Consider the following 56,840-nt stretch of genomic DNA (forward strand, 5'->3'; position numbering starts at 1 on the left):
CGTAACCCCGGTCGAAGTCGTGATGCACGGCGAAGGACCGGGCGAGGGCGTCCTGATCGATCCGTTGGTGTGCGGCGAGCACGGCGACGACGGAACACGCCATCTCGGTGTCGTCGGTCCACTGCCACGGGCCTGGAGGCAGCTCGCGGCGCTGGAGCAGGGGGTAGTTCGCCGGCACGAAGAACTGGGAGCCGAGCGCGTCACCCACGGACAGTCCGCGCAGGGCGGCCAGGGCGCGCTCCAGGCGCCCGGCGGAAGAGGAAGATGGAGAGGAATCAGCGGTCATCGCCCTGCCACTGTATCCGGTGACTTTCTGCCTATCCGGTGATCCCGTACGGCTCCGGCTCCCGCCAGCGTTCGAATGGCCGGTCGAGGGTGTACTTGCCGTTCTCCCCCAGAACGAGCATGCGCATCTCGGCGTTCCCGGGGTTGGACAGGGATTCGAACTCCGCCACGGTCCAGTGGAACCACCGCATGCAGAACAGCCGCATGGCCAGACCGTGGGTGACGATGAGGACGTTCGGCGGATGGTCGGGGGCCTCGAAGCTGCGGAACAGGCTCTCCAGGAAGCCGCCGACCCGGTCGTAGACGTCGGCACCGGACTCGCCCTGGGCGAAGCGGTAGAAGAAGTGGCCGTACGCGTCCCGGTAGGCCTTCTGCAGGCGCACATCCTCGCGGTCCTGCCAGTTCCCCCAGTCCTGCTCGCGCAGCCTGGGCTCCTCGCGCACGCGTATCCGCCCCGGATCGAGCTCGAAGGCGCTCAGCGTCTGGTGCGTCCGGCGGTACGGGGAGACATAGACGCTGACCCGCTCGTCGCCGAACAGCTTCCGCAGCCGTTCACCCGTCTCCGCGGCCTGCCGTCTGCCCCGCTCGGTCAGGGCCAGGGCGTGGTCGGGTTCGCGCTCATATACGGAGTCATCAACATTGCCCGTTGATTCGCCGTGCCGGACAAGGACGATGCGCCGTGGTCGTGCCATGCCAAGACCCTAGATCGGGTGAGCCCCGAACGGGCACTCGTGCCGTCCCCGTACGGCGTACATCACACAGCCGACATCGCGCACCACACAGTGTGCACGCTCAGGGCCGGCCGTCAGACCGTCCAGGCGGCTTCCATGTCGACGATGTCCCCCGCCAGGGCCGCGACGTCCGCCTCCGTCTGCGCCCGCAGGGCGAGCCGCTCCACCCGTTCGGTGCGGTACTTGCCGTGCTCGGCGGCCGAGCGCCACATGGACAGCACCAGGAACTCGTTGCCCGGCGCCTCGCCGAAGAGTCCCCGGACCATGCCGGGCGACCCGGCCATCGCCGGGTTCCAGACCTTCTCCTGCATCAGTACGAAATGCTCCGCCCGCTCCTCGTGGACCCGGCACAGGGCGACCCTGAGCAGGTCGGCGTCGGTGAAGCGCGGCTCGAATCCGGTCTTCACGTCGAAGCGGTGGTCGAAGAGTCTGACCTGGGCGTTCTTGAAGGTGCCCGACTGGGACGAGGCGAGCCGGTCGTGGGAGCGCGCCATGAAGGAGTCGTAGAAGGCGCGGCTCTCCCAGAAGGAGAAGATGTGCGCCACATCCGACCGCCCCCGGCTCCATCCCCCGCCCTGCCCGCGAAACCCCGGCTCCCCCAGAAGCCCCGCCCATTTCCGCTGCCCCCGCTCGAACCCGCGGCGGTCCACCACGGTGCAGCGAATCCACTTGACCAGCACCGCGCCATCGTAAGGCCCGCGAGCGTGGCCTCGGTCACGCTCGGAGGGACTGCTTACCGGTGTCCGCCACCCGGTCCGTGGCAGGATGGACAACCTGCTGGGAACGTCCGGCAGTTGGGGTGAGCGGGGCAGGACGGTCACGAGGAAGGGGAAGACTGGGTGAATGGCCTCAACAAGGGCTTCGGGAAGGTCGAGATCGCGCTGAGGTGGGATCCGAGTCCGTCGGGAGAGCCCTCGACCGACCTGGATCTGGTCGCCGCGCCCTACCCGGCGAGCGACCCGCACGGGGATCCCGCCTACGTGGTGCACTTCGACAGCCGCTCCCCCGACGGCACCATCACGCTGAACCGGGACAGCCAGGACGGCAAGGGCTTCGGCTACGACGAGGTCATGACGCTGGAGCTGGACCGGCTCGACGAGCGGTACGCGCGCGTGGTCGTTGGCGTGGTCATACAGCAGCACCAGGCACGGCGGACGTTCTCCGGGGTGGGGAACCCGGGTCTGCGCATCCGCGAGGGGTACACCGTCCTGGCCGAGGACGACTTCGGCGGTGTCCTGGGGGCCATGGCGGCGACGGTCGCGGAGTTCGTCCGGGACGGGTCGGGCCCCTGGGAGTTCCATCCCGGCGTCCAGGGCTTCGACGGCGACCCGGCGGACTTCTCCCGCATGATGGGAGCCTCACGCCGGACCTGACACCCCGCCCGGCCCGCACGGCGAAGGGGACCGGCCGGTGGCCGGCCCCCTTTTCTTTCACTGCTGGTCGGTTACGCGTGCGGGCTACCGACCGGTTGACGTCAGCTGCAGCCGCTGGTTGAGCCGCAGCCCTCGCAGATGTAGCAGGAGCCGGCCCGCTGCATCTTCGTGCCGCAGGAGAAGCACAGCGGGGCGTCGGCCTGGATGCCGAGCTGCATCTCGACCAGTTCCGCGCTGGTGTGCGCCTGCTTCGGGGCGGGCTTGGCCGCCTCGGCCTCGGTCTTCGGCGTGGCGACCGCCTTCAACTCCTGGGCGCGCGGCGCCGACTGTGCCAGGCCCTCGACGTCGAGCTCGTCGTCGGAAGGCTCGTACGACCCGGTCTCCAGGTGACGCTGGCGCTCCTCGGCGGAGTGGATGCCGAGCGCGGAGCGCGTCTCGAAGGGCAGGAAGTCCAGCGCCAGGCGGCGGAAGATGTAGTCGACGATCGACTGCGCCATCCGCACGTCCGGGTCGTCCGTCATACCGGCCGGCTCGAAGCGCATGTTGGTGAACTTCGAGACGTACGTCTCCAGCGGAACGCCGTACTGAAGGCCCACCGAGACGGCGATGGAGAAGGCGTCCATCATGCCCGCGAGGGTCGAGCCCTGCTTGGACATCTTCAGGAAGACTTCGCCGAGACCGTCGTCCGGGTAGGAGTTGGCGGTCATGTAGCCCTCGGCGCCGCCGACGGTGAAGGAGGTGGTGATACCGGGACGGCCCTTCGGGAGACGCTTGCGGACCGGGCGGTACTCGACCACCTTCTCGACCGCGGCGCGGATCGTCTCCTCGGCCTTCTCGGTGATCTCGGCCTTCTCCTCCTCCTTCTTCTTGGCGGAGAGCGGCTGGCCGACCTTGCAGTTGTCGCGGTAGATGGCGAGCGCCTTCACGCCCAGCTTCCAGGCCTCGAAGTAGATCTCCTCGACCTCCTCGACGGTCGCCGTCTCCGGCATGTTGACCGTCTTGGAGATGGCGCCGGAGATCCAGGGCTGGATCGCGGCCATCATGCGGACGTGGCCCATCGGGGAGATGGCGCGCTCGCCCATGGCGCAGTCGAACACCTCGTAGTGCTCCTGCTTGAGACCGGGGGCGTCGATCACATTGCCGTGGTCGGCGATGTGGGCGACGATCGCCTCGATCTGCTCCTCCTGGTAGCCCAGGCGGCGCAGGGCCTGCGGGACGGTGCCGTTGACGATCTGCATCGAGCCGCCGCCGACGAGCTTCTTGAACTTCACCAGCGCCAGGTCGGGCTCGACACCGGTGGTGTCGCAGGACATCGCCAGACCGATGGTGCCGGTCGGGGCGAGGACGGAGGCCTGGGAGTTGCGGAAGCCGTTCTTCTCGCCGAGGCGGACGACGTCCTGCCAGGCCTCGGTGGCGGCGGCCCACACCGGGGTGTCCAGGTCGTCCATGCGCACGGCGGTGGCGTTGGCGTCGGCGTGCTGCTGCATGACGCGCTTGTGGGCGTCGGCGTTGCGGGCGTAGCCCTCGTACGGGCCGACGATCGAGGCGAGTTCGGCGGAGCGGCGGTACGCGGTGCCCGTCATCAGGGAGGTGATCGCGCCGGCGAGGGCGCGGCCGCCGTCGGAGTCGTATGCGTGACCGGTCGCCATCAGCAGGGCGCCGAGGTTGGCGTAGCCGATGCCGAGCTGACGGAAGGCGCGGGTGTTCTCACCGATCTTCTGGGTCGGGAAGTCGGCGAAGCAGATCGAGATGTCCATCGCGGTGATGACCAGCTCGACGACCTTCTGGAAGCGCTCGGTCTCGAAGGACTGGTTGCCCTGGCCGTCGTCCTTGAGGAACTTCATCAGGTTGAGCGAGGCCAGGTTGCAGGACGTGTTGTCCAGGTGCATGTACTCGCTGCACGGGTTCGACGCGGTGATCCGGCCGGACTCGGGGCAGGTGTGCCAGTTGTTGATGACGCCGTCGTACTGGATGCCCGGGTCGGCGCAGGCCCAGGCGGCCTCGGCGATCTTGCGGAAGAGTGCCTTGGCGTCGACCTCCTCGATGACCTCGCCGGTCATCCGGGCGCGCAGGCCGAACTTGCCGCCCTTCTCGACCGCCTCCATGAACTCGTCGTTCACACGGACCGAGTTGTTGGCGTTCTGGTACTGGACGGAGGCGATGTCGTCGCCGCCCAGGTCCATGTCGAAGCCCGCGTCGCGCAGGACGCGGATCTTCTCCTCCTCCTTGACCTTGGTCTCGACGAAGTCCTCGATGTCCGGGTGGTCCACGTCCAGGACGACCATCTTGGCGGCGCGGCGGGTGGCGCCACCGGACTTGATCGTGCCGGCGGAGGCGTCGGCCCCGCGCATGAAGGAGACCGGGCCGGAGGCGTTGCCGCCGGAGGAGAGCAGCTCCTTGGAGGAGCGGATCCGGGAGAGGTTCAAGCCGGCCCCGGAGCCGCCCTTGAAGATCATGCCCTCTTCCTTGTACCAGTCGAGGATCGACTCCATGGAGTCGTCGACGGACAGGATGAAGCAGGCGGAGACCTGCTGCGGCTGCGGCGTGCCCACGTTGAACCACACGGGGCTGTTGAAGCTGAAGATCTGGTGCAGGAGGGCGTACGCCAACTCGTGCTCGAAGATCTCGGCGTCGGCGGGCGAGGCGAAGTACTTGTGGTCCTCTCCGGCCTTCCGGTACGTCTTCACGATGCGGTCGATGAGCTGCTTGAGGCTCACCTCGCGCTGCGGGGTGCCGACGGCGCCCCGGAAGTACTTGCTGGTGACGATGTTGACCGCGTTCACCGACCAGAAGTCCGGGAACTCGACGCCGCGCTGCTCGAAGTTGACCGAGCCGTCGCGCCAGTTGGTCATGACGACGTCACGGCGCTCCCAGGCCACCTCGTCGTACGGGTGGACCCCAGGGGTGGTGTGGATGCGCTCGACACGCAGTCCCTTGCCGGCCTTGTTGCTCTTGGCTCGGGAACTCCGTGCCGGACCGCTCGCCGTCTCTGTCATGCCGCCTCCCTGTAGGGCGAAAACGCCCAGAAGTGCCCCGATTGTTCCCCGTGGCACGGTGTTCTGTCTGATGCTGCGGGCACCCACTCATCTGCCCGCAACAGGTCTTCTCATCGCCGCCGCCCGGCCGGACCCCGTACCTGGTGTCCGGGGCCGGACCGCCGGTCAGCCGGCGGCGGGAGCGGGTTGTGGAACCTGTTCGGTCCCTGCGGACCCGCTGTCGTCTTCCTGGCTCCACGGGACGGCTCCGTCGCCGCCCCCGTCATCCCCGTCGCCGTCCCCGTCGTCGGCGGCGGGCCGCTCCGCCCGCCGGAGTTCAGCGATCGCGGCCTCGAAGTCCTCGAGCGAGTCGAACGCCCGGTAGACGGACGCGAATCGCAGGTAGGCGACGAGGTCGAGCTCCTGCAGCGGGCCGAGTATGGCCAGCCCCACGTCATGGGTGGTCAGCTCGGCGCTTCCGGTGGCCCGCACCGCCTCCTCGACCCGCTGGCCGAGCTGGGCGAGGGCGTCCTCGGTGACGGGCCGCCCCTGACAGGCCTTGCGCACACCATTGATGATCTTGGTGCGGCTGAAGGGTTCGGTGACTCCGGACCGCTTGACCACCATGAGCGAACACGTCTCCACGGTCGTGAAACGACGGGAGCAGTCCGGACACTGGCGGCGCCTGCGGATCGACGTGCCGTCGTCGGTCGTACGGCTGTCGACGACACGGCTGTCGGGGTGCCTGCAGAAGGGGCAGTGCATGAACTCCCAACCCTCCTCACAGCAGACTCAATGGCCCCGGTGACCTCAGGGGCCTCACGAAGCAGCACCAGCATAGGCGATCGTGGAGGGCGCTCGGACCCGGGGGACCACAACTTCTGGGCTGCAACTGCAATCCAACCACTAGATGTGGGGATTGGCTCATACATTCATGCCCTGCACGCGTGTCGCGCGTACACCGGGCGCACGCACAGGGCCGGGAGGCCGTGCGACGAGGAGATGTCGTGTCCGCGGGGAGGAGAGGACGTGCGGCTCCCGAAGAGAGCGGGCCCGCTCCCCGCGGCGGGAGGCTGCCGATGGCAGACTGGGGGCCGCCGCACCGGGGAGGCCGTCGCCTCGGCGGTGAGAGTACAACAAGCGGCCCGTTTGACCGGCAGGAAGCGTGGCGACCAATACACGCCGGTGGGAGATTGCGTAAGGCAATTCGCGATTTTTCACTCGAACGTGTGTTTGGCGCAACCTTTCGAAAGCATCTACCGTTGTGCTGCAGGGAGACCATCGAGAGGGGCCGACGTGACCACCACCGCAGACAGTGCCGCCATCACTGCCCAGGACCGCTCCCCGGGCCGGGTCGAGCCGGTGCATGCGATGAACGAAGCCACGAATCCCGAGGGGCCCAAGCGCTCCCTGCCGGGCCGACCTCCCGGCATCCGGGCGGACAGCTCCGGACTCACCGACCGCCAGCGCCGGGTGATCGAGGTCATCAGGGACTCCGTGCAGCGACGGGGTTACCCGCCGTCGATGCGCGAGATCGGCCAGGCGGTCGGCCTCTCCAGCACCTCCTCGGTGGCACACCAGCTCATGGCCCTCGAGCGCAAGGGCTTCCTGCGCCGGGACCCGCACCGCCCGCGGGCGTACGAGGTGCGCGGCTCCGATCAGGCCGCCGCGGTACAGCCCACGGACACCGCCGGGAAGCCGGCCGCGTCCTACGTGCCGCTGGTCGGCCGTATCGCCGCCGGTGGTCCGATCCTGGCCGAGGAGTCCGTCGAGGACGTCTTCCCCCTGCCCCGGCAGCTCGTCGGCGACGGTGAACTGTTCGTGCTCAAGGTCGTGGGTGACTCCATGATCGAGGCCGCGATCTGCGACGGCGACTGGGTCACGGTCCGCCGCCAGCCGGTCGCCGAGAACGGCGACATCGTGGCGGCGATGCTCGACGGGGAGGCGACCGTCAAGCGCTTCAAGCGGGAGGACGGCCATGTGTGGCTGCTCCCGCACAACGCGGCCTATGAGCCGATCCCCGGCGACGACGCGACGATTCTCGGCAAGGTGGTGGCCGTTCTGCGCCGCGTCTGAGCACGGACTGGGGCCGGCCCCGACCCGCCGCCCCGCCCCTGACCGGACCCCGGGACCCCTGCGCCGGTTCCGGGGTCCTGTGCTGTCCGGACCCCTGGGCCCACCTCTGCGCCGGGACCGTCGGTGACGGGGTTCCTATGAGCGGAACGCTGTGGGCGCCCGGCGCGGTTCCGCTGTGCCCACCCGTTCCGCCCGGCGGAACGACTGCCCACAGCGGCGGGGCGGGTGCCCACAGCGTCCACGGGCCCGTCTCAGTGGGCCTGTGCCTCGGCCCGGCGGGGTTCCGCTGTGCCCACCCGTTCCGCCCTGCGGAACGACTGCCCACAGCGGCGGGGGGCTGGCGCCCACAGCGTCCGCGGGAACGGTGACGGACGAGCGGAACGGTTAGTAGCCGCCGCACGCAGCGCGTCACCGTCTCACTGGGTCTGTGCCTCAGCCTCCGTGTGCTTCGCCGCCGCGTCGATTGCGGCCAGCGACTTCCGGACCTGGTTGCGGTCCGTCGTGTACCAGAAGTCGGGCAGCGAAGCCTTCAGATAGCTGCCGTAGCGCGCGGTGGCCAGTCGCTGGTCCAGTACGGCCACCACACCCCGGTCGCCGGAGGCGCGGACCAGACGTCCGGCGCCCTGCGCCATCAGCAGCGCGGCGTGGGTGGCGGCGACCGCCATGAAGCCGTTGCCGCCGGCCTCCTCCACGGCCTTCTGCCGCGCGCTCATCAGGGGGTCGTCCGGGCGCGGGAAGGGAATCTTGTCCATGACCACCAGCTGGCAGCTCGGACCCGGTACATCGACGCCCTGCCAGAGCGACAGCGTGCCGAAGAGGCAGGTCCTCGGGTCTGCTGCGAAGTTCTTGATCAGCTCGCCGAGGGTCTCCTCGCCCTGGAGAAGGATCGGGAACTCGGGAATGCGGGACCGCAGTTCCTCGGCGGCGAGCTGCGCGGCCCGCATCGAGGAGAACAGGCCCAGGGTGCGCCCACCGGCCGCCTGGATCAGCTCGGTGAGCTCATCCAGCATGTCCGCGCGCTCGCCGTCACGGGCGGGGCGCGCCAGATGCTTCGCCACGTAGAGGATGCCCTGCTTGGGGTAGTCGAACGGCGAGCCGACGTCCACGCCCTTCCACTGCGGGAGGTCGTCCCCCTCGGTCCCCTCGGCGCCGAGTCCCAGCGACGCGCCCACGCCGTTGAAGTCCCCGCCCAGCTTCAGCGTGGCGGACGTCAGCACGACGGAGCGGTCGGTGAAGAGCTTCTCGCGCAGCAGGCCGGAGACCGACATGGGAGCGACACGCAAGGAGGCGCCGAAGCGGTCGTGGCGCTCGTACCACACGACGTCCCATTCGGAGCCGTTCGTGATCCGCTCCGCCACGTCGTGGATGCTCTCCACGGAGGCCAGCGCCTGCTTGCGGACCGCGTCCTCGTCCTGGACGGACTTGTCGCGGGTGCCGCCGATCGCGGAGATGACGGTACGGCAGGCGTCGCGCAGCGCCATGAGGGCGTAGCCGAGGTCCTCGGGGATCTCCTCCAGCCGGCCCGGGAGGGCCAGCTCCATCAGCCGCTCAAAGCCTTCCGCGGCGGTCTGGAGCTGGTCCGCGGCCTTCTCGTTCACCAGCTTCGCGGCGCGTCGCACCGCGCGGTTGACCTGTCCTGGGGTGAGCTCCCCGGTGGCGACTCCGGTGACCCGGGAGACCAGCTCATGGGCCTCGTCGACGATCAGCACCTCGTGCTGCGGGAGCACCGGGGCACCCTCGATGGCATCGATCGCCAGCAGCGCGTGGTTGGTGACGACCACGTCGGCCAGCTTGGCGCGCTCACGGGCGTTCTCGGCGAAGCACTCCGCGCCGTAGGCGCACTTCGTGGCGCCCAGGCACTCCCTCGACGACACCGACACCTGGGACCAGGCCCGGTCGGACACACCCGGCGTCAGATCGTCCCGGTCACCGGTCTCCGTCTCGTCCGACCAGTCGCGCAGCCGCAGCAGGTCCTGGCCCAGCTTGCTGGTGGGTGCGGCCGCCTCGAACTGGTCGAAGAGGCCCTCCTCCTCGTCCTGCGGCATGCCCTCGTGGAGCCGGTGCAGGCACAGGTAGTTCGAGCGGCCCTTGAGCATCGCGAACTCCGGGCGGCGGCGCAGCAGCGGATGGAGCGACTCCACCGTGCGCGGCAGGTCCCGCTCGACGAGCTGGCGCTGCAGGGCCAGGGTCGCCGTCGCCACCACCACCCGCTCACCGTGCGCGAGCGCGGGCACCAGGTAGCCCAGGGACTTTCCGGTGCCGGTGCCGGCCTGGACCAGCAGATGGGAGCCGTCGTCGATCGCCTCCGCGACGGCTTCGGCCATGGTCACCTGGCCGGGGCGCTCCGTGCCGCCGACGGCAGCGACGGCAGCATGCAGGAGTTCGGGGAGTGAGGGCTTCGTCATAGCGCGACCACCCTACGACCCTGCACTGACATTCGTGCGATCACGGCGGGAGCCGGGGATGCGATCAAGACGGGTCTCCTGGGTCGAGGGCGAGGCGGGAACGCGGGTAAGACGGCGCCGGGCAGGTGAGAGGGCGCCGCGCAGGTGACACGGCGCCGCGCAGGTGAGAAGGCACCCGGCACTACAGCAGCCGGCGCAAGGAGCGGTCCCGGATCATCAGGGCGGCCCGCTTGGTGGGCAGATCCGCCTCGGCGAAGAAGCGGAAGCCCGCCTTCAGGAACGCGCTGACGGAGGCGGTGTTGCGCAGGTCGGGTTCCGCGACGACCCGTGAGGAGGCGGGCCGGTGGTCGAGGGCCAGGTCGGCGACCGTTCTCAGCAGGAGGCCCCCGAGACCCCGCCCCCGGTCGCCCGGGGCGCCGATGAGGACGTGCAGGCCGGTGTCGTACGGCCGGGCCGGGTAGTGGCGGGCCAGCGGATCCAGGTCCGCGCGGTAGATCTCCCAGTAGCTCATCGGCGTACCGTCCAGGACGCCGAGGCACGGCACGCTGCGGCCGTCGCCGGTGAGCTGGGCGCGCACATGGTCCGCCGTGCGGGCCGGGGGCCCCGAGAGCTCCCAGAAGGCGGCGACGGCAGGGTCGTTCATCCACCGTGCGAGCAGGGGCAGATCGCGTTCCACCTGGACGGGGACGAGCCGGAACAGGCCCGCGGGAGTGCCGGCCGGGCCCCAGCCGGCGATGTCGCCGGGGGTCATGAGTGCAGCGGGTTGGCGATGGTGACGTAGACGGACTGGGTGTCGACCGGGCCGGCGAGTTCGTCGAGGCCGTGCAGCCGGGTCAGCAGATTGGCCTTGCAGCACAGCACGGGCGAGTCGAGCAGGAGGGCGGGCAGTGTGCTGTGTGTCCGGGCGGGGCCGACGCAGACCTCGGTGAGGAAGCGGCGGAAGGCCGCGAGCAACAGCCGTTCGTCGGCGAGGCCCTGGGAGCCCAGGGCGCCAATGAGTCCTAGGACGTTGTTGATGCCCAGGTAGTAGGCGAAGCGTTCGTCGGTGACCTCGTCGGGGACGAAGGTGTCGCTGTGCTCGCCGATGCCGGGGAGCCGGGCATCGAGTTCCGCGCGGCGCGACGCCCGGAAGTAGTAGCCCTGGTTGTCCCGGTGGCGGGCGCCCGCCGGCCATCCGTCGGCGTCCATCAGGAGCAGGGTGTTCTGCTGGTGCGCCTCCAGTGCGATGCCGGCCGTTCCGTCCAGCCACAGCACGGGCCGCACCACGTGCTCGAGGTAGCGCAGGAACCACTCGGCGGCGACGGCACCCGGCGGCCGTCCCGTACGGGCGGCGAGGCGGGTCAGGATCTCGGCCAGCCGGGATCTCATGGCGCCGCCGCCCGGACGGGGCCGCGGCGAGACGAGTCCGGCGACGCAGACGACGTCGTCCTGCGGCCGGAACGGGTTGTGCCGGATCACGGCGTCGAGTCCGGGTACGGGGTCACCGTCCGGTGCGTTCACGGCGATCCACGCGGGGTCGCGGACGATGTCGAAGCCGGGGTGCGCGGCGCGCCACTGCTGGGACAGTCCAGTGCGCAGCAGACGGTGCACCTCCACGCCCCGGTGGAGTTCCTTGCGGAGGTTCTCCCGTCGGGAGTTGGTGATGCGCAGGGCCAGCGACAGCTTGAGCATGGCCGGTGCGCCGGTGCGGTGGACGGTGCGCACGGAGGAGGTGGGGTGCCAGGGCGCACCGTGGCTGCCGAGGTCGCGGAGGAGTCCGGCGTCCAGCAGGGCCGCGGTCGCCCGGCGGTGGCGGACGTGGCGCAGTTGCCAGGGGTGCACGGGGAGGGCCGCGTATCCGTCGGGCAGGAGCAGTCCGGGGCCGGCCAGCCGGGCGGTGAGGCAGGGCGCGGTGACGGGGCGTCCGCGTTCGGTCCAAGCGGAGTCGGCGGCGAGCAGGGAGGGGGCGACCGCGATCCAGTGCAGCGGGAAGGAGCCGCGCAGCTCGGGTGAGTAGTGCTCACCCTCGGCGTCGGTCAGGCCCTCGCGGCTCTTCGGGTCCGGGTGCAGCGGGTGCCCGAGGACGAGGGCCTGCTCCGCGGCGAGGAAGAGGTCCGGGTGGTCGGCCGGGTTCTTCCGCCGCTCGGCGACGAAGGCGGCGACCCGCCGGACGGAGTCGGCGACACGCGAGACGAGGTCGGTGCAGGCCCCGGCCGGCGGAGGCGCCGGGGCGAGGCGTACACCGTCTCCGTCCGGCGCGACCTCCGTACCTGTCGAAACCCCGGCGGTGTTCTCTCGCGCGAGAAGGGCGGCCAGCAGGACGGCGTCGACCGGTGGGGCGGCTTCCGGGGCCCCGGCCAGGCACGGGGGCCCGAATCGGTGCATGCCCGTCGGGGACCAGTAGCGGACGGGGACGAGCAGGACGGTGCCGCTGGCGGGCAGGGCGATGCGCAGGGTGCCGCCGTCCGGCGCGGGGAGGCGCGTTTCACGTACCCAGCAGCGCAGGAGATTGTCGACGGCCGCGGCCTGAGCCGTTGTGAGCGGATCGGGCTGGTCCGGGGCGGGGACGCCGGTGTCTGCGGGCCGCCCGGCGCCGGGCGGCTTCGTCTCCTGGTGCGGAACCGCTGGACTCGCGCGGTCGGCCGATGCGTCGTGTGCATGGCGGGTCCTCGTGGGCGGGTGCGGGGGTGGGCCGGAGCGGTCCGGGGCGGGGACGCCGGTGTCTGCGGGCCGCCCGGCGCCGGGCGGCTTCCTCTCCTGGTAGGGAACCGCGGAGCTCGCGCGGTCGGCCGGTGCGGGGGTCGTGTGCATGGCGGGTCCTCGTGGGGGGGGTGCGGGGTGGGCCGGAGCGGTCCGGGGGACATGGCTCGTGTCTCAGCCAGCCCGGAGGGGACCGCCGCGCACAGCGGGAGACTCCCGGTGAGCCGCCGCGTGGAGTGCGTCGGCGAGCCGGTCAAGTACGGCGGTGGCCTGTTCGTCCGTGATCGTCAGCGGGGGCAGCAGCCGTACGACGCGCGCGTGGGGACCGCCGAGGCCGACGATCAGACCGCGCCGCAGGCACTCGCGCCGGACTGCGGCCGGAAGCCCCGACACGGTCGGCCGGGGCCGGGAGGGCCGGGTGTCGTCCTCTGCAGGCGTCGGCTCCGGGCCGTCGTCGTACTCCCGCTCCGGGTCCGTCAGTTCGATCCCGATCAGCAGTCCCCGCCCCCGCACCTCCCGGACGCAGGTGAGCTCCTCGGCGAGCGTCCGGAGCCGGGACAGCATGCGGGTGCCCAGTGCGGCCGCGTGGTCGGCGAGGCGGTTCTCCCGCACGTGGGCGAGCGTCGCGGTGCCCGCCGCCAGGGCGAGTTGGTTGCCCGCGTGGGCGCGCGGGCCGTCGCGCACGTCGACGTCGTCCCGGTGGACCACGACGGCCAGCGGGAGACCGCCCCCGGCGGACGCGGACAGCACCATCGCGTCGGGTGTGATGCCGGAGTGCTCCGTGGCCCAGAAGGCGCCGGTGCGCCCGAGCCCCGTCAGGGTCTCGTCGGCGACCGTGGGACGCGGCGCGCGTGGCGAGCCGGAGTCGGGCTCCAAGGGCGGTCCGCCGACCACGCACTCCCCACCGCTCCAGAAGAGGGCGTCGGTGAGTTCCAGGACGTCGACGCGACCAGTCGCCGCTCGCACGGCGCACAGCGCGGTCGCCATGGGGTCGCCGGCGCCCGGTCCGCAGAAGCGCACCTGCGCACGGTCGGCCAGCCCGGGAGGCAGGGTCAGGAACAGTTCGGTGACGAAGGCGTCCCGCACCGGAGTCGCCGCGTCGGAGACATCGAGCGGTGCGCCCGAGTCGATGATCCGGCGCATCGCCTCGAGCACCACGGGGTGGTTGTGGCCCAGGGCGAGGGTGCCCGCGCCGGACAGGCAGTCGAGGTAACGGCGGCCGTCCGCGCCCTCGATGGTCATCCCCCGCGCTCTCACGGGGACGATCGGCAGGGTCACGGCCTCCGGCCCCTCATACGTCGGCTCCGCCACCGTTCTTGTTCCTCCACCGTGCTCGCGCCGCACCACGGGCAGGGGGAACCGCGCGCGGCCTGCGACCCCCCACCGCTACCAACCCCGGGCCGCCGACGGGGTTACGGGTGCTTCGGGACCGGCGGGCGCACGGCCGGCGGCTCACGCGCCGTCGGCGGCCTCAAATCGGCTGATCTCCGGACGATTGTCCTGGTCAGGTGGCTTGTAGCCGAACCGTTGCCGTTCCGTCGGACGTCCCCCACAGCGAGCGCATAGTGTGTGCGCCGTTCCCGAAGGCCGTCGGGGCTCCCGTGAACTCCCCATGTTTCCGGGTGTGATGACGGCCGCAGCGCCACGTTCGTTCATTTCAGGGGGAGTCAGATCATGCGATCCATACGGCCGTCGTCCACCACCCGTCGAGGGAGGAGGGGACGGCGCAGAACCTCCCCCGTTCTGGCCTCCGTCGCCCTCGCCTCCGCGCTCGCCCTCACCGCCACCGCCTGCGACTCGGGTGACACCAACGCGAGCGCCGACAGCTCCGCGACCGCCGCCGCCGACGACGGCAAGCTCAAGATCCCGGACGACATCAGGGACCGGCTCAAGGAGCACGGGATCGATATCGACAAGTGGAAGAACGGCGCCTGGAAGAACTGGGACAAGGACGACTGGCTGCGCGAGGCCCAGGACTACGTCAACCCGATCATCGAGGGCCTGTGGGACCCGGACCGCATGCGGGACGCCGAGGAACCGGACCAGGGCGTCGACGAGAGCGACATCTCCGGTGACCAGGGCGTGACCGACCCCACTCCGGAGCCGGTGCAGGCGCAGGCCGTCCCGCCGTCGTACCAGGCCAACGCTCCAGAGGCCGGCAAGGTCTTCTTCGACTCCCCCGAGGGGACGATGGTCTGCTCGGCGACCGTGGTGCAGGACCCGGCCAACCCGGGCAAGTCCAACCTGGTGTGGACGGCGGGCCACTGCGTGCACGCCGGCAAGAAGGGCGGCTGGTACCGCAACATCGCGTTCGTGCCGTCGTACAACGACTCGGGCAAGTCGGCGAAGGAGCTCGAGAGCGCCCCCAAGGAGGAGATCGCTCCGCACGGTGTCTGGTGGGGCGACTGGGTGCAGACCTCGGACCAGTGGATCGAGCAGGGCGGCGCCACGGGCGGTGACGGCGCCTCGTACGACTTCGCGGTCCTGCATGTGACGCCGGAGAAGGGCGGCGGCGGCAAGTCGCTGGAGGAGACCGTCGGTTCGGCACTTCCGGTGGACTTCGACGCCCCCGCCGTGCCGAAGATGCAGGAGATGACCGCGACCGGTTACCCGGCCGCTCCGCCGTACGACGGTCAGACGCTGTACCGCTGCGCGGACAAGCCCGGCCGGCTGTCGATCAGCGCCTCCGACCCGACGATGTACCGCATCGGCTGCAGCATGACGGCGGGTTCGTCCGGTGGCGGCTGGGTCGCGAAGGGTGCGGACGGCAAGCCCGCGCTGGTGTCGAACACCTCCATCGGCCCGGTGACGTCGGGCTGGCTGGCCGGCCCGCGGCTGGGTGACGAGGCCAAGGGCGTGTACGACGCGGTCAGCGATAAGTTCGCCGGGCGGTGACCGCTCGCCCGGTCCGGGGGCGCCGCGCACCCGGACCGGGCGCCCCGCCCGAGCGGGGCATGTGTGCGCGGCACGCCATTCATCCGTCACAACGGGGGTCATACCACCATGCGTTCCCTACGTACGTCCGCTCCCCGCGGCAGAGGCCGTCGTCGCACCGTCCTCGCCGCCACCGGGCTGGTCGCCGCCCTGGCGCTCACCGCCACCGCGTGCGGCGGTTCCGAGAAGGACAAGGCGAGCGACAAGCCCGACGCCACCACCTCGCAGGCGGCCGACAGCGACCGCGGCAGTGTGCGGATCCCGTCCGACATCGCGGACCGGCTCAAGGAGCACGGGATCGACGTCGACCAGTGGAAGAAGGGCGGCTGGGAGGACTGGGACAAGGACAAGTGGCTCAGTGAGGCCGAGGACTTCGTCAACCCGGTGATCGAGGGTTTGTGGAAGCCCGACCGGATGCGGTCCGCGAAGGAGGCCGACAAGCACGTCACCACCAAGGACGCCTCGGCGGCCCAGGGGCTCAGCGACCCGGAGCCCGCCCCGGTCCGGGCGGAGGCCGAGAAGACGCCGTACCACGAGAACGCGGCGCCGGTCGGGAAGGTGTTCTTCGACTCCCCCGAGGGCCCCGCCGTATGCTCCGGCACGGTCATCAAGGACGTGAACCACCCGGGCAAGTCCAATCTCGTCTGGACGGCCGGGCACTGTGTGCACGCCGGCGGCAACGGCGGCTGGTACCGGAACCTCGTCTTCGTCCCGGCCTACAACGACCTCGGCAAGTCCGAGGGGGACCTGGGCAACGCGAGCGCCTCCGAGATCGCCCCGTACGGCAACTGGTGGGCGGACTGGGCGTCGACCTCCAACGGCTGGATCCAGGGAGGTTCGGAGACCGGCGGTGACGGCGCGGCGTACGACTACGCCGTGCTGCACGTGAAGCCGGAGCAGGGGAGCAAGTCGCTGGAGGAGACGGTGGGCGCCGCGCTCGACGTGGACTTCTCCGCCCCGTCCGCGGCCGAGGCGGGCCGGATGGGCGCCTGGGGCTACCCGGCCGCGCCGCCCTACAACGGCCTGCAGATGTTCAAGTGCCTCGACGCGCCGGGCCGGTTCTCGCTCGCCTCCGACCTGCCGTCCATGTACCGCATCGGCTGCACGATGACCGGCGGTTCCTCCGGCGGCGGCTGGTTCCGGGTGCGCGACGGCAAGACGGTGCTGGTCTCCAACACCTCGATCGGCCCCACGGACAACACCTGGCTGGCGGGCCCGCAGCTGGGCGAGGACGCCGAGGCGCTGTACCAGAACATGAGCAAGACCTACGGCGGTCAGTGATCCGCACCTGCCGCACATGCGGAAGGCCCGCCTCCTGCCGTGAGCAGGGGGTGGGCCTTCGTCGTACTGCCGGAGTGATCAGCCGGCCGGGGTGGGAGCGTACGGCGTGAGTTCCGCCGCCAGCTCCTCGTGCACCCGGACCTTGAGCAGGGTGCCCTCCGTGGTGTGCTCCTCGGAGATCACCTCGCCCTCGTCATGGGCGCGGGCGACCAGCTTGCCGTGGGTGTACGGCACGAGTGCCTCGATCTCCACCGACGGGTGGGGCAGCTCGTTGTCGATGAGCGCGCGCAGCTCCTCGATGCCCCGGCCGGTGCGGGCCGAGACCGCGATGGAGCGCTTCTCCACCCGCAGCAGCCGCTGAAGGGTCAGCGGGTCGGCCGCGTCCGCCTTGTTGATCACGACGATCTCGGGTACGTCGGTGGCGCCGACGTCCCTGATCACCTCGCGCACGGCGGCGAGCTGCTCCTCGGGGACCGGGTGCGAACCATCCACCACGTGCAGGATCAGGTCGGCGTCGCCGACCTCCTCCATGGTGGAGCGGAACGCCTCGACCAGGTGGTGCGGCAGGTGCCGGACGAACCCGACGGTGTCGGCCAGTGTGTACAGCCGGCCGCTCGGGGTCTCGGACCGGCGCACGGTCGGGTCGAGGGTCGCGAACAGGGCGTTCTCGACCAGTACGCCCGCGCCCGTGAGCCGGTTGAGCAGCGAGGACTTGCCGGCGTTGGTGTAGCCCGCGATGGCCACGGACGGCACCTTGTGGCGCCTGCGCTCCTGGCGCTTGATCTCGCGGCCGGTCCTCATCTCCGCGATCTCCCGGCGCATCTTCGCCATCTTCTCGCGGATCCGTCGCCGGTCCGTCTCGATCTTGGTCTCACCGGGACCACGGGTGGCGAGGCCGCCGCCCTTGCCGCCGCCCATCTGCCGGGACAGCGACTGACCCCAGCCGCGCAGCCGCGGCAGCATGTACTGCATCTGCGCGAGCGCGACCTGCGCCTTGCCCTCTCGCGACTTGGCGTGCTGGGCGAAGATGTCCAGGATCAGGGCCGTACGGTCGATGACCTTGACCTTGACGACGTCCTCGAGGTGGATCAGCTGGCCGGGGCTGAGCTCACCGTCGCAGATGACGGTGTCCGCGCCCGTGTCGAGCACGATGTCGCGCAGCTCCTCGGCCTTGCCGGAGCCGATGTAGGTGGCGGCGTCCGGCTTGTCGCGGCGCTGGATCACACCGTCGAGGACGAGGGCGCCGGCCGTCTCCGCGAGGGCGGCGAGCTCGGCCAGGGAGTTCTCCGCGTCCTGCACGGTGCCCGAGGTCCACACTCCGACGAGCACGACGCGCTCCAGGCGGAGCTGCCGGTACTCGACCTCGGTGACGTCCTCGAGTTCGGTGGAGAGGCCGGCGACACGGCGCAGGGCCGCGCGCTCGGAGCGGTCGAACTGGTCGCCGTCCCGCTCTCCGTCGATCTCGAGGTTCCAGGCGACGTCCTCTTCCATCAGGGCATCGGCCCGAAGACCTTCGGGGTAGGTGTGCGCGAAGCGCTTGGTGTCCTGGGAAGGGGAAGAAAAGGTCATTGGGTCCTTACGTTGTCGGGACTTCTCTGGCGGCGGAGCCGGTCCGGGGACTGTCCGTCACACCATCCACAACGTCCTGGTGGCCCGGGAGATTCCCGTGTCCCCTGGGGTGCGGACCTGACGATGGTCGCACGGTACGGCCCGTCTCGTCACTGTGTTATTCCCGGCCTGCGTCCGGTCGATGCACGGGCCGGTGCGGGGACGGGACCGGGCGCCGGGCGGGCTTCGGGTCGCGGGCGGCGGCGGCCCTCCATTCCGGGTGGCCGGGCATCGGCGGGGTCGTGGTGCCGTGGAGCCAGGGGTGCAGGAAGCCCGTCAGGTCGCGTCCGGCGACGTCGGAGGCCAGTCGGACGAAGTCGGAGGTCGAGGCCGTGCCGTCGCGGTGGCGGGTGACCCATTCGCGTTCCAGGCGCTCGAACGCGGTGCGGCCGATCTCCTGGCGCAGGGCGTAGAGGACGAGCGCGCCGCCGGCGTAGACGTTCGGCCGGAAGGTACCGATCTTCCGGCCGGGCTCCGCGGGTCTGGGCGAGGCGGGCGGCCCTCCTGCCGCGCGCCAGCCGTCGGAGGCCTCGTAGGCGGCCCTCATCCGGGCCTCGAGGGATCTTCCGCCCTTCTCCTCGGCGTACAGCGCCTCGTACCAGGTGGCGTGCCCCTCGCTGAGCCACAGGTCCGACCAGGTGCGGGGTCCGACGCTGTTGCCGAACCACTGGTGGGCCAGCTCATGCACCATGATCGATTCGACGTACCAGTCCGGGAGGGCGGGGTCGGTGAACAGGTCACGCTCGAAGAGGGAGAGCGTCTGGGTCTCGAGGGCGAATCCGGTGGACGCGTCGGCCAGGAGCAGGCCGTAGGTCGCGAAGGGGTAGCGCCCGGCCCTCTCCTCCATCCAGGAGATCTGGGCGGGGGTCTTCGCCAGCCAGGGCTCAGCCTCCGCGCGGCGCCCGGCGGGGACGACGTCCCGCAGGGGCAGGCCGTGCGGGCCGCTGCGGTGCACGACCGTGGAGCGGCCGATGGAGACCTGGGCGAGTTCGGTCGCCATGGGGTGCAGTGTCCGGTACGTCCATGTGGTGGCCCCGCGCGTGCGGTCGGCGCCCGTCGGCAGACCGTTGGCGACGGCCGTGTGGCCGTCGGGAGCGGTGATGCGGAAGGTGAACATCGCCTTGTCGGAGGGGTGGTCGTTGCAGGGGAACACCAGGTGGGCGGCGTCGGCCTGGTTGGCCATGGCGAGGCCGTCCGCGGTGCGCACCCAGCCGCCCTCGCGGTCCCCGGGCACCGGGTCGCTGGCGTGCCGGACGGTGATCTGCGTCGACTCGCCCTCGTCGAGATCGTCCTCGGGGGTGATCACCAGGTCCTCGCCGGCGCCGGTGAAGGCTGCGGGGCGGCCGTCGACGTCGACCGAGCGGACCGTGCCGTGGGTGAAATCGAGGTTGATCCGGTCCAGGTCGGCGGTGAGGCGGGCGTCGATGGTGGTGACGGCCTCGAGCGGCCGGTCGTTGCTGCCGGGATAACTGAGGGAGAGGTCGTACGACAGCACGTCGTAGCCGGGGTTGCCCAGGTGGGGGAAGAGACGGTCGCCGATGCCGAGCGGCTCGGCGGGCGCGCTCGCGGCGACCAGGCAGACGCAGACGGCGGAGGCGAGCAGCGCCGTGGCCGTTCTGCGGCGGCGGGCGGCGAGGGGGTGCGGGGTGGGCGGCATGTCCCACGGCTATCAGCGCGCGCGTGCACTGCGGCGACGACGCGCTTTCGGCCCACCCGATCGGGTAATCACACCGCCGCTCGGCCCCTCCGCGCGTGGCTCAGGCGCCCCGGTCGTGCCGCTGGGCCCGGCTCACGTCGTACACACCGGCCACGTCGCGCATCGCGCGCATGAGGGCGGGCAACTGGGCGGCGTCCGGCAACTGCACGGTGTAGGTGTGGCGCACCTGCTGGCGGTCGGGCGGTTCCACGGTCGCGGAGACGATCTCGGCGCCTTCGAGCGCCATCGCCTCGGTGAGGTCCGCGAGCAGATGCGGACGGACGAACGATTCCGCGACCAGCGTGACCCGGCACTCCGCGCCCTCCCCCCAGCGCACGCCGACCTCCGCGCGTCCCGCGCTCTTCATCCGCGCCACCGCGGCGCACCCGGTGCGGTGCACGGTGACCGCTCCCCCGCGCACGGCGAAACCCGTCACCTCGTCGGGCGGTACGGGCGTACAGCAGCCGGCGAGCCGTACGGTCGCGCCGGCCTGGTCGGTCAGGACCTCGGCGGCGGCGGGACGGCCGGGGGCCGTCTCCGGGGCGTCCGCCGTCTGCGCGGGGACGGAGTCGTCGGCGGGCGGCCGGGAGGAGGCGGCAGCCTCGGTCCCCGCCGCGGCGTCCTGGGCGGGGTGGGCGGTCAGCCACCGCTGGATGGCGATCCGCGCCGCCGGGGTGTGGGCGTGGTCCAGCCACTCCCGGGACGGCGCGGAGCCCGCGTCCTGGCCCATGAGCAGCTGGACGGTGTCGCCGTCCTTCAGCACCGTGCTCAGCGTCGCCAGCCGGCCGTTGACCCTGGCCCCGATGCACGCGTGGGCGTCCTCCCCGTACTGGGCGTACGCGGCGTCCACGCAGGTGGCGCCCTCGGGCAGACCCAGCGTGCCCCCGTCGGGCCGGAAGACGGTGATCTCGCGGTCCTGGGCGAGGTCCTCGCGCAGGGTGGACCAGAAGGTGTCGGGGTCGGGCGCGGCGCGCTGCCAGTCGAGCAGCCGGGAGAGCCAACCGGGCCGGGTGGGGTCGGCGCGTTCGCCGTCGCTGGTGGTCTGCTCCTCCGGCGCGGCGTAGGGGTTGCCGAGGGCGACGACTCCGGCCTCGGCGACCTTGTGCATCTGGTGGGTGCGGATGAGGACTTCGACGACCTGGCCGTCCGCACCCGCCACCGCCGTGTGCAGCGACTGGTACAGGTTGAACTTCGGTACGGCGATGAAGTCCTTGAACTCCGAGACCACGGGCGTCATACAGGTGTGCAGTTCGCCCAGTACCCCGTAGCAGTCGGCGTCCTCGTTCACCAGCACCAGCAGACGGCCGAAGTCGGCGCCCCGCATCGGACCCCGTTTGCGCGACACCCGGTGCACGGAGACGAAGTGGCGTGGCCGGATGAGGACTTCGGCGGTGATGTCCGCCTCGCGCAGCACTCTGCGCACGTCATCGGCGACGTCGGCGAGGGGGTCGTCGGCGCGGGCGGCGTTGCGGACGATCAACTCCCGTGTGTGTGCGTACTCCTCGGGGTGCAGGATCGCGAAGACCAGGTCTTCCAGTTCCGTCTTGAGTGCCTGGACACCGAGGCGTTCGGCGAGCGGGATCAGCACGTCCCGGGTCACCTTGGCGATGCGCTCCTGTTTCTCGGGACGCATCACGCCGAGGGTGCGCATGTTGTGCAGCCGGTCGGCGAGTTTGATCGACATCACGCGGACGTCGTTGCCGGTGGCGACGAGCATCTTGCGGAAGGTCTCGGGTTCGGCGGCGGCGCCGTAGTCGACCTTCTCCAGCTTGGTGACGCCGTCGACGAGATAGCGCACCTCCTCCCCGAACTGCTCCCCGACCTGATCGAGCGTCACATCGGTGTCCTCAACGGTGTCGTGGAGCAGCGAGGCGGTCAACGTGGTCGTCTCGGCGCCGAGTTCGGCGAGGATGAGGGTCACGGCCAGCGGGTGGGTGATGTACGGCTCCCCGCTCTTGCGCATCTGGCCGCGATGGGAGGACTCGGCCAACACATAGGCGCGGCGCAGGGGTTCGAGGTCGGCGTCGGGGTGATGGGCGCGATGGGCGTCGACGACGTGGCCGATGGCGTCGGGGAGCCGGTCGCGGGCGGTGGTGCCGAGCAGTGCGGCCCGGCCCAGCCGGCGCAGGTCTAGACGGGGGCGCGCCTTCCTGCGGGACCCTGTGGGTGTGGTGCGACCAGCTGTCACAGAGCCTGGGCTCGCAGGATTGACGGCCTCCGCGTTCATGGGCACCTCCGGCTGCGTGGACCGGCGGACGGCGTGCCCCAGGGCGGACTCGGGCTCGGGGAACGGTGTTCGTTTCCCCGTCCGGGCCGGTGCTTGATGCTACCGAGGCGGACCGCATCGGGCTGGCCGCCTCCGGCCGATCGTGAAACGGATCACCCCATCGAGCGAAGGTCGGTCAGAGGGTGCTTTCACGCCATCAGGTAGGCGCTCACCTTGATGTCGAAGCCGGAGATCCGCTCCGTCCTGCGGATGCGATCACAGGGCGGGCCGGAGGCTGGGATGGCGAGCCGGCACTCGGCTCAGCGAAGTGCGTTCTCCAGCCACTCGCCGTCGATCACGCCCTCGGCGACGATCACCGCCGGCCCCGTCATCTCGATCTCGCCGTCGGGCCGTTCGGTGATCACCAGCGTGCCGCCGGGCACGTCGACCGTGTACGTCGCCGGGGTGCCGGTCACGGCCGGGTCGGCGCCGTCCCTGCGGGCGGTGGCGACGGCGACCGCGCATGCGCCCGTACCGCAGGACCGGGTCTCGCCCGCCCCGCGCTCGTGCACCCTTAGCGCCACGTGCCGCGGACCGCGGTCGACGACGAACTCCACGTTCACACCGTCCGGGTAGGCGGAGGCCGGGCTGAACGGGGGCGGGGTGAGGAGGTCGCCCGCGTGGGCGAGGTCCGCCACGAAGGCCACGGCGTGCGGGTTGCCCATGTTCACGTTCCGCGCGGGCCAGCTGCGCTCGCCGACGCTCACGGTGACCTCGCCCTCGGGGAACAGCGCCCGGCCCATGCCGACGGTGATGTCGCCCTCCTTGGCGATGTGCGCGGTCTTCACTCCCCCGCGCGTGGCGACCGCGATGTCCCCCTCGGACACATGGCCGGCGCGCTGGAGGTAGCGCGCGAACACACGCACTCCGTTGCCGCACATTTCCGCGATCGAGCCGTCGCCGTTGCGGTAGTCCATGAACCACTCCGCCTCGGCCGCCATCTCCCGGGCCTCCGGGTGGGCCGCGGACCGCACGACGTGCAGCAGGCCGTCGCCGCCGATGCCCGCGCGGCGGTCGCACAGGGCGGCGACGACGTACGGGGGCAGGTCGATGACGTTCTCGGGGTCCGGGACGATGACGAAGTCGTTCTCCGTGCCGTGCCCCTTGAGGAAGGCGATCCGCGTGCTCATTCCTCGATCGTACGAGAACACACCGCCGGGGGGTCGCCGGGCGCCGCCCCCGCCGGTGCCGTCAGCGGAGTCTGGCGACGCGCCACACCGCCAGGGCCACCACGGCGGCGACCATCACGGCGTAGGCGGCCACGACCCGCCAGTCGGCTCTGCGTCCGGAGCCCCGGGCCGGGAGGCCGGGCCAGGTGTAGCCCACCCTGCGGGCGGCCATCATGCCCCAGCCCGCCGAGCAGGAGCAGATCAGCAGCCCGAGCATGGCGATCACGGCGCCGCTGTCGCCGAAGTCGAAGGCGAGCGGGAAGGCGAACATCAGGGAGCCGACCGCGGCCAGCCCGACGATGGGCGCGAGCTGCCAGATGCGCAGCCGGCGCTGCGGGCGCAGCTCCACCTCGACCTCGTCGCCGCCCGCGAACATCTCGTCGGGCTCGGGGCCGTCGTCGGTCACCCCGACCGGCGTCTCCTCCGGCCCGTCGGGGCTGAGACGGTCGGTTTCCTGCTCCGGTGCACCCCGCTCGGTGGTGAGGTGTTCGGTGCCGTGTGCGGTGTCGCGAGGGCCGGCCTCCATCGCCACGCGCCCTCCCAACTAGGACTCCACTTGGTCGATCGAAGCTCGATGATGGCACGGTGTCACAGGCCCGGATGACGGCCTGGGCGTCCCGATGCCATGACGTGATCAGGCTGTAACCGGTCGTTCGACCAACGACATCGCGAGCTGCGGAAGTTCCGCGAGGTCCGCCGCGGCCCCACTCAACCAGTGCACCCGGGGATCGCGCCTGAACCATGAATCCTGACGGCGCGCGAAGCGCTTGGTGGCGCGCACGGTCTCGGCCCGGGCCTCCTCGAGGGTGCACTCCCCGGCAAGCGCCGCGAGCACTTGCTGGTAGCCGAGGGCGCGCGACGCCGTACGCCCCTCGCGCAACCCCTGCGCCTCGAGTGCGCGTACTTCGTCGACGAGGCCGGCCTCCCACATCCGGTCGACCCGGCGGGCGATGCGCTCGTCCAGCTCGGGGCGGGCCACATCGACACCGATCTGGAGCGTGTCGTACACCGCGTCGGGGCCCGGGAGGTTGGCGGTGAAGGGCCTTCCGGTGATCTCGATCACTTCGAGCGCGCGGACGATGCGACGGCCGTTGCTCGGCAGGATCACCCGTGCCGCCTCGGGGTCCGCCGCGGCGAGGCGCGCGTACAGCGCCCCCGGGCCGCGCAGGGTGAGCTCCTCCTCGAGCCGGGCCCGGACCTCTGGGTCGGTGCCGGGGAACTCCAGGTTGTCGACGGCCCCGCGGACGTAGAGGCCGGACCCGCCCACCAGGATGGGCCAGCGTCCGTCGGCGAGCAGCGCCTCGATCCGCTCGCGGGCCAGCCGCTGGTACTCGGCGACCGAGGCGGTGACGGTGACGTCCCAGATGTCCAGCAGGTGGTGCGGGACACCAGCGCGCTCCTCGGGCGTCAGCTTGGCGGTCCCGATGTCCATCCCCCGGTAGAGCTGCATGGAGTCGGCGTTGACGACGTCACCGCCGAGCCGGCGGGCCAGGAAAACACCCAGATCGGACTTTCCGGCCGCGGTGGGACCGACGACGGCGATGACGCGGGGGGCGGGGGATGCGCTGCTCACCGACCCAGTCTCCCAAACCTCGCGGCACGCTCTCGAACGGATTACGTGACGTGATCTCCGCCGGGTCGTTGCCCGTTGCGAGGTTCCTGCCGCCGGATCGCGGTGGCGACGGCCCGGGTCACACGAACGGACACACCGGGCAACGCGGAATTTCGCCCGCACGAGTAACGTATGGAGTGGATATGGGCGTTTTTGCACGACTTTTTCGGAGGTCGAAGACCACGGAGGAGACGCGGGCCGCCGGGGCTCAGGACGACCGGACGACGACCGGTCCGGTAACCGACGACGCGGCCTCAGCCGCCGAGCCGAAGGAGTCCGCCGAGGTGCGGGACACCGCCGAGCCGACGGTGAAGGAGGCCGGCGAGGTCACCGGCACCGAGTCCGTCGACATCCCGAAGCAGCAGTCCTCCGAGGCCGCCGGCAGCGAAGCCGGTGAGGGCGCCCGCACATAGATTGCCGCGAGGGAAGGTACATCATGGGTCTGCTGGACAATCTGAAGGCCAAACTCGGCCCGGCCAAGGACAAGGTCTCCGGGCTCACGCAGCAGCACGAAGACAGGATCCAGCACGGTCTGGACAAGGCCGCGCAGACCGTCGACAAGCGGACCAAGGGCAAGTACAGCGACCGGATCCAGTCGGGCACCGGCAAGGCCAAGGGCGCCGTGGACCGCTTCGCGCACAAGAACGAGCCCGGTTCGGACACGGAGGGCGGCAGCACGCCGCCGGCCGGGCCGCCGCCCGCCTCCTGAGCCGAGCGGCACACCGACGGACGGCCGCGGAGCATACCGAGCGCTCCCGGCCGTCCGTCGGTGTGCCGTCCGGTCACGGCCGCCGGCCGGCCGCCCGGGTCCAGGTCGCCACGATGTACCCCACTCCGTACGGGGCGTCCTCGTAGAGCAGCGTGCCCTCCAGCTCCCCCTCACCCGGCGCCGCCCCGGCGAGCACCTGCCAGGGTGCCCGGCCGGACACCTTCAGCTCACGCGCCAGTCCGCCGTCCAGCGCACGCAGCGCCGCGGTGTCGGCGGCACCCAGGGCGCGGGCGAGCTCCGCGTCGAAGGAGGCCGCCCGCTCGTCGAAGTAGCCCGGCGCCTTGAGCGTGCGGCAGGCACTGGCGTCGCCCATCACCAGAAACGCCACCCGCTCCGCCCGGCCGGCCATCTCCTCTCCCTCCGCGACGCACCGATCGGCGGTGAGGCCCTCCCCGACGCCCCGCCCCTCGACGGGGGCGTCCGCCCATCCGGTCCGGCCCAGCAGCCACGCGCCCACGGCGAGCCCGTACGGAAGTCGGCCCCCCGGTGTGCCCTCGCCCCGCCCGAGCCGTACGTCGAGGTCGACGCCGAAGCCCCGGAAGGATCCCAGGGTGCCCCCGGGGTAGCTCTCGGACCCGGCGCCGTCCGCCGGACCGACCACGACGAGCAGTTCGGGCCGGGCGGCGGCGAGCACGCCCAGCGCGTCCGTGCAGGCGGCACGCGCGGTGTCCAGCTCGGTGGCGGCGCCCGCGGCTACCTCGGGCACGAGCAGCGGCGGGCAGGGGCAGACGGCGGCGGCGACAAGCATGATCAGCAGCCTACTGCGGCGGTTCGGAGCCGCCGTCGCGCAGCAGTGCGCACCTCGGGCGGCGGGCCGCCCGGCCCTGTCCGGTCCGGTCAGTCGACGGCGCAGCCCCCGGTCACCGCCGGCAGCGGCTCGGGCACGCCGACCTTGGGCAGGCCCAGCATCACGCCCGCGGGCTGCGCCGCCTTCTCGGTGTTGCGCTTCTCCCAGGCGTCTCCCGCGCGGGTGCGGCGCACATCCAGCACGGCGCCCTCCGCGAGGAGGTGGTGCGGAGCGGCGTAGGTGATCTCGACGGTCACCACGTCGCCGGGACGCACTTCCTGCTCCGGCTTGGTGAAGTGCACCAGGCGGTTGTCGGGGGCGCGGCCGGAGAGACGGTGGGTGGTGTCGTCCTTGCGGCCCTCGCCCTCCGCGACCATCAGCTCCAGGGTGCGGCCGACCTGCTTCTTGTTCTCCTCCCAGGAGATCTCCTCCTGGAGGGCGACGAGCCGCTCGTAGCGCTCCTGGACGACGTTCTTGGGGATCTGGCCGTCCATCTCGGCAGCCGGGGTGCCGGGACGCTTGGAGTACTGGAAGGTGAACGCCTGGGCGAAGCGGGCCTCGCGGACGACGTGCAGGGTCTGCTGGAAGTCCTCCTCGGTCTCGCCGGGGAAGCCCACGATGATGTCGGTGCTGATCGCCGCGTGCGGGATCGCGGCACGGACCTTCTCGATGATCCCCAGGAAGCGCTCCTGCCGGTAGGAGCGGCGCATCGCCTTCAGGACCGGGTCCGAGCCGGACTGCAGCGGCATGTGCAGCTGGGGCATCACGTTCGGCGTCTCGGCCATGGCGGCGATGACGTCGTCGGTGAAGTCGCGCGGGTGCGGCGAGGTGAAGCGGACGCGCTCCAGGCCGTCGATCTTCCCGCAGGCCCGCAGCAGCTTGCTGAACGCCTCGCGGTCGCCGATGTCGGAGCCGTAGGCGTTGACGTTCTGACCGAGCAGGGTGATCTCGGAGACGCCCTCGCCGACCAGGGCCTCGATCTCGGCGAGGATGTCGCCGGGCCGACGGTCCTTCTCTTTGCCGCGCAGCGCCGGGACGATGCAGAAGGTGCAGGTGTTGTTGCAGCCGACGGAGATCGACACCCATGCCGCGTAGGCGCTCTCGCGCCGGGTGGGCAGCGTGGAGGGGAACGCCTCCAGCGACTCGGCGATCTCCACCTGCGCCTCCTCCTGGACGCGGGCGCGCTCCAGCAGCACGGGCAGCTTTCCGATGTTGTGCGTGCCGAAGACGACGTCCACCCAGGGGGCGCGCTTCACGATGGTGTCGCGGTCCTTCTGCGCCAGGCAGCCGCCGACCGCGATCTGCATCCCGGGCCGGCTCGCCTTCTTCGGGGCGAGGTGGCCGAGGTTGCCGTACAGCTTGTTGTCGGCGTTCTCGCGGACGGCGCAGGTGTTGAAGACGACGACGTCGGCGTCGCCGTCGGAGCCCTCGGGGGCGCGGACGTAGCCCGCGTCCTCCAGCAGCCCGGACAATCGCTCGGAGTCGTGGACGTTCATCTGGCACCCGTAGGTGCGTACTTCGTAGGTGCGCGTGCCGCCCACTGACTGGCTCCGGTCGATGCTGCTCATGTCCCTAAGGGTAGGCCGTACCGGTGACAGCCGGGCGCCGCGGCGGCCGGTCGGCCCGTCAGGGCCAGGTGGTACCCGGTGGCCCGGAGCACCGGCGCGCATCCCGGACCCACCACGATCCGCAGGATCTCCCCCGGCACACCGGCCACGGTCAGCACGAACCCGGCGGCCGCAACCACCGACAGCAGGGCGCCCGCCCACCAGTACCGCCGCGGTCGTACAGACGGGCGAGCGGGAAGAAGTGGCGTTTCACGACGAGCGCGGCGGCGGCCCGGAGCTGCTGTGTCGGCGTCATGGGCGGACAGTAGAGGGATCACCGAGCCGCCGACCCGGACATACGTCGTAAGACGGAAGGTGCCCGTTTCCGGCGGGGCCGGCCCGTTCAGGCCTCCCCGCGCGGCGCCCACCCCCGCCGGCGCAGCACCGCCGACACGTCCGGCGCCTCGTAGTGGTCGCCCTTGAGGACCTTGCCGTCCGCGCGTCGGCTGACCTGGCCGTCAGGACCGAGCTTCGTCATGTTGGAACGGTGGATCTCGGCGATCACCGCGTCGAGGTCGATGCCGTGGACCAGCGCCGTGCCGTACGCGACGTAAACAACGTCGGCCAGTTCGTGCGCGAGCCGGTCGAGCGGACCCGTCACCGACACCTCGGCGACCTCCTTGGCCTCCTCGGCGAGCAGCTCCCCGCGGTGGGCGGCGAGCTCCGGCGAGACCTCGGACGGTATGTCGCGGGCGTCCAGCCCGAAGGCACGGTGGAAGTCACGGACCAGATCGGCGGGGGAAGCACTCATGCCCGCGACTGTAGCGGCCGGCCGCGGCACCCCTGCTGTGAGCTCCGCCCTGGTCAGCGGGCACCCGGGCTGGCAGGATCACGCGCATGTCCAACGCGCTGTCCCGGATCGGCAGGCGCCGGGCCCTGCGGGGCACGGCCGCCGCCTTCGTGGCGCTCGGACTGCTGCTGTGGTGGCTGGCGCCCTTCAGCGAGCAGCCGCCGGGCGGGACGATCACGCTGAGCACCGGCACCCGCGCGGGTGTCTACCAGGAGTACGGCGAGCGGCTGCGCACCTCGCTCGCCCGGCGCATGCCCGACCTCGAGGTCCGGCTGGAGACGAGCGACGGCTCCCAGGAGAACGTACGGCGTGTGGCGACCGGACAGGCCGACTTCGCGATCGCCGCGGCCGACGCGGTGGAGACGTACAAACTGGACCACCGGCCGGGCGCCGAGGGCCTGCGCGGGGTGGCGCGGCTGTACGACGACTATGTGCAGCTCGCTGTCGCCGCCGACTCGGGGATCCGCTCCGTCGGGGACCTGCGGGGCAAGCGGGTCGCCATAGGGCCGCCGAAGTCGGGGGTCCGGCTCATCGCCAACCGGGTACTCAAGGCGGCCGGCATCGATCCGGAGACGGACATCGAGCCCTCCCCGGACGGCATCGACACCGGACCGGGGCGGCTGGGGCACGGCCTGGACGCGTTCTTCTGGTCGGGCGGGCTGCCCACGGACGGCCTGAGGAAGGTCACCGAGAAAGGCGCGCTGCGGTTCGTGCCGATCGACGCCGCCCTGGTGTCGAAGCTGCACGAGCAGGGCGACGCCACGCGCTACTACCGCGCCACCAACATGCCGGAGTCGGCATACCCGGGCAGTCAGCTCGGCTCGGCCGTCCCGACGATGGCGGTGTCCAACCTGCTCATCACCCGGACGGACATGGACCCCCGGCTCACCGAGTGGCTGACCCGCATCGTGCTCGCGAGCAGGGACAACATCGGGAGGCACGTCCACTCCGCCCAGCTGGTCGATGTGCGCACCGCGATCTACACCGATCCACTCCGGCTGCACGACGGCGCCCGCCGCTACTACCGGTCCGTCAAGCCCTGAGCCGCCGGCTCCCCCGCGGGCGCGTTCCTCGGCACCGTCACGGTCACCCGCAGCCCGTGCGGCTCGTGACGCTCGTACACGATCGAGCCGCCCCCCGCCGCGAGCAGCGCCCGTGAGATGGACAGGCCGAGTCCCGAGCCCTTGATGTTCTGGTGCCGGCCGCTGCGCCAGAAGCGGTCGCCGACGCGGGTCAGCTCCTCGTCGGTGAGTCCCGGTCCGTTGTCGGTGACGACGACGGTCGATACGTCGCCGTTGGAGGCGACGGCCACCTCGACGGCCTCACCCTCGGGCGTGAACTTCACCGCGTTGTCGATGACCGCGTCCAGCGCGCTGGACAGCGCCACGGGATCGGCCCAGGCGGTGGTCGGCGGGCAGGTGCCGGTCAGGCTGACGCCCTTGGCCTCGGCGGTGGGCGCCCAGGCCGCGACGCGCTCGGCGGCCAGGGCGCCGATGTCGGAGACCTGGAGGTCGGCCTCGCTGTGCTCGGCGAGCGCCAGGCCGAGCAGGTCGTCCAGGACCTGGGCCAGGCGCTTGCCCTCGGCTTGGACGGAGGCGATCTCCTCGTTGCCCTCGGGCAGCTCCAGAGCGAGCAGCTCGATCCGCAGCAGCAGCGCCGAGAGGGGGTTGCGCAGCTGGTGGGAGGCATCGGCGACGAAGGCACGTTGCTGTTCCAGCACGCTCTCGACGTTGTCCGCCATCTCGTTGAACGACCGGGCGAGCCGTCGCAGCTCCGGCGGCCCGCCCGCCGCCGCGACCCGGGACTTCAGCCGCCCGGTGGCGATGTCGTGGGTGGTGGCGTCCAGGATCCGTACGGGGCGGAGCACCCAGCCGGTGAGCCGCAGTGCCGCGCCGACGGCCAGCAGCATCGCGGCCGCCTCGCCCGCGGCGATGACCAGCCAGCCGTGGAGGATCCGGGAGCGCATCTGCCCGGTCGGCGAGTCGGTGACCACCACCGCGACGACGTCGCCGTCCCGGATGACCGGCGAGGCCACCACCAGGCTGCGCCGCTGCCAGGGCCACACCTGCTCGGGGTCGTGGCTGCGGCGGCTGAGCAGCGCCTCTTTGAAGGCGTCGCGCACCTCGCCCGTGCGGGGCAGGAACCAGTCTTCCGGCGCGTGCGCCATGGGTGAGTCGTTGCGGTAGAAGACACCCGCGCGGATGCCGTAGACCTCGTGGTAGCTGCGGAGCTCCCTGCTGAGGGTCTCGCGGCGCTCGTTGACGTCGCCGCCGGCCGGGTCGGCGGGCTCGGTGACGAACTGCGCGAGGGCCGCGAAGCGCGCCGTGTCGTCGATCCGGTCGACGACGACCTTCTGCTGCTGCGCGCCGGCCAGGCTGACGGCCAGCGGGACTCCGAGCGCGAGCAGGACGGCCGCCATCAGGACGATGAGCAGCGGAAGAAGCCGTGTGCGCACCCGGCCCCGCTAGGCGGCGGGCGCGACGAGCCGGTAGCCGACGCCGCGCACGGTTTCGATGAGGGCGGGCATGCGCAGCTTCGCGCGCAAGGAGGCGACGTGCACCTCCAGGGTGCGCCCGGTCCCCTCCCAGCTGGTGCGCCAGACCTCGCTGATGATCTGTTCCCGGCGGAAGACGACGCCCGGCCGCTGGGCGAGCAGGGCGAGCAGATCGAACTCCTTGCGGGTCAGTTGGACGGCCGCGCCGTTCACGCTGACCTGGCGGGTCGGCAGCTCGATGCGGACGGGGCCGAGGCGCAGCTCGGTCTCCGTGCTGCCGGTGGTCTCCTCGTGGACGCTGCGCCGGCTGACGGCGTGGATCCGCGCGAGCAGCTCCCCCGTGTCGTAGGGCTTGACCACGTAGTCGTCGGCGCCGAGGTTGAGGCCGTGGATGCGGGAGCGGACGTCGGACCGCGCGGTGACCATGATCACCGGGGTGCCGGTGCGCTTGCGGATCTTGCCGCAGACCTCGTAGCCATCCTGGTCGGGCAGCCCCAGGTCGAGCAGGACCACACCGAAGCCCTCGCCCTCGGGGACGAGCGCCTGGAGGGCCTCCTCGCCGCTGCGCGCGTGGGTGACGTCGAACCCGTGCCGCGCCAGCACCGCCGACAGTGCGGCGGCGACGTGGTTGTCGTCCTCCACGAGAAGCAGTCTCACCGGGGCCTCCTTCCGTTCATCGGCCGTACGATCTCCTTGTACGAAAATTACGAAAATGGTGTGCACGCGCGCGTGCACCTTGCAGTGACGCCGATGGATGAGGTCGACGTCAAGAGGGTTCCGGTTGCGCTTTCATACCGTTATCCGGCCGGTATGAGCCCTGCTCACAACTGCTACGACAGGTGTCCGATTGCTATCGGATCGTGATGCTCAGATTCCCCTCAGATGTAATGACGCATGTCTAAAGGATTACTACTGTCCTCCGAAACCGAGGAGGACGGAGCCTGAGAGCGATGACCGAAGTATCGGTGGCCAAGGAAGATGTGGCCGCGACCGGCGATCTGGTCGTCCTGAAGAGCGTCAACAAGCACTTCGGCGCGTTGCACGTACTCCAGGACATCGACCTCACGATCGCCCGCGGCGAAGTCGTCGTGGTCATCGGACCCTCCGGGTCCGGCAAGTCCACCCTGTGCCGCACCATCAACCGTCTGGAGACGATCGACTCCGGCTCGATCACCATCGACGGCAAGCCCCTGCCTCACGAGGGCAAGGAGCTCGCCCGGCTGCGGGCCGACGTGGGCATGGTCTTCCAGTCCTTCAACCTGTTCGCGCACAAGACCGTGCTCGAGAACGTCACGCTGGGCCAGGTCAAGGTCCGCAAGAAGGACAAGAAGGCCGCCGAGGAGCGCGCCCGGGCCCTGCTCGACCGGGTCGGCGTGGCTGCGCAGGCCGAGAAGTACCCCGCACAGCTCTCCGGTGGCCAGCAGCAGCGTGTCGCCATCGCGCGGGCCCTGGCGATGGAACCCAAGGTCATGCTGTTCGACGAGCCGACGTCGGCTCTCGACCCCGAGATGATCAACGAGGTGCTGGAGGTCATGCAGCAGCTCGCCCGCGACGGAATGACCATGATCGTCGTTACCCACGAGATGGGTTTCGCCCGTTCGGCGGCGAACCGCGTGGTGTTCATGGCCGACGGCCGCATCGTCGAACAGGCTTCGCCGGACCAGTTCTTCAGCAACCCGCGCAGCGACCGTGCCAAGGACTTCCTGTCGAAGATCCTTCACCACTGACGGCGCACCTCGCGCCCTGACGACCTGCGTCACCGGACATGGACCGGGCCGCATCACTTCACCACTTAAAGGATGTGCACCATGAAGCTCCGCAAGGTCACCGCCGCCTCGGCCGCCGTGTTCGCCCTTGCCCTGACCGCCACCGCCTGCGGAGGCGACGACAGCGGCGACAGCGGTTCGTCCTCCGCGGGCGGCGGCGACAAGATCAAGATCGGCATCAAGTACGACCAGCCCGGTCTGGGCCTGAAGGAGCCCGACGGTTCCTTCTCCGGCTTCGACGTGGACGTGGCGACCTACGTCGCCAAGGAGCTCGGCTACGAGCCGAACCAGATCGAGTGGGTCGAGACCAAGAGCGCCGACCGTGAGAACGCTCTGTCGCGCGGGGACGTGAAGCTCATCGCCGCCACGTACTCGATCACGGACGAGCGCAAGCAGAAGGTCGACTTCGCCGGCCCGTACCTGCTGGCCCACCAGGACCTGCTGGTGACGAAGGACGCGGACATCACCAAGGCCACGGACCTCAACGACAAGAAGCTGTGCTCGGTGGCCGGCTCCACCTCGGCGCAGAACGTCAAGGAGGACTTCGCACCGGACGCTCAGCTCAGTCAGCGCGGTGGCTACTCCGAGTGCCTGTCCGCTCTGCAGAGCGGCCAGGTGGACGCGCTGACCACCGACGACTCGATCCTCGCCGGCTACGCCGCGCAGGAGCAGTACAAGGGCAAGTTCAAGCTTGCCGGTCTGAAGCTGAGCAACGAGAACTACGGCGTCGGTGTGAAGAAGGGCGACACCGAGACCGTGAACAAGGTCAACGACGCGCTGGAGAAGATGGTCAGCGACGGTTCGTGGCAGAAGGCCGTCGAGGAGAACTTCGGCCCGGCGAACTACAAGAACGAGCCCGCCCCGAAGATCGGCCAGATCGTCCAGTAACGCGGGACTCCGCCGACGCAGGGTCCCCGCGTCCCACGCGGGGACCCGCGAACGCGCCGCCGCCCACCACCCGTCCGGCGGCGGCGTGTCACGTCCGCCACGTACGTCACACACCCGGAAGCGCGGGAGATCGTGTTCGACTTTCTTTCAAACTATGACGACCCGTCCCTGCTGGGTGCCTTCTGGGTCACGGTGCAGCTCACCGTCTTCTCGGCCGTCGGATCCCTGATCCTGGGCACCCTGCTGGCTGCCATGCGGGTCAGCCCGGTGCCGCTGATGCGTGGTTTCGGCACCGCTTATGTCAACATCGTCCGGAACATCCCCCTGACCGTGATCATCGTCTTCACGTCGCTCGGCCTCGCCGACATCTTCGGCGTGACCATGGGCGCGCCGGACGACTTCGAGACCAAATACTTCCGGCTGGCCGTGCTCGGCCTCGTCGCCTACACCGCCGCCTTCGTGTGCGAGGCGATCCGCTCCGGCATCAACACGGTGCCCGTCGGACAGGCGGAGGCGGCACGGGCCCTCGGCCTGAGCTTCGGTCAGGTGCTCCGGCTCGTGGTGCTGCCGCAGGCCTTCCGCTCGGTGATCGGCCCCCTGGCCAACGTGCTGATCGCGCTCACCAAGAACACGACCGTGGCGGCGACCATCGGCGTGGCCGAGGCCGCGCTCCTGATGAAGGAAATGATCGAGAACGAGGCACAGACGCTGCTCATCGGCGCGATCTTCGCCTTCGGGTTCGTGGTCCTGACCCTGCCCACCGGCCTGTTCCTCAACTGGCTGAGCAAGCGCCTGGCGGTGAAGCGATGACTTCTGTTCTCTACGACGCACCCGGCCCGAAGGCCAAGCGGCGCAACCTGCTCTTCTCGGTCGTCTTCTTCGTCCTGCTCGCCCTGCTGCTGTGGTGGGTCTGGATGGTGCTGGACGACAAGGGCCAGCTCGAGTGGACCCTGTGGAAGCCCTTCACCACGTCGGACGCCTGGACGACGTACCTGTTGCCGGGCCTGGCCAACACGCTGAAGGCCGCGGGCCTCGCCATGGTCATCGCTCTCCCGCTGGGCGCGGTCCTCGGCATCGCACGCCTGTCGGACCACCGCTGGGTGCGTGTCCCGGCCGGCGCCGTGGTCGAGTTCTTCCGTGCCATCCCGGTGCTGCTGCTCATGCTGTTCGCCAACGAGTTCTTCGCTCGTTCCACGGACGTCAGCAGCGCCGACCGGCCGCTGTACGCGGTCGTCACCGGCCTGGTGCTCTACAACGCCTCGGTCCTCGCCGAGGTGGTCCGGGCCGGAATCCTGGCCCTGCCCAAGGGACAGAGCGAGGCGGCCCAGGCGATCGGTCTACGCAAGAGCCAGACGATGAGCAGCATCCTGCTGCCGCAGGCGGTCACGGTGATGCTGCCTGCGATCGTCAGCCAGCTCGTCGTGATCGTGAAGGACACCGCGCTGGGCGGCGTGATGCTCGGCTTCACCGAGCTGCTCAACTCGCGCGGCACGCTGGCGGCCAACTACGCCAACGTCATCCCGAGCTTCATCGTGGTGGCGGTCATCTTCATCATCCTCAACTTCATCCTCACCTCGTTCGCCTCCTGGCTCGAGGGGCGGCTGCGGCGCAGCAAGCGGAGCACCGGAGCGGTGCTCGGCGCGGACGACGTCGACGACATCAACGCGGGCGAGGTCGGGGGTACGCACGGGGCCAGTGCGGAGAAGTAGCACCCGCCTCACGTACGACATGGTGGTGGCCCGTCGGGACCCGGCGGGCCACAGCCGTGTCGAGTGACCGGCCGACCCGGTTGGTACCGCAGAGCGGAACTCCCCGGGCTCGTGTGATGAGCAGTCAAGTGCTGTGACGCGCCCGTCCCTCACATCATGATCGCCACCGGCGTTCGGTCACTTGACGCAAGCACCGGCAATAGGTTGCATACGTTCTGTGATCGTGCACCCTGCTCCATCTTCCTGTTCCTCCCCGTCCCTTCGGACGTCGCTTCGGGCAGGGGGCGCCGCGCCGTGGACCCGGTGATCATCGTCGGAGCCGGGCCCGTGGGGCTCACGCTCGCACTGTCGCTGGCACGCCAGGAGGTGCCATGCGTGCTCCTCGACGAAGGGCCGGGCAAGGACGAACCCCGTCCGGCGCGCACCGTCGTCCTGCGCGAGGACACCGCCGCGCTCCTGGAGCGACTGACCGGTGTGCCGCTCGCGCACGCCGGTGCGCAGTGGGCCGGATGGCGGTCGATGCGGCGCAAGCAGGTGACGTACGAGGTGGTCTTCGGCGAGGCCGATCCCGCTCCCCTGCACATCGCCCAGCACATCGTCACGGATGCCCTGCGTACCGCCCTCGCCGGCGAACGGCTCGTCAAGATCGCCACGAACAGCCGGCTGGACACCATAGAGCAGGAACCGTCCGGCGTCACCGCCCGCACCCGGGGCTCGAAGGGCACCTGGTGGCGCGGCAGTTATCTGGTCGGCTGCGACGGTCCGCGCTCGACCGTGCGCAAGCTCCAGGACATCCGCTTCCCGGGCCGCACCGCGGTGGAACGTCACGCCGTGGCCGCGCTGCGCACCGAGCTTCCCTGGCACGACGAGGCGCTGCTGCACCGGCTGCCGCCCTGGCGAACGTCCGGTCCCTCGGCCGGGGAGATCACCGCGCGGCCGCTGCCGGACGGGGTGTGGCGCCTGGACTGGCTGCTGCCGCCCGGCAAGGACCTGGTCACACCCGAACTGCTGCTGACCCGGGTGCGGGAGACGCTGGCCGGATGGACCGACGGTTCCACCCCGCCGTACGAGTTGCTGGACACCGGTGTGCACACCGTGCACCACCGGCTGGCCCGGCGCTGGCGGGCCGACCGGGTGTTCCTCGCCGGGGACGCGGCCCATCTGCTCGGCACACTGGGCACGCACGGGCTGGACGAAGGGCTCCGCGATGCCGACAACCTGGCCTGGAAGCTGGCGCTGGCCTGGCACCACGGTCCGCACGAGGCGCTGCTGGACAGCTATCAGACAGAGCGCCGGGCGATCGTCGCCTCCCGGCTGCGCGCCGCCGACCAGGCGCTGCCGCTGGTGCGCGGCGGCGGAGGGCTGCGTTCCTACGTCCCCGGCTCCGCGCGGGGGCACGGCGCACTGCTGATGGACGGTCACCTGGGACGGGGCCCCCTGGGAGCGCCGGGGACCTACGCCGACTCGCCGCTCGCGCCCGGCAGGCTCGAGGGCGAAGCGCCGGTCGGGACGGCTCTCGGGACGACGGTGAGGGATGTGCGGGTCACCGCGGAGGACGGCACGTTCGTCCGGCTGCGGGACCGGCTCGGCCGCGGTGCGCTCCTGGTGGTGCTGATCGCTCCGGGCACGGGTGTGTGGGAGCGCCGGCACTGGATGTCCGCCGGGATCATGCCCCGGCTGGCGGCCGCCGTCTCGGCACTGCCGCACCGGGCGGAACTGCTGGTCGCGGAGAGCTACCCCGGGGCGGCGGCCCACACCGTGCTGCTGGTACGCCCCGACGGCCACCTGGTCACCGCGCTGAGCGGGGTCCGCCCGGCGGATCTGTACACGGCGGCGGAGGCGGTGCTCGGCGGGCCCGTCGGGGCGGAGGCGGGGGGCGACGCGGGGGCGAAGGCCGACGCGGGGGCGGGGTCGCGCTGAGGCGGGCCGTCGTCACTGTTCCTGGTCCGCATCGTGACGTCGAGTTGAACCCATGAACCGCCTCGTGGTGTACTCCGCCTCGTGACCGACACCTGCGTGCACCTGTGGCGGCGGGTCCACATGGACCTCGTCCGCTATGCGGGCTGCGTGTGTCGTCCGTCCTGTTGATTCGCCCCTTTCCCCTCCCGGCGCGCAGCCGCGCGCGCCTGTCGCGAACTCTCCTTCAGGACGGTGCACGTGTCTGTCTCCTCCCCTCTCTCCTCCGCTGTCCCAGCCCCCGTCTCCGCACCCACTCAGGCGGACCTCCTCGACTTCGTACGGCGTATCGCCGCCGACGCGGAACTGATCGCCTCGCTTCCACTCGACCCCGAGGGGCGCACCTGGGTGCGGCTCGACGGGCCGGGCGGCAGTGAGGCCTGGCTGATCGGCTGGCCGCCGGGCACCGGTACCGGCTGGCACGACCACGCCGACTCCGTCGGTGCCTTCGTCACCGCGTCGGGCGAGCTGAGGGAGAACTCGCTCGCCGCGCGGCTGCCCACCGACGGCTGGAAGACTCTGGAACTGACGGACGGGGTGGACCGGGAACGCCGGCTGACGGCCGGGCAGGGACGGGCCTTCGGGCGGCACCATCTGCACGAGGTGCTCAACGAGTCCCCGGACCGGCACGCGGTGTCCGTGCACGCCTACTACCCACCGTTGCCGCAGATCCGCCGCTACAGCCGCAGCGGCCGGTTCCTGCGACTGGAGCAGGTCGAACGGCCGGAGGACTGGCAGTGAACGAGACGCCGGTGAACAAGACGGCAGTGAACAAGACGAACGCGCTGTCCGGCGGTCCCGTCGGGATCGACGAACTGCTGGAGCGGGTGCGCGAAGGCTACGAACGGGTCGAAGCGCGGCGCGCCCATGAAGCGGCCCTCACCGGCGAGGCGCTGCTGGTGGACATCCGCTACGCCGCCCTGCGGGAGCGGGACGGGCTCGTCCCCGGCGCTCTCGTCGTCGAGCGCAACGAACTGGAGTGGCGCCTGGATCCACGGGGCAGCCACCGCCTTCCCGAGGCGACGAGCCACGAGCTGCGCGTGATCGTGATGTGCAACGAGGGCTACGCGTCCAGCCTGGCCGCGGAGTCCCTGCAACGGCTGGGACTGCACCGGGCCACCGATCTGGTGGGCGGTTTCCAGGCCTGGCGGGCGGCGGGACTGCCCGTGGTGCCCGCGTAGCGCCGGGCGTCGCGCCCGTCGCGGGCTCCGGGGCGGCGGATGCGCCGGGGAAGGCCGGCCGGCGGCACCGGCCGGGCCTCGCGCGCGGGGCCGGTGGCTGCCGGAGTGCCGCCCCGTCCCGCGTCGCCGACGCCGGGGCGGGACGCCTCGGCGGAGCGCCGACGGGCGGGCAGCGGCGGTCCGGGTGACCATGCCCGTGCTGGTGCGGCCCCCGCCCGCTCAGAACTCCTCGTCGCCGAGGAACTCCGTGTCCTCGCCCTCCTCCTCCAGCGCCTGCCGGACGACGCGCAGGGCGAGGCCCTCGCGGTAGCCCTTGCGTGCGAGCATGCCCGCGAGGCGGCGGATGCGCTTGTCACGGTCGAGCCCGCGGGTGGCGCGCAGCTTGCGGGCGACCAGTTCACGCGCGGTCTCCTCCTCCTGCTCGGAGTCCAGCCGGGAGACGGCCGCGTCGACCAGCGCCGGGTCGACGCCCTTGGTGCGGAGCTCACGCGCGAGTGCCCGCCGGGCCAGCCCCCGGCCGTGGTGCCGCGACTCCACCCAGGCGTCCGCGAAGGCACTGTCGTTGATCAGTCCGACCTCCTCGAACCGGGACAGCACCTCCTCGGCGGCATCGTCCGGGATCTCCCGCTTGCGCAGGGCGTCGGCCAGTTGTCTGCGGGTGCGCGGGGTCCCGGTGAGCAGGCGCAGACAGATGGCCCGCGCCCGCTCGACCGGGTCCCCCGGAGGTTCCTCCCACTCTGCCCTCGACGAGAAAGAGGCGCCCCCGTCCGCCGCGGCCGCGTCGCCGAAGGACCGGCGCCCGCGCCCACGTCCACCGCGCGGCCCGCCGTCACGCGAGCCGCCCGCCCGTGCACCGCCGCCACGCCGCCTGCCGTCGCCGGAGGCCGCTTCCCGAAGGCCGCCGCCCGCGCCGGCGCTGTCGTCGTACGCCGCATCACCGCCCGCGGCTGAGCCCCGGCCGCCCGCGGTACCCCTCCCCCGTGGGGCGCCGGAAGCGTCGAACTCGTACTCGACCCAGTCGGTTCGTCGGGTCACGGGTCAGCTCTTGGCAGCCGCGGCCTTGGACTTGGAGCCCTTGGCCGCCGGGGCCGGTACCGCGGCCGGCTCGGCCGGGCTCACGGCGTCCGCGCCCTGCTCGGCGGCGGGGTCCTCCGGCCGCACACCAACGCCCAGCTTCTCCTTGATCTTCTTCTCGATCTCGTTGGCGAGGTCGGGGTTGTCCTTCAGGAAGTTACGGGCGTTCTCCTTGCCCTGGCCGAGCTGGTCGCCCTCGTACGTGTACCAGGCGCCGGCCTTGCGGACGAAGCCGTGCTCCACGCCCATGTCGATCAGGCCGCCCTCGCGGCTGATGCCCTGGCCGTAGAGGATGTCGAACTCGGCCTGCTTGAAGGGCGGCGCGACCTTGTTCTTGACGACCTTGCAGCGGGTGCGGTTGCCGACCGCCTCGGTGCCGTCCTTGAGGGTCTCGATGCGGCGGATGTCGATACGCACCGAGGCGTAGAACTTCAGCGCGCGGCCACCGGTCGTGGTCTCCGGGGAGCCGAACATCACGCCGATCTTCTCACGGAGCTGGTTGATGAAGATCGCGGTGGTCTTGGACTGGTTGAGCGCGCTGGTGATCTTCCGCAGGGCCTGGCTCATCAGGCGGGCCTGCAGACCCACGTGACTGTCACCCATCTCGCCCTCGATCTCCGCGCGCGGGACGAGCGCGGCGACGGAGTCGATGACGATGAGGTCGAGGGCGCCGGAGCGGACCAGCATGTCCACGATCTCCAGTGCCTGCTCGCCGTTGTCCGGCTGGGACAGGATCAGGTTGTCGATGTCGACGCCGAGCTTCTTTGCGTACTCGGGGTCGAGGGCATGCTCGGCGTCCACGAAGGCGACCTGGCCGCCGGCCTTCTGTGCGTTGGCCACCGCGTGCAGGGTCAGGGTCGTCTTACCGGAGGATTCCGGTCCATAGATCTCCACCACACGGCCGCGCGGCAGACCGCCGACGCCGAGGGCCACGTCGAGCGCGGTCGACCCGGTCGGGATGACCTCGATGGGCTCCTTCGACCGCTCGCCCATGCGCATGACCGCGCCTTTGCCGAATTGCCGTTCAATCTGTGCGAGCGCGGCGTCGAGCGCCTTCTCGCGGTCGGTTCCTGCCATGGGTTCCACCCGGTTTGCTTGAGTCGATCGCTTCACGTCAAAGACGCTAACGCCTGCCACTGACAACGCGCCCCGACGCACGTCCGGCCTGTGGACAACATGGGCGCCTTTCCGCCCCAACCAGGACAGAAAGCCCTTCGTTGAGCCTCACCGGCGCTCCCATAAGAATGGATGTTCGATTTTAGTGTCAAGCCGCGCCCCGCGGCACCCGCGGCGGGCGGCCGGAGTGTTCAGGAAGCCTCGGTGTCCGCGTCACCGGCGCGCGCCGCGCCCGGCCTGCCGATCCACAGCCGACGGGCGCGCAGGAGCATGCGCGGCCCGTCGCCGGGGCTGCGGTGACCGTGCACACGGGGGTCGTCCGTGACGTCGTACCGCTTCACATACGCACCCAGGAACGCCTGGAGGGTGGCGACGGCGGGAATGGCGATCAGCGCCCCCACCGCGCCCAGCAGAGCGGTGCCCGCGACGACCGAGCCGAAGGCGACCGCCGGGTGGATGTCCACGGTCCTGGCGGTCAGCTTGGGCTGGAGCACGTAGTTCTCGAACTGCTGGTAGATCACCACGAAGATCAGCACCCACAGCGCGTACCAGGGGTCGACCGTGAAGGCGATGAGCATGGGCAGCGCGCCCGCGAGATACGTGCCGATGGTGGGGATGAACTGCGACACCAGGCCCACCCACACGGCCAGCACGAGCGCGTAGGGCACCTCCAGGAACTCGAGCAGGACGAAGTGCGCCAGACCGGAGGCGAGTGCCATCAGTCCGCGCGAGTACAGATAACCGCCGGTTTTGTTCACCGCGATCTCCCACGCGCGCAGCACCTCGGCCTGCCGCGCGGGCGGCAGCAGGGAGCAGACGGTACGCCGCAGCCGCGGGCCGTCGGCGGCGAAGTAGAACGAGAACAGGCCGACGGTCAGCAGCTGGAAGAGACCGCCGAGCACCTGCGCGGACACGTCCAGCACCCCGGTGGCGCTGTTCTGGACGTAGGTGCGCAGCCAGTCGGAGCGCAGCAGGCCCTCCTGGATGTCCACCCGGCGCAGTTCGGTGTCGAAGTGGGTGTTGATCCAGTTGATCACGGAGTCGAGATAGTTGGGGAAGTCTTCGACGATCTTGACGATCTGTCCCGCGAGCAGGGACCCGAGCAGCGTGACGAAGCCCGCCCCCGCGATCAGGATCCCCAGGAAGACGAGGAAGGTGCCCAGGCCCCGGCGCACCCCGCGCGCGGCCATCCAGCTCACCGCGGGCTCGACGGCGAGCGCCAGGAAGAACGCGATCAGGACGTTGATCAGCAGACCGGTGAGCTGGTGGAAGGCCCAGCTGCCCAGCTGGAACACGGCGAACAGCGCGAGCGCGAGCACCATGGCGCGCGGCAGCCAGCGCGGCATACGGGCGCCCGGCGCGGCCGTGGGGCCCACCGGAGGCTCTGCGGGCGGCGGCGCGCCGGGCGGGGTGGGATGCCGGTCCGCCGGCCCGGTCTCGTCAGTGGGTGCCACGGCTCAAGTCTCACCCACATGGTGGCGGCCGTGCGCATCCGGGTGGTCTCTGTGACGATCAGCGCATTTCCCGGGGAACGTCCATCACCGTGCAGACCACCTGCCAGACGTCCTTGGCGTCCCAGCCGGCCGCCAGCGCCTCGTACACGGTGCGCTCGCCGAGCTCGGACATGACATGGTCACGCGCGAAGGTGTCGGCGTAGCCCGCGCCGAAGTACTCCGCCATCCGCTCCCAGAAAACCGTCAACCGCATGCCCCCAGTATCCCGCCTGTGGGGGTGGCCCCGGTCCACCGAGCCTGCCGGCGCCGCTTTGCGCCTACGGTCGGTCCCATGGCCGACACCGGAGCTGCCCCACCGCCCCCGACGTCCCCGCCGCACGGCGCGCTCGCGCGGGCGGAGCGGTTCGTCTGGCTCACCGCGCGGGTGCTCGAGCAGCATCTCTTCGCCCACCACTTCCGCGGCGGCGGTGCCGCTCCGGTGGAGCGGGCGCTGGACGCCTATCGCAACGACGACGGCGGATACGGCCATGCGCTGGAGCCCGATCTGCGCGGCCCGGTCAGCCAGCCGCTGCACACCGCCCGCGCGCTGCGCGTGCTGGACGCCGTGGGGGGCTGCGGTGGCCGGCGCGCGGAGGACGTGTGCCGCTATTTGACGTCCGTGTCCACGGCGGACGGCGCGCTTCCGGGGATCCACCCGAGTCAGCGCGGCTACCCGGCGGCGCCCTTCGTCCCGGTGGTGGACGACCCGCCCGGCGAGCTGCTGGCCACCGGGCCGGTGGTGGGGCTGCTGCACCGCAATGAGGTGTGGCACCCCTGGCTGTTCCGCGCCACGGACTTCTGCTGGCAGGCCGCGGAGTCGCTGGAGAGGTCGCACCCCTACGAGATCGAGGCAGCCGTGGCCTTCCTGGACCACGCGCCGGACCGCGCCCGCGCGGAGGCCGCCGCCGAGCGGCTGGGCCGTCTGGTGCGCGAGCAGCGGCTCGCGGCGCTCGACCCGGACGACCTCGACGCGTACCCGGTCGCCGCCGGCTACGCCCCCGGCGAGCACCACTTCCCGCACGACTACGCGCGGACGCCCGGTTCCCTGGCGCGCCCGTGGTTCACCGACGAGGAGATGGCACGCTCCCTGGACTTCCTCTCGGCCGAGCAGCGGGAGGACGGCGGCTGGCCCGTCCGCTGGCGCCAGTGGGCCGCGGGCCCGTCCCTGGAGGCCCGCTCGCTGGTGACGATCGAGGCCCTGCGCACCCTGGTGGCGTACGGCCGCGCCGTCGACTGAGCGGACACCATGGCTGCCGGGGCCGGGTTCCACCTACCGGCGCTCGCCGGGGTGCCTTCCCGACTCCCGGCTTCGCTCGAGCGGTGGGACCCCCATCGCCCTGGGGGCACGTCCCAGGCCCTCAAGGCACTGAGGGAGGCACGACTGCCCGCAGCTACCGGGCCGTCTCACCCGCCCAGTGCCCGCACCCCCGCCGTCACCACGACCGCCGCCCCGACGACGAGCAGGAACGGGGCGCGCAGGATCAGGGCGACCGCGGCCGCCGCCAGTCCGGCCGCGCGGGCGTCCAGCACCAGGGCCTGGCCGTCGGAGAAGGTCTGCTGGGCCGTGAGGGCGGCGAGCAGGGCCACCGGCAGCAGCGCGGCGAGACGCCTGACCAGGGGCCGTTCCAGGACCCCGGCGGGCACCAGGAGCCCCGCGAGTTTCACGGCGTAGCAGCCGAGGACGGTTACGCCGATCGCGATCCAGATGTTCAACGCTTCTTCTCCCTCATGTCACCGCGCGGCACGCTTCTGCGGCCCTCGGCCCACAGGACGGCCGGTGCCGCGAGCGCGGCCACCAGGACCGGCACCCCGGCCGGCAGGACGGGCAGCAGACCGAGCCCCAGCAGGACGGCGAGCCCGGCGACGGTCCGTTCGGTACCGGACCGCAGCATCGGGGCGAGCAGCGCCAGGAAGACCGCCGGGCCGGCCGCGTCCAGCCCCCAGGCGTTGGTGTCCCCGATCGCCTCCGCGCCCAGCGCGCCCAGCAGCGTCGTGAGGTTCCACAGGACGTACAGGGTGAGGCCGGTCACCAGGAAGCCGATGCGTGCGCTGCGCCGGGTGGGCTGGGCGAGCGACACGGCGGCCGTCTCGTCGATGACCCACTGCGCGGCGAACGGCCGCACCGCGCGGGGAAGCGCCAGCAGCTGCGACAGCCGCAGCCCGTAGAAGGCGTTGCGCACGCCCAGGAAGAAGGCCCCCGCGGCGGCGGTGAAGGGCCCGCCTCCGGCGGCCAGCGCTCCCACCAGCGCGAACTGGGAGGCGCCGGTGAACACCAGCAGGCTGAGCGCGCAGGTCTGGAGCAGGCTGAGCCCACTGCCCGCCGAGGTCACTCCGAAGGCGAACCCGGAGAGTCCGACGGCGATTCCGACGCCGAGCGCGTCCCGTACGACGGCGCCGTCCGGCTTTCCTCCGCTGTCGTCCCGTACATCTGCGTCGTCCCGTATGTCTGCGAGTGCTGTTGTAGTCCGTTCCACTGCCACGTCCTGGACGGTACGAGAAGGCGGTCCCGCGCGTCTTGTACGTTCTTGCGCTCACGCTGGTAGGCGCCCGGCGGCACGCCGACGATCCGGCTGAAGTGCCGGTTGAGATGGGGCTGGTCGGTGAATCCCACCGCGAGGGCGGCCTCCGACGGCGTCGTCCCCGCGTCCAGCAGCCGCCGTGCCCGCCGTACCCGCGCGTCGGTGAGCCAGGTATGCGGGGGCATCCCGTAGGTGTCCCGGAACGCGCGCAGCAGCGCGAACGGGCTGGTGCCGAGTTCCGCGGCCAGCCGCTCCAGGGTCGGTGGCGCGGCCATCCGCTCCTCCAGCACGGCACGCGCGCGTGCCGCCATCCGGGCGCCGGCCGTGCGCACCTCGCGTCGCGGCAGCGTCCCGCCGTTCAGCCGCAGCAGCCGGGTCACCGCCACGCGGAGCAGCGTGTCGGCAGCCAGTGCGTTGCCCTCGTCGGTGGCCCGCAGCACCCGGTGCACCAGCCGCACGGTGTACGGATCGTCGAGCACCGGCGTCACGAATCCCGGCGTCCCGCGCAGCGTGGTGGTCTCGGCGGCGATCGCGGCCACCACCTCCGGCGACGGATACACCGCACCGTACTGCCACCCCTCGGGGACACCCGCCCTGCCGGTGTGCGGGGTGTCCGGGTTGACCAGGGCGAGCGCTCCGGCGCCCGCGTACACGTCGCCGGAGCCGTGGTGGAAGACCTCGACCCCGTCGGCGATCGCGGCGATCACGAAGTGCTCATGGGTGTGCCGGACGAACGTCTTGTGTATGTACCGCGCACGCAGCAGATCGACACCGGGCAGTTCGTCGTACTGCCAGTGCCGTGCACGCTCCTTGCGCGATTCGGTCATATGACCATTGTCACGCGGGCCCGGCCGCGGACCGTCCACCGGGCCCGATTGTCAGTGGCTGGGTGCACGATGGATGACATGGTCAGCGATCCGCACCGAGCCTTGGACGGCTTCTCCCCCGCGACCCGCGGCTGGTTCACGGGGGCGTTCTCCGCGCCCACCGCCGCCCAGGCCGGGGCGTGGCAGGCCATCGGGGAGGGCTCGGACGTGCTGGTGGTCGCCCCCACCGGGTCCGGGAAGACCCTGGCCGCCTTCCTCGCCGCCCTCGACGATCTGGCCTCCGCACCGCCGCCCGCCGACCCCAAGAAGCGGTGCCGCGTCCTGTACGTCTCGCCGCTGAAGGCCCTGGCCGTCGACGTCGAGCGCAACCTCCGCAGCCCGCTGACCGGCATCCGCCAGGAGTCCGTGCGCCTGGGCCTGCCGGAGCCCGAGGTGAAGGTCGGCATCCGCTCCGGCGACACCCCGCCGGCCGAGCGGCGCTCCCTGGCCACCCGGCCGCCGGACATCCTGATCACCACCCCGGAGTCGCTGTTCCTGATGCTGACGTCCGCCACGCGCGAGGCGCTGACGGGCGTGGAGACGGTGATCCTGGACGAGGTGCACGCGGTCGCGGGCACCAAGCGCGGCGCGCATCTGGCGCTCTCCCTGGAGCGCCTGGACGAGCTGCTGCCCCGCCCGGCCCGTCGCATCGGCCTCTCCGCGACGGTGCGCCCGGTGGACGAGGTCGCCCGGTTCCTCTCCCCGCGCCGCAAGGTGGAGATCGTGCAGCCGGAGTCGGGCAAGGAGTTCGACCTCTCCGTGGTCGTGCCCGTCGAGGACCTGGGGGAGCTGGGCGGTTCCCCGGTCGCCGAGGGTTCGGAGGGCGCCGAACGGCCCTCGATCTGGCCGCATGTCGAGGAGCGGATCACCGACCTCGTGCAGTCGCACCGCTCGACCATCGTGTTCGCCAACTCACGCCGCCTCGCCGAGCGCCTGTGCAACCGGCTCAACGAGATCGCCTACGAGCGGGCCACCGGGGAACCGCTGGACGAGCACCACTCCCCCGCCGAGCTCATGGGCGGCTCCGGGGCCGCCCAGGGCGCGCCCGCGGTCATCGCGCGTGCCCACCACGGTTCGGTGTCCAAGGAGCAGCGCGCCCTGGTCGAGGAGGATCTCAAGGCGGGCCGGCTGCCCGCGGTGGTCGCCACGTCCAGTCTGGAGCTGGGCATCGACATGGGCGCCGTCGACCTGGTGGTGCAGGTGGAGTCCCCGCCGTCCGTCGCCTCCGGCCTCCAGCGGGTCGGCCGCGCGGGACACCAGGTGGGCGCCGTCTCCACGGGCGTGGTGTTCCCGAAGTACCGGGGCGACCTGGTGCAGGCGGCCGTGGTCACCGAGCGGATGCGCACCGGGGCGATCGAGTCCCTGCGGGTCCCCGCCAACCCTCTCGACGTCCTGGCCCAGCAGCTCGTCGCCATGACGGCCATGGACACCTGGCAGCTGGACGACCTGCTCGCCCTGGTGCGCCGGGCGGCGCCCTTCGCCTCCCTGCCCGAGTCCGCCTTCACGGGCGTCCTGGACATGCTCGCCGGCCGCTACCCGTCCGACGCCTTCGCGGAGCTGCGCCCGCGCGTGGTGTGGGACCGGGTCACGGGCGAGATCACCGGCCGCCCCGGCGCCCAGCGCCTGGCCGTCACCTCCGGGGGCACGATCCCCGACCGTGGCCTCTTCGGGGTTTTCCTCGCGGGCTCCGACCCGAAGAAGGGCGGTGGACGGGTCGGCGAGCTGGACGAGGAGATGGTCTACGAGTCCCGCGTGGGCGACGTCTTCACCCTCGGCACCAGTTCCTGGCGCATCGAGGACATCACCCGCGACCGGGTCCTCGTCTCCCCGGCTCCGGGAGTGCCTGGTCGGCTGCCGTTCTGGAAGGGCGACCAGCTGGGCCGGCCGCTGGAGCTCGGCCGCGCGGTGGGCGCCTTCCTGCGCGAGGTGGGCGCGCTGTCCAAGGACGACGCCCGGTTGCGGCTCCTCGCGGCGGGACTGGACGCCTGGGCCGCGGACAACGTGCTGGCCTATCTCGACGAGCAGCGTGAGGCCTGCGGCCACGTGCCCGACGACCGCACCATCGTCGTGGAGCGCTTCCGCGACGAGCTCGGCGACTGGCGAGTCGTCGTCCACTCCCCGTTCGGTGCCCAGGTGCACGCCCCGTGGGCCCTCGCGCTGGGCGCCCGCCTCTCCGAGCGGTACGGCATGGACGCCCAGGTGATGCACGCCGACGACGGCATCGTGCTGCGGCTGCCGGACGCCGACCTGATGAGTCTCGACCTCCTCGACCAGGACCTCAAGACCGGATCCGAGTACGACGCGGACCAGGCCCCCGTGGGAGCCGCCGACGTCGTCTTCGACAAGGGGGAGGTCGACCAGGTCGTCACCGACCAGGTGGGCGGCTCCGCCCTGTTCGCGTCCAGGTTCCGCGAGTGCGCCGCCCGCGCGCTGCTGCTGCCGCGCCGCAACCCCGGCAAGCGCACCCCGTTGTGGCAGCAGCGTCAGCGTGCCTCCCAGCTGCTCCAGGTGGCCGGGGAGTTCGGCTCGTTCCCGATCGTCCTGGAAGCCGTCCGCGAATGCCTCCAGGACGTCTTCGACGTTCCCGGACTCGTCGAACTGATGGGCGACCTGGAGTCCCGCAAGGTGCGGCTGGTCGAGGTCACCACCCCCGAGCCGTCGCCCTTCGCCCGCTCCCTGCTGTTCGGGTACGTCGCCCAGTTCCTGTACGAGGGCGACTCCCCGCTCGCCGAGCGCCGCGCCGCCGCCCTCTCGCTGGACTCGCGGCTCCTGGCCGAGCTGCTCGGCCAGGCGGAGCTGCGCGAGTTGCTCGACGCCGAGGTGCTGACCGAGCTGGAGCGTGAGCTGCAGTGGCTCACCGAGGACCGGCGCGTCAAGGACGCGGAGGGCGTGGCCGACCTGTTGCGGCTGCTCGGCCCGCTCACCGATGCCGAACTGGCCGAGCGCGGCGCGGATCCGTCGTGGGCGCGGGAGCTCGCCTCCGCGCGGCGCGCCATCCGGGTGCGGGTGGCCGGCGCCGACCACTGGGCGGCCGTCGAGGACGCCGGCCGGTTGCGCGACGCGCTGGGCACGGCGCTTCCGGTCGGCGTGCCGGAGGCGTTCACCGAGCCCGTCAAGGACCCCCTGGGCGACCTCCTCGCGCGCTACGCGCGCACCCACGGCCCGTTCACCTCGGCCACGGCGGCGGCCCGGTTCGGCCTGGGCGTGGCGGTCACCGAGGGCGCCCTGCAGCGGCTCTCGGCGGCGGGCCGGGTCGTCCAGGGCGAGTTCCATCCGGCGGGGATCGGACAGGAGTGGTGCGACGCCGCCGTGCTGCGCAGGCTGCGCCGCCGTTCCCTGGCCGCGTTGCGGCACGAGCTGGAGCCGGCGCCACCGGCCGCGCTCGCCCAGTTCCTCCCCCAGTGGCAGCACATCGGCAAGGGGCACACCCTGCGCGGCACCGACGGCCTGGTGCGCGCCATCGAGCAGTTGCAGGGCGCGTCCGTGCCCGCGTCCGCCCTCGAGAAGCTGGTCCTGCCGTCCCGGGTGGCGAACTACACCCCCGGGATGCTGGACGAGCTCACTGCCGCCGGAGAGGTGGTGTGGGCCGGTGCCGGTGCGCTCCCCGGCAAGGACGGCTGGGTCTCCCTCTACCTCGCGGACACGGCCCCTTTGCTCCTGCCGCCTCCGCACCCGCTGGAGCTCACCGCGCTCCACCAGTCGATCCTGGACACCCTCGCGGGCGGCTACGGCCTGTTCTTCCGGCAGATCGCCGACCAGGTCCGCGCCACCACCCATCCCGAGGCCACCGATCCCCAGCTGGCCGACGCGCTGTGGGACCTCGCCTGGTCCGGGCGGCTCACCAACGACACGCTCGCTCCCTTGCGCTCGCTGCTGGGCTCCGGCCGCACGGCGGGCTCCACCGCCCACCGCGCGAAGCGCTCCGTCCCGCGCGGGCGCTACGGCTCGCTCACGGCGGCCGCCCGGACCGCCTCACGCACCGGTCCGCCGACCGTCGCCGGACGCTGGTCCCTGACCCCCGCCCGGGAGGCCGACCCCACGGTCCGCGCGCACGCGCTGGCCCACACCCTGCTGGACCGGCACGGTGTGGTGACGCGGGGAGCGGTCGCCGCTGAGGGCGTCGAGGGCGGCTTCTCGGCGACGTACCGCATCCTGTCGGCGTTCGAGGAGACCGGACAGGCCCGGCGCGGCTATGTGGTGGAGGGTCTGGGCGCCGCCCAGTTCGCGATGGACGGCGCCGTGGACCGCCTCCGCGCGGCGGCCAACGCCCGCGAACGGGGGGAGGCGCTCCCGGCCGCCCCGGACGGCGACGGCTTCCCCGGCCCGGACGACGGCCCGTACCCGCGCCTGTCGCCGGGCGACTACGTCTCCCCGCGCGACCTCGCCCCGCAAGGACGTCCGTCGTACGACCCCTTCGCCGGCCGTCGTACCGGCCCCGACGCCACCGGGCGGGCCGTCGTCCTCGCTGCCGCGGACCCGGCAAACGCCTACGGTGCCGCACTGGGCTGGCCCGAGCCCCCGACCGGTGCCGGGCACAAGCCCGGCCGCAAGGCAGGCTCCCTCGTGGTGCTGGTGGACGGCGAGCTGACGCTCTACATGGAACGCGGCGGCAAGACGCTGCTGGCCTGGCCCGCCGCCCCCGACGGCGAGCCCACCGAGGATCCCCGCCTCCCGGCCGCCGCCGAAGCCCTCGCCGCAGCAGCCCGCGCCGGCTCCCTCGGCACGGTCACGGTGGAACGCATCAACGGCGCCTCGGCCCTGACCTCCCCCCTCGGCGCCCTCCTGGAAACCGCGGGCTTCGTGGCCACCCCCCGCGGACTCCGCCTCCGCGCCTGACCCGGCCGACGGCCCGGAACCCCGCGTTCCAGCGCCCGAGCGCGCGTGCAGGCCCCCGCCCCCCTGGCAGAACGGTGGACGTCCGTCGTACTGGCCCCGACGCCACCGCGCGGGCCGTCGTCCCCGCGGCCGCGGACCCGGCGAACGCCTACGGAGCCGCGCTGGACTGGCCCGAGCCCCCGACCGGCGCCGGGCTCCCTGGTGGTACTGGTGGACGGCGAGCTGACGCTCTACATGGAACGCGGCGGCAAGACACTGCTGGCCTGGCCCGCCGCCCCCGACGGCGAGCCCGCCCAGGATCCCCGCCTGCCGACCGCGGCCGAAGCCCGCGGCCCCCGGAGGGTGAGCCCGCCGAGGATCCCCATCTGCTGGCCGCCGCCGAAGCCCTCGCCGCAGCAGCCCGCGCCGGCTCCCTCGGCACGGTCACGGCAGAGCGCATCAACGGCACCTCGGCCCTGACCTCCCCCCTCGGCGCCCTCCTGGAGACCGCGGCGGACTGCGCGCCTGAGTGGGCCGACCGGCCCGGAACCCCGCGTTCCAGCGCCCGAGCGCGCGTGCAGGTCCCCCGCCCTCAAGAGGATCCCGCGGTCTCCACTGCCGACCGGGAACGGCCATGACCGCCGCCGCCCACCTGCCACAGCACCCCGCGAGGCCCAACAGCCCCGCCGCACCCCCTGCACCCACTGCTGGACCGCGTCGACGGCCTGCCGCCCTCCCACGACGGCCCGACGTCCGCGCGCTGACCCAGCCAACCGTCCCGAAACCCAGGCTCCAGCGACCCGAGCGCGCGCCGCCCACCGGGAACGGCACCGGCCCCGCCCACCTGTCACAGCACCCCGCGGCGCCCAACAGCACCGCCGTGTCCCCTGCACCCACTGCTGGACCGCGTCTGGACCGCATCGACCGCCTGCCGCCCTCCCAGACCCCCCGGCGTCCGCGCGCCTGACCCCGCCCGTCCGACGTGCCACCCTTGACGCATGCCCGAAGGAGATACGGTCTGGCAGGCCGCGCGGCGGCTGCATGATGCCCTGGCGGGCAGGGTGCTGACCCGCAGCGACCTCCGGGTGCCCCGGTACGCCACGGCCGACCTCACGGGTCGCGCGGTGCTGGACGTCATCCCGCGCGGCAAGCATCTGCTGACCCGCATTGAGGGCGGCCTGACCCTGCACTCTCATCTGAAGATGGACGGTTCCTGGCGGGTGTTCGCCGACGGGCAGCGCTGGAACGGCGGTCCGGCGCACCAGATCCGCGCGGTGCTCGGCAATGCCGACCGCACCGCCGTCGGCTATCGGCTGCCCGTGCTGGAACTGATGCGCACCGGTGACGAGGACCGCGTGGTCGGCCACCTCGGACCCGACCTCCTCGGCCCGGATTGGGATCCAGACCTTGCGTTGGCCAACCTTCTGAAGGACCCGGCCCGCCCGCTCGGCGAGGCCCTGCTCGACCAGCGGAACCTGGCCGGTATCGGCAATGTCTTCAAGAGCGAGCTCTGCTTCCTGCTCGGCGCCACGCCCTGGCTCCCCGTGGGTGACCTGCCCGCCGACCGCACGGCGAAGCTGCCGGAACTCGCTCGGCGACTGCTGGAGTTCAACCGCGAACGCCTGATCCGCAGCACGACGGGCCGGCGCGGCCAGGACCTCTTCGTGTACGGCCGCGCCCGCAGCCCCTGTCTGCGCTGCCGGACGCCCATCCGCGTCGCCGACCAGGGCGACGGCTCCCGCGAGCGCCCCACGTACTGGTGCCCCGCCTGCCAGCCGGGTCCGGCCCCCGCCCGGTCCCGCTGACCGGACCGGTCACACAGATCGCGCACCGCGCGGTCAGTGCCGCTCGTGCGGTGTCCCGGCCCCCTCCGCCCGTGCTTTGGGCGTGCAGTGCACCGGCAGCACACTGAGCCCCCACCCGCCGGCCGCGACCGCCCCTTCCAACGCACCGGCGTCGGGCACCAGCAGCAGCCGCAACACCGCCCACCACCACAGCGCCCCGAGCCCCAGAACGGCCGTCCGGCGCACCGCCCCTGCCGAGGGGCACCTGGCCCCCACGGCCGGGTCACCCGTTCTCGGCCTGGAACATCCAGTGCTGCTTCTCGAGGTCCGCGGTGATCGTGATGAAGATGTCCTGGGTCACCGGGTCCGGCTCCCCGGTCGACGTGACCCGCTCGCGCATCCGGGCGATCACCGCGCCGAGCGCGTCCACCATCGTGCTGACCGCCGCCGAGTCGTCGACCCAGCCCTCCGGCGTCACCCCGATCCCGCTCGCGACGGCCACCGTCGCGGCCCGCCCGTCGGGAGAGACACCGAGGGCCGCCGCGCGCTCGGCCACGGTGTCGGAGTGCGTGCGTGCCAGGGCCACGACCTCGTCGAGCTGGAGGTGCACGCTGCGGAAGCGGGGTCCGACCACGTTCCAGTGGATCTGTTTCGCCACCAGGCCGAGGTCCACCAGGTCGGCCAGGGCGCCCTGCAGCGCCTCGGACACGGTCTTCAGGTTCTCGTCGGACAACGGGCTCTTCACGATGTACATCCGCACCTCCGTGGCTGACCCCCGCCTCGTCCTTCAACCATGACGGCCCCGTCCCGCACCGGCAAACGCACACCGGGCGCACCCCGGAAGCGCCCGTGCACGCGAAAAACCCCGGCGGCACCCCTCCGGATCTCCGGAAGGGCCCCTACCGGGGCATCTCACACCTTCATACCGCGCAGGTGCCGGGCACCGTGCTCACGCGGCGACGACGTCCACCGCCTCGGCGGGCGCCTTGATGGTCACCCGTTCCGGTGACACACCGGTCACCGAAACAGAACCCAGCATCGGACGAACCGGCGTGGGTACGGGCTCGCTGGGGGTCGCTGCAGCAGACTGGGCCAGCTCGGCGAGGGCGAGCTCGTCGCTCACTTCCCGCATGAGCTCGGACATCCGTACGTCCAGCGCGTCGCAGATGGCGGAGAGCAGCTCGGAGGAAGCCTCCTTCTGCCCCCGCTCCACCTCGGAGAGATAGCCGAGTGAGACTCGGGCGGACGAGGAGACTTCGCGCAGAGTACGGCCCTGGCGCTGGCGCTGCCGACGCAGCACGTCACCCAGCAGGCGACGGAGCAGAATCATCGGTGGCTCCCTCCTCGGACCGCGTAGCCGCATCCTTCTCGCCCCACCGTACCGCCTCGCGCTGCGGCCGTGCGGGGAGCGATGTCGTGTTCACTCAGGGCTGCAAACATCAAAACCCCCCGTTCCGTTCCGTATCCTGTGCCCGCTCATTCCTGGTCTGTTCGCCCGCAAGCTCCGTCAGAAGCAGTGCGAGTACGCTCCGTACACTCTCCATACGAATTTCCGCGCGGTCGCCGTTCAACCGCAGATGCTCCACTTTTCCGCCGGCGGCGGAAAGGGAGCCGGGACCGGAAGGCCCGTCCACGGCCACGAACACCGTTCCGACGGCCTGTCCGTCCTGGGGGTCCGGACCGGCGACGCCCGTGGTGGCGATGCCCCAGTCGGCGCCGAGCGCCGAACGGACACCGGCCGCCATCTGGGCCGCCACCTGCGCGTCCACCGCTCCGCGCTGCGCCAGCAGAGTGGCGTCCACGCCGAGCAGTCGCTGCTTCAGGTCGGTGGCGTAGGCCGTCACCGAGCCCCGGAAGACCTTGGAGGCCCCTGGCACCGACGTGACCTCCGCCGCCACCAGGCCACCGGTCAGCGACTCGGCGACGGCGAGGGTTCCGCCGTTGACGGTGAGTAGTCGGACCACTTCGGTGGCCGTGGAACTCACGCTTCCGTCTCCTCCAACGCCGCCTTGCGCTCGGCGATTCCCCGCCTGCGGAGCACAATGGCCTGTTTCACATAGTCGAGTCCGGTCGCCACGGTCAGCACGACCGCCGCGGCCATCACCCACCACCGCAGGGTGGCCAGCCACCCGGTCAGCGCCAGCACGTACATGCCGACCGCGATGCCCTGGGTGAGGGTCTTGAGCTTGCCCCCTCGGCTGGCCGGGATGACGCCGTAGCGGATGACCACAAAACGCAGCAGGGTGATGCCGAGTTCCCGGCCGAGGATGACTCCGGTCACCCACCACGGCAGATCGCCCAGCGCCGAGAGACAGATCAGCGCCGCTCCCATGATCGCCTTGTCGGCGATGGGGTCGGCGATCTTCCCGAAGTCGGTGACGAGGTTGTAGGCGCGCGCCAGATGCCCGTCGAACAGGTCGGTGATCATGGCGATGGCGAAGGCGGCCCAGGCGAACGACCGCCACGCCGGGTCGTGACCGCCGTTGGCGAGCATCAGCATCACGAACGCCGGCACCAACAGCAGCCGGAGCATGGTCAGCAGGTTGGCGATGTTCCAGACGCTGGCCTGATTGACGGCCGCCGCCGCGATCTTCGCTCCGCGCGGGGGCTTCGTACCGTCCCCGGAGTCGACGCCTTCGTGGGACGAGGTAGCCGTCTTGTCGCCGTGCGCCTGGGCGCCGCCCGGGCCGCGGCCGGACGTACTCCGCCGGGCCGGGCCCCCGCCGGACGATCCCGGAGCCGTGCCCCTCGCCTCACGCGCGACCGCGCGGCCGGACCCCGGCAGTCCGGGCACGGCACCCGCCGCCCTCCTCGCGCCGGAGGGGCCACCCGCCGCCGATGCCGGGACACCCGTCATCTGCCCGCCTCCTCACTCCACGCGAGCGAACCCTGGAAGAGCGGCTCGGCCACCAGGTCGACACCTTCCGTGCCCACCACCTTCGCCTCGACCATACGGCCGACGCTCATCCCCTCGCCGCTCGTGAGCAGCACCTGGCCGTCCGTCTCGGGAGCCTGGTGCGCCGCCCTCCCGTACACGCCCTCCTCCTCGTCCACGGACTCCACCAGCACGTGCACGGTCTCGCCGACGCGCTCGTCGGCGCGCTGGGAGACGAGCTCCTCGGCCAGCCGGGAGACACGGGCCAGCCGCTCGGCGACGATCTCCTCGTCCAGCTTGCGGTCGTACGTCGCCGCCTCGGTGCCCTCTTCGTCGGAGTAGCCGAAGACGCCGATGGCGTCGAGCCGCGCATGGTTCAGGAAGCGCTCCAGCTCCGCCAGGTCGGCCGCGGACTCGCCGGGGAAGCCGACGATGAAGTTGGAACGGACACCGGCCTGGGGCGCCTTGCTCCGAATGGTGTCGAGCAGTTCGAGGAACCGGTCGGTGTCGCCGAAGCGGCGCATCGCGCGCAGCACATCGGGTGCGGAGTGCTGGAAGGACAGGTCGAAGTAGGGGGCGACCTTCGGGGTGGAGGTCAGCACGTCGATCAGGCCGGGCCGCATCTCGGCAGGCTGGAGGTAGCTGACCCGCACCCGCTCGAGGCCGTCGACCTCGGCGAGCTCCGGCAGCAGGGACTCCAGCAGGCGGATGTCGCCCAGGTCCTTGCCGTAGGAGGTGTTGTTCTCGGAGACCAGCATGATCTCCTTCACGCCCTGTTCGGCCAGCCAGCGCGTCTCGTTGAGCACATCGCTGGGGCGGCGGGAGATGAAGGAGCCGCGGAAGGAGGGGATGGCGCAGAAGGAGCAGCGCCGGTCGCAGCCGGAGGCAAGCTTCACGGAGGCGACCGGGGAGCCGTCGAGCCGGCGGCGCAGGGGCGCGCGCGGGCCGGACGCCGGGGCGAGGCCCTCGGGAAGATCCACCGGGCCGTGTCCCGGGAGCGCGACGGAGGCGGCGGAGTCCTGCCGCTCGGCCGGGCTGATCGGCAGCAGCTTACGCCGGTCGCGCGGGGTGTGGGAGGCGTGGATGCCGCCGTTCAGAATGGTCTGGAGGCGGTCGGAGATGTCGGTGTAGTCGTCGAAGCCGAGCACGCCGTCGGCCTCGGGCAGGGCCTCGGCGAGTTCCTTGCCGTACCGCTCGGCCATGCAGCCCACGGCGACGACGGCCTGCGTTCTTCCATGTCCCTTGAGGTCGTTGGCCTCCA

General features: G+C 71.6%; 51 protein-coding genes (2 of these 51 running past the window's edge). 18 read left to right on the forward strand and 33 right to left on the reverse strand.

What is annotated here, in order from left to right:
• The 3 genes from AB0L56_RS19325 to AB0L56_RS19335 all read right to left on the reverse strand — a co-directional run.
• On the reverse strand, positions 1 to 286 hold the 5' end (the start) of the coding sequence (locus AB0L56_RS19325) for an ADP-ribosylglycohydrolase family protein (RefSeq protein WP_365424775.1). 635 nt of this gene lie to the left of the window's left edge; the window shows 286 of its 921 coding nt (coding positions 1–286); its start codon is at positions 284 to 286; its stop codon lies off the left edge, out of view.
• Between the two features lie 31 nt (positions 287 to 317).
• Entirely contained in the window at positions 318 to 977 is a 660-nt protein-coding gene (locus AB0L56_RS19330) for a histidine phosphatase family protein (protein ID WP_361025986.1), read from the reverse strand.
• Between the two features lie 113 nt (positions 978 to 1,090).
• Positions 1,091 to 1,696, reverse strand: coding sequence for a YdbC family protein (locus AB0L56_RS19335; protein WP_361025983.1), 606 nt, complete (start codon positions 1,694 to 1,696; stop codon positions 1,091 to 1,093).
• 159 nt (positions 1,697 to 1,855) lie between these two features.
• Between AB0L56_RS19335 and AB0L56_RS19340 the strand changes: the two genes are divergently transcribed.
• Positions 1,856 to 2,389, forward strand: a complete 534-nt coding sequence (locus AB0L56_RS19340) for a TerD family protein (protein WP_361026490.1) — start codon at positions 1,856 to 1,858, stop codon at positions 2,387 to 2,389.
• Between the two features lie 101 nt (positions 2,390 to 2,490).
• Here the strand turns inward: AB0L56_RS19340 and AB0L56_RS19345 are convergent, their stop codons facing one another.
• Together AB0L56_RS19345 and nrdR are read right to left on the reverse strand one after the other, a co-directional pair.
• Positions 2,491 to 5,385 carry a vitamin B12-dependent ribonucleotide reductase gene (locus tag AB0L56_RS19345; protein ID WP_365424778.1) on the reverse strand — a complete coding sequence of 965 codons (2,895 nt, stop codon included), beginning with the start codon at positions 5,383 to 5,385 and terminating at the stop codon, positions 2,491 to 2,493.
• A 165-nt stretch (positions 5,386 to 5,550) separates the two neighbouring features.
• Positions 5,551 to 6,129 carry a transcriptional regulator NrdR gene (gene nrdR, locus AB0L56_RS19350; protein WP_365424780.1) on the reverse strand — a complete coding sequence of 193 codons (579 nt, stop codon included), beginning with the start codon at positions 6,127 to 6,129 and terminating at the stop codon, positions 5,551 to 5,553.
• A gap of 531 nt (positions 6,130 to 6,660) precedes the next feature.
• On the opposite strand from nrdR, the gene lexA reads away from it, so the two are divergent.
• Positions 6,661 to 7,440 (forward strand): transcriptional repressor LexA, encoded by a 780-nt coding sequence (gene lexA / locus AB0L56_RS19355; RefSeq protein WP_361025974.1) that lies wholly within the window; start codon positions 6,661 to 6,663, stop codon positions 7,438 to 7,440.
• Positions 7,441 to 7,856: 416 nt separating this feature from the next.
• Here lexA and AB0L56_RS19360 read toward each other — a convergent pair whose 3' ends face one another.
• From AB0L56_RS19360 to AB0L56_RS19375, 4 genes are all read right to left on the reverse strand, one after another.
• A complete protein-coding gene (locus AB0L56_RS19360) occupies positions 7,857 to 9,845 on the reverse strand; it encodes an ATP-dependent DNA helicase (RefSeq protein ID WP_365424782.1) in 1,989 nt (662 codons plus the stop codon).
• 181 nt (positions 9,846 to 10,026) lie between these two features.
• Positions 10,027 to 10,698 (reverse strand): GNAT family N-acetyltransferase, encoded by a 672-nt coding sequence (locus tag AB0L56_RS19365; RefSeq protein WP_365424842.1) that lies wholly within the window; start codon positions 10,696 to 10,698, stop codon positions 10,027 to 10,029.
• Positions 10,593 to 12,635: an IucA/IucC family protein gene (locus tag AB0L56_RS19370; protein WP_365424784.1), complete on the reverse strand. Its 2,043-nt coding sequence runs from the start codon at positions 12,633 to 12,635 to the stop codon at positions 10,593 to 10,595. The genes AB0L56_RS19365 and AB0L56_RS19370 overlap by 106 nt, the downstream gene beginning before the upstream one ends.
• A 63-nt stretch (positions 12,636 to 12,698) precedes the next feature.
• The gene (locus tag AB0L56_RS19375; RefSeq protein ID WP_365424786.1) at positions 12,699 to 13,835 is read right to left on the reverse strand and encodes an aminotransferase class III-fold pyridoxal phosphate-dependent enzyme; all 1,137 of its coding nucleotides are present in this window, start codon (positions 13,833 to 13,835) and stop codon (positions 12,699 to 12,701) included.
• 363 nt (positions 13,836 to 14,198) lie between these two features.
• On the opposite strand from AB0L56_RS19375, the gene AB0L56_RS19380 reads away from it, so the two are divergent.
• Together AB0L56_RS19380 and AB0L56_RS19385 are read left to right on the forward strand one after the other, a co-directional pair.
• Entirely contained in the window at positions 14,199 to 15,419 is a 1,221-nt protein-coding gene (locus AB0L56_RS19380) for a hypothetical protein (protein WP_365424788.1), read from the forward strand.
• A 108-nt stretch (positions 15,420 to 15,527) separates the two neighbouring features.
• A complete protein-coding gene (locus tag AB0L56_RS19385) occupies positions 15,528 to 16,739 on the forward strand; it encodes a hypothetical protein (protein WP_361025959.1) in 1,212 nt (403 codons plus the stop codon).
• Between the two features lie 78 nt (positions 16,740 to 16,817).
• Here the strand turns inward: AB0L56_RS19385 and hflX are convergent, their stop codons facing one another.
• The 6 genes from hflX to miaA form a co-directional block, all read right to left on the reverse strand.
• Entirely contained in the window at positions 16,818 to 18,308 is a 1,491-nt protein-coding gene (gene hflX / locus AB0L56_RS19390) for a GTPase HflX (RefSeq protein WP_365424790.1), read from the reverse strand.
• Between the two features lie 157 nt (positions 18,309 to 18,465).
• The gene (locus tag AB0L56_RS19395; RefSeq protein WP_365424792.1) at positions 18,466 to 20,004 is read right to left on the reverse strand and encodes a M1 family metallopeptidase; all 1,539 of its coding nucleotides are present in this window, start codon (positions 20,002 to 20,004) and stop codon (positions 18,466 to 18,468) included.
• A gap of 100 nt (positions 20,005 to 20,104) precedes the next feature.
• Positions 20,105 to 22,270, reverse strand: a complete 2,166-nt coding sequence (locus AB0L56_RS19400) for an HD domain-containing protein (RefSeq protein ID WP_361025950.1) — start codon at positions 22,268 to 22,270, stop codon at positions 20,105 to 20,107.
• Positions 22,271 to 22,569: 299 nt separating this feature from the next.
• On the reverse strand, positions 22,570 to 23,439 hold the full coding sequence (dapF, locus tag AB0L56_RS19405; protein WP_365424794.1) for a diaminopimelate epimerase: 870 nt from the start codon (positions 23,437 to 23,439) through the stop codon (positions 22,570 to 22,572).
• A gap of 61 nt (positions 23,440 to 23,500) precedes the next feature.
• A complete protein-coding gene (locus tag AB0L56_RS19410; protein ID WP_365424844.1) occupies positions 23,501 to 24,004 on the reverse strand; it encodes a hypothetical protein in 504 nt (167 codons plus the stop codon).
• Between the two features lie 108 nt (positions 24,005 to 24,112).
• Positions 24,113 to 25,051: a tRNA (adenosine(37)-N6)-dimethylallyltransferase MiaA gene (gene miaA / locus AB0L56_RS19415; protein WP_365424796.1), complete on the reverse strand. Its 939-nt coding sequence runs from the start codon at positions 25,049 to 25,051 to the stop codon at positions 24,113 to 24,115.
• 182 nt (positions 25,052 to 25,233) lie between these two features.
• On the opposite strand from miaA, the gene AB0L56_RS19420 reads away from it, so the two are divergent.
• Positions 25,234 to 25,503, forward strand: a complete 270-nt coding sequence (locus AB0L56_RS19420; protein WP_361025941.1) for a hypothetical protein — start codon at positions 25,234 to 25,236, stop codon at positions 25,501 to 25,503.
• 23 nt (positions 25,504 to 25,526) lie between these two features.
• Positions 25,527 to 25,799 (forward strand): antitoxin, encoded by a 273-nt coding sequence (locus AB0L56_RS19425; RefSeq protein ID WP_365424799.1) that lies wholly within the window; start codon positions 25,527 to 25,529, stop codon positions 25,797 to 25,799.
• Between the two features lie 73 nt (positions 25,800 to 25,872).
• On the opposite strand, the gene AB0L56_RS19430 is transcribed toward AB0L56_RS19425, so the two are convergent.
• The 3 genes from AB0L56_RS19430 to AB0L56_RS19440 all read right to left on the reverse strand — a co-directional run bounded on the left by AB0L56_RS19430 (position 25,873) and on the right by AB0L56_RS19440 (position 29,004).
• A complete protein-coding gene (locus AB0L56_RS19430; protein ID WP_365424801.1) occupies positions 25,873 to 26,607 on the reverse strand; it encodes a class III extradiol dioxygenase subunit B-like domain-containing protein in 735 nt (244 codons plus the stop codon).
• 89 nt (positions 26,608 to 26,696) lie between these two features.
• Positions 26,697 to 28,214 (reverse strand): tRNA (N6-isopentenyl adenosine(37)-C2)-methylthiotransferase MiaB, encoded by a 1,518-nt coding sequence (gene miaB, locus AB0L56_RS19435; RefSeq protein WP_365424803.1) that lies wholly within the window; start codon positions 28,212 to 28,214, stop codon positions 26,697 to 26,699.
• A 382-nt stretch (positions 28,215 to 28,596) separates the two neighbouring features.
• The gene (locus AB0L56_RS19440) at positions 28,597 to 29,004 is read right to left on the reverse strand and encodes a MazG nucleotide pyrophosphohydrolase domain-containing protein (RefSeq protein WP_365424805.1); all 408 of its coding nucleotides are present in this window, start codon (positions 29,002 to 29,004) and stop codon (positions 28,597 to 28,599) included.
• 86 nt (positions 29,005 to 29,090) lie between these two features.
• On the opposite strand from AB0L56_RS19440, the gene AB0L56_RS19445 reads away from it, so the two are divergent.
• The gene (locus AB0L56_RS19445; protein WP_361025924.1) at positions 29,091 to 30,086 is read left to right on the forward strand and encodes a TAXI family TRAP transporter solute-binding subunit; all 996 of its coding nucleotides are present in this window, start codon (positions 29,091 to 29,093) and stop codon (positions 30,084 to 30,086) included.
• On the opposite strand, the gene AB0L56_RS19450 is transcribed toward AB0L56_RS19445, so the two are convergent.
• Both AB0L56_RS19450 and AB0L56_RS19455 read right to left on the reverse strand, forming a co-directional pair.
• On the reverse strand, positions 30,065 to 31,498 hold the full coding sequence (locus AB0L56_RS19450) for a HAMP domain-containing sensor histidine kinase (RefSeq protein ID WP_361025920.1): 1,434 nt from the start codon (positions 31,496 to 31,498) through the stop codon (positions 30,065 to 30,067). The two genes, AB0L56_RS19445 and AB0L56_RS19450, sit on opposite strands and share 22 nt — an antisense overlap.
• A 9-nt stretch (positions 31,499 to 31,507) precedes the next feature.
• On the reverse strand, positions 31,508 to 32,194 hold the full coding sequence (locus AB0L56_RS19455; RefSeq protein ID WP_361025917.1) for a response regulator transcription factor: 687 nt from the start codon (positions 32,192 to 32,194) through the stop codon (positions 31,508 to 31,510).
• Positions 32,195 to 32,487: 293 nt separating this feature from the next.
• Between AB0L56_RS19455 and AB0L56_RS19460 the strand changes: the two genes are divergently transcribed.
• The 8 genes from AB0L56_RS19460 (at position 32,488) to AB0L56_RS19495 (ending at position 39,037) form a co-directional block, all read left to right on the forward strand.
• The gene (locus tag AB0L56_RS19460; protein WP_361025915.1) at positions 32,488 to 33,264 is read left to right on the forward strand and encodes an amino acid ABC transporter ATP-binding protein; all 777 of its coding nucleotides are present in this window, start codon (positions 32,488 to 32,490) and stop codon (positions 33,262 to 33,264) included.
• A gap of 81 nt (positions 33,265 to 33,345) precedes the next feature.
• On the forward strand, positions 33,346 to 34,191 hold the full coding sequence (locus AB0L56_RS19465; RefSeq protein ID WP_361025912.1) for a glutamate ABC transporter substrate-binding protein: 846 nt from the start codon (positions 33,346 to 33,348) through the stop codon (positions 34,189 to 34,191).
• Between the two features lie 132 nt (positions 34,192 to 34,323).
• Positions 34,324 to 35,001, forward strand: coding sequence for an amino acid ABC transporter permease (locus AB0L56_RS19470; protein ID WP_361025909.1), 678 nt, complete (start codon positions 34,324 to 34,326; stop codon positions 34,999 to 35,001).
• Positions 34,998 to 35,900, forward strand: coding sequence for an amino acid ABC transporter permease (locus AB0L56_RS19475; protein WP_361025906.1), 903 nt, complete (start codon positions 34,998 to 35,000; stop codon positions 35,898 to 35,900). The genes AB0L56_RS19470 and AB0L56_RS19475 overlap by 4 nt, the downstream gene beginning before the upstream one ends.
• A 294-nt stretch (positions 35,901 to 36,194) precedes the next feature.
• A complete protein-coding gene (locus AB0L56_RS19480) occupies positions 36,195 to 37,820 on the forward strand; it encodes an FAD-dependent monooxygenase (RefSeq protein WP_365424810.1) in 1,626 nt (541 codons plus the stop codon).
• A gap of 96 nt (positions 37,821 to 37,916) precedes the next feature.
• Positions 37,917 to 37,988 carry a putative leader peptide gene (locus AB0L56_RS19485; protein ID WP_311710492.1) on the forward strand — a complete coding sequence of 24 codons (72 nt, stop codon included), beginning with the start codon at positions 37,917 to 37,919 and terminating at the stop codon, positions 37,986 to 37,988.
• A gap of 69 nt (positions 37,989 to 38,057) precedes the next feature.
• On the forward strand, positions 38,058 to 38,597 hold the full coding sequence (locus tag AB0L56_RS19490) for a cysteine dioxygenase (RefSeq protein WP_365424812.1): 540 nt from the start codon (positions 38,058 to 38,060) through the stop codon (positions 38,595 to 38,597).
• 26 nt (positions 38,598 to 38,623) lie between these two features.
• Positions 38,624 to 39,037 (forward strand): rhodanese-like domain-containing protein, encoded by a 414-nt coding sequence (locus AB0L56_RS19495; RefSeq protein ID WP_361026481.1) that lies wholly within the window; start codon positions 38,624 to 38,626, stop codon positions 39,035 to 39,037.
• Positions 39,038 to 39,256: 219 nt separating this feature from the next.
• Here the strand turns inward: AB0L56_RS19495 and recX are convergent, their stop codons facing one another.
• The 4 genes from recX to AB0L56_RS19515 form a co-directional block, all read right to left on the reverse strand.
• Positions 39,257 to 40,072, reverse strand: coding sequence for a recombination regulator RecX (gene recX / locus AB0L56_RS19500; protein ID WP_365424814.1), 816 nt, complete (start codon positions 40,070 to 40,072; stop codon positions 39,257 to 39,259).
• Positions 40,073 to 40,075: 3 nt separating this feature from the next.
• Positions 40,076 to 41,188, reverse strand: a complete 1,113-nt coding sequence (gene recA / locus AB0L56_RS19505) for a recombinase RecA (protein ID WP_361025894.1) — start codon at positions 41,186 to 41,188, stop codon at positions 40,076 to 40,078.
• 230 nt (positions 41,189 to 41,418) lie between these two features.
• Positions 41,419 to 42,681, reverse strand: a complete 1,263-nt coding sequence (locus tag AB0L56_RS19510) for an AI-2E family transporter (protein WP_361025892.1) — start codon at positions 42,679 to 42,681, stop codon at positions 41,419 to 41,421.
• A 58-nt stretch (positions 42,682 to 42,739) separates the two neighbouring features.
• Positions 42,740 to 42,934 (reverse strand): DUF3046 domain-containing protein, encoded by a 195-nt coding sequence (locus tag AB0L56_RS19515; RefSeq protein ID WP_361025889.1) that lies wholly within the window; start codon positions 42,932 to 42,934, stop codon positions 42,740 to 42,742.
• Positions 42,935 to 43,012: 78 nt separating this feature from the next.
• Here AB0L56_RS19515 and AB0L56_RS19520 point away from each other — a divergent pair, with 78 nt between their 5' ends.
• A complete protein-coding gene (locus AB0L56_RS19520; protein WP_365424817.1) occupies positions 43,013 to 43,957 on the forward strand; it encodes a hypothetical protein in 945 nt (314 codons plus the stop codon).
• 167 nt (positions 43,958 to 44,124) lie between these two features.
• Here AB0L56_RS19520 and AB0L56_RS19525 read toward each other — a convergent pair whose 3' ends face one another.
• The 3 genes from AB0L56_RS19525 to AB0L56_RS19535 are packed head-to-tail and all read right to left on the reverse strand — an operon-like array spanning position 44,125 to position 46,066.
• A complete protein-coding gene (locus AB0L56_RS19525) occupies positions 44,125 to 44,433 on the reverse strand; it encodes an AzlD domain-containing protein (RefSeq protein WP_190165099.1) in 309 nt (102 codons plus the stop codon).
• Complete coding sequence (locus tag AB0L56_RS19530; RefSeq protein WP_365424847.1) at positions 44,430 to 45,164, reverse strand: AzlC family ABC transporter permease; 735 nt, start codon at positions 45,162 to 45,164, stop codon at positions 44,430 to 44,432. Before AB0L56_RS19530 ends, AB0L56_RS19525 begins: the two co-directional genes overlap by 4 nt.
• Positions 45,047 to 46,066 carry an AraC family transcriptional regulator gene (locus AB0L56_RS19535; protein WP_365424819.1) on the reverse strand — a complete coding sequence of 340 codons (1,020 nt, stop codon included), beginning with the start codon at positions 46,064 to 46,066 and terminating at the stop codon, positions 45,047 to 45,049. Before AB0L56_RS19535 ends, AB0L56_RS19530 begins: the two co-directional genes overlap by 118 nt.
• A gap of 78 nt (positions 46,067 to 46,144) precedes the next feature.
• Between AB0L56_RS19535 and AB0L56_RS19540 the strand changes: the two genes are divergently transcribed.
• Positions 46,145 to 50,941, forward strand: a complete 4,797-nt coding sequence (locus AB0L56_RS19540; protein WP_365424821.1) for an ATP-dependent helicase — start codon at positions 46,145 to 46,147, stop codon at positions 50,939 to 50,941.
• Between the two features lie 977 nt (positions 50,942 to 51,918).
• Positions 51,919 to 52,725 carry a DNA-formamidopyrimidine glycosylase family protein gene (locus AB0L56_RS19545; protein WP_365424823.1) on the forward strand — a complete coding sequence of 269 codons (807 nt, stop codon included), beginning with the start codon at positions 51,919 to 51,921 and terminating at the stop codon, positions 52,723 to 52,725.
• 33 nt (positions 52,726 to 52,758) lie between these two features.
• On the opposite strand, the gene AB0L56_RS19550 is transcribed toward AB0L56_RS19545, so the two are convergent.
• From AB0L56_RS19550 to rimO, 6 genes are all read right to left on the reverse strand, one after another.
• On the reverse strand, positions 52,759 to 52,950 hold the full coding sequence (locus AB0L56_RS19550) for a hypothetical protein (protein ID WP_361025871.1): 192 nt from the start codon (positions 52,948 to 52,950) through the stop codon (positions 52,759 to 52,761).
• A gap of 37 nt (positions 52,951 to 52,987) precedes the next feature.
• Positions 52,988 to 53,458 carry a DNA starvation/stationary phase protection protein gene (locus AB0L56_RS19555; protein WP_361025868.1) on the reverse strand — a complete coding sequence of 157 codons (471 nt, stop codon included), beginning with the start codon at positions 53,456 to 53,458 and terminating at the stop codon, positions 52,988 to 52,990.
• 195 nt (positions 53,459 to 53,653) lie between these two features.
• Complete coding sequence (locus tag AB0L56_RS19560; protein WP_361025865.1) at positions 53,654 to 54,034, reverse strand: helix-turn-helix transcriptional regulator; 381 nt, start codon at positions 54,032 to 54,034, stop codon at positions 53,654 to 53,656.
• A 109-nt stretch (positions 54,035 to 54,143) separates the two neighbouring features.
• The gene (locus tag AB0L56_RS19565) at positions 54,144 to 54,689 is read right to left on the reverse strand and encodes a CinA family protein (protein ID WP_361025862.1); all 546 of its coding nucleotides are present in this window, start codon (positions 54,687 to 54,689) and stop codon (positions 54,144 to 54,146) included.
• A complete protein-coding gene (pgsA, locus tag AB0L56_RS19570; RefSeq protein ID WP_361025859.1) occupies positions 54,686 to 55,561 on the reverse strand; it encodes a CDP-diacylglycerol--glycerol-3-phosphate 3-phosphatidyltransferase in 876 nt (291 codons plus the stop codon). The genes AB0L56_RS19565 and pgsA overlap by 4 nt, the downstream gene beginning before the upstream one ends.
• A protein-coding gene (gene rimO, locus AB0L56_RS19575) for a 30S ribosomal protein S12 methylthiotransferase RimO (RefSeq protein WP_361025856.1) crosses the window boundary here: on the reverse strand, positions 55,558 to 56,840 show its 3' portion. The gene runs 193 nt beyond the window's last position; 1,283 of the gene's 1,476 nt are visible here — the last part of the coding sequence; its start codon lies beyond the right edge, outside the window; it ends in the stop codon at positions 55,558 to 55,560. Before rimO ends, pgsA begins: the two co-directional genes overlap by 4 nt.

This window comes from Streptomyces sp. NPDC052079 (assembly GCF_040680275.1).
Classification (GTDB): Bacteria; Actinomycetota; Actinomycetes; order Streptomycetales; family Streptomycetaceae; genus Streptomyces.

Coding starts and splice junctions, on each gene's coding strand:
- AB0L56_RS19330 (WP_361025986.1), bottom strand. CDS start 977: ATGGCACGACCACGGCGCATCGTCCTTGTCCGGCACGGCGAATCAACG.
- AB0L56_RS19345 (WP_365424778.1), bottom strand. CDS start 5,385: ATGACAGAGACGGCGAGCGGTCCGGCACGGAGTTCCCGAGCCAAGAGC.
- nrdR (WP_365424780.1), bottom strand. CDS start 6,129: ATGCACTGCCCCTTCTGCAGGCACCCCGACAGCCGTGTCGTCGACAGC.
- AB0L56_RS19360 (WP_365424782.1), bottom strand. CDS start 9,845: ATGACGAAGCCCTCACTCCCCGAACTCCTGCATGCTGCCGTCGCTGCC.
- AB0L56_RS19370 (WP_365424784.1), bottom strand. CDS start 12,635: ATGCACACGACCCCCGCACCGGCCGACCGCGCGAGCTCCGCGGTTCCC.
- AB0L56_RS19380 (WP_365424788.1), top strand. CDS start 14,199: ATGCGATCCATACGGCCGTCGTCCACCACCCGTCGAGGGAGGAGGGGA.
- AB0L56_RS19385 (WP_361025959.1), top strand. CDS start 15,528: ATGCGTTCCCTACGTACGTCCGCTCCCCGCGGCAGAGGCCGTCGTCGC.
- hflX (WP_365424790.1), bottom strand. CDS start 18,308: ATGACCTTTTCTTCCCCTTCCCAGGACACCAAGCGCTTCGCGCACACC.
- AB0L56_RS19395 (WP_365424792.1), bottom strand. CDS start 20,004: ATGCCGCCCACCCCGCACCCCCTCGCCGCCCGCCGCCGCAGAACGGCC.
- AB0L56_RS19400 (WP_361025950.1), bottom strand. CDS start 22,270: ATGAACGCGGAGGCCGTCAATCCTGCGAGCCCAGGCTCTGTGACAGCT.
- dapF (WP_365424794.1), bottom strand. CDS start 23,439: ATGAGCACGCGGATCGCCTTCCTCAAGGGGCACGGCACGGAGAACGAC.
- AB0L56_RS19410 (WP_365424844.1), bottom strand. CDS start 24,004: ATGGAGGCCGGCCCTCGCGACACCGCACACGGCACCGAACACCTCACC.
- AB0L56_RS19420 (WP_361025941.1), top strand. CDS start 25,234: ATGGGCGTTTTTGCACGACTTTTTCGGAGGTCGAAGACCACGGAGGAG.
- AB0L56_RS19425 (WP_365424799.1), top strand. CDS start 25,527: ATGGGTCTGCTGGACAATCTGAAGGCCAAACTCGGCCCGGCCAAGGAC.
- AB0L56_RS19430 (WP_365424801.1), bottom strand. CDS start 26,607: ATGCTTGTCGCCGCCGCCGTCTGCCCCTGCCCGCCGCTGCTCGTGCCC.
- miaB (WP_365424803.1), bottom strand. CDS start 28,214: ATGAGCAGCATCGACCGGAGCCAGTCAGTGGGCGGCACGCGCACCTAC.
- AB0L56_RS19440 (WP_365424805.1), bottom strand. CDS start 29,004: ATGAGTGCTTCCCCCGCCGATCTGGTCCGTGACTTCCACCGTGCCTTC.
- AB0L56_RS19445 (WP_361025924.1), top strand. CDS start 29,091: ATGTCCAACGCGCTGTCCCGGATCGGCAGGCGCCGGGCCCTGCGGGGC.
- AB0L56_RS19460 (WP_361025915.1), top strand. CDS start 32,488: ATGACCGAAGTATCGGTGGCCAAGGAAGATGTGGCCGCGACCGGCGAT.
- AB0L56_RS19465 (WP_361025912.1), top strand. CDS start 33,346: ATGAAGCTCCGCAAGGTCACCGCCGCCTCGGCCGCCGTGTTCGCCCTT.
- AB0L56_RS19475 (WP_361025906.1), top strand. CDS start 34,998: ATGACTTCTGTTCTCTACGACGCACCCGGCCCGAAGGCCAAGCGGCGC.
- recA (WP_361025894.1), bottom strand. CDS start 41,188: ATGGCAGGAACCGACCGCGAGAAGGCGCTCGACGCCGCGCTCGCACAG.
- AB0L56_RS19515 (WP_361025889.1), bottom strand. CDS start 42,934: ATGCGGTTGACGGTTTTCTGGGAGCGGATGGCGGAGTACTTCGGCGCG.
- AB0L56_RS19520 (WP_365424817.1), top strand. CDS start 43,013: ATGGCCGACACCGGAGCTGCCCCACCGCCCCCGACGTCCCCGCCGCAC.
- AB0L56_RS19535 (WP_365424819.1), bottom strand. CDS start 46,066: ATGACCGAATCGCGCAAGGAGCGTGCACGGCACTGGCAGTACGACGAA.
- AB0L56_RS19540 (WP_365424821.1), top strand. CDS start 46,145: ATGGTCAGCGATCCGCACCGAGCCTTGGACGGCTTCTCCCCCGCGACC.
- AB0L56_RS19545 (WP_365424823.1), top strand. CDS start 51,919: ATGCCCGAAGGAGATACGGTCTGGCAGGCCGCGCGGCGGCTGCATGAT.
- AB0L56_RS19555 (WP_361025868.1), bottom strand. CDS start 53,458: ATGTACATCGTGAAGAGCCCGTTGTCCGACGAGAACCTGAAGACCGTG.
- AB0L56_RS19560 (WP_361025865.1), bottom strand. CDS start 54,034: ATGATTCTGCTCCGTCGCCTGCTGGGTGACGTGCTGCGTCGGCAGCGC.
- pgsA (WP_361025859.1), bottom strand. CDS start 55,561: ATGACGGGTGTCCCGGCATCGGCGGCGGGTGGCCCCTCCGGCGCGAGG.